Origin of the sequence: Kitasatospora sp. NPDC005748 (assembly GCF_040630735.1) — a bacterium.
GTDB lineage: Bacteria > Actinomycetota > Actinomycetes > Streptomycetales > Streptomycetaceae > Kitasatospora.
Genome location: NZ_JBEXYD010000005.1, coordinates 1 through 57671, shown reverse-complemented (window position 1 = coordinate 57671; position 57671 = coordinate 1). Strand labels below are relative to the sequence as shown.

Here is a 57671-nt window from a genome sequence, read left to right as displayed (position 1 = left end):
TCACCCATGTCGAGTTCCACTGCGCGGACGCCGACAAGACCGCGGCCGGCCTCCGTGCCGACTTCGGCTTCGTGCCCGATGAACGCACGCCCGACGCCCACACGCCCGACGCCCGCACGCCCGATGCCCGGACGTCGGCGGAGCAGGCGCCCGGGGAGCCGGCTGCCGGGCCGGACGGCGTACGCACCGTCCGGCTGCGCCAGGGCGACATCCGGCTGCACCTCGTCTCCGCCGCCGACCCCGCCCACCCGGTCGCCCGGTTCGTCGCCGTGCACGGCGACGGCGTCGGGGTGATCGCGCTCGGCTGCACCGACCCTCAGGCCTCGCTGGAGCGAGCCGAGCGGCACGGCGCCCGCGTCCTGGACCGGGCCGGCGGCCTGGTGGCGGGCTTCGGCGACGTCGCCCTGCGGTTCGTCCCCGACACCGCCGCCGGGGCGGCCTCCGGCCCGGCCGCGGAGGCCGCCCCCGGCGCCCTGCTGGACGCCCTCGACCACGCCGCGATCTGCGTCCCGGCCGGCGAACTCGCCCCCGCCGTGCGGTTCTGCGAGGCCGCGCTCGGCCTCCACCGGATCTTCGGCGAGTACATCGAGGTCGGCGAGCAGGCGATGGACTCCAGCGTGGTGCAGAGCGCCTCCGGCGAGGTCACCTTCACCCTGATCGAGCCCGACACCTCCCGCCGGCCCGGCCAGATCGACACCTTCCTGGCCGACAACGAGGGCGCGGGCGTCCAGCACCTGGCCTTCCGCACCGGCGACATCGCCACCGCCGTGCGCACCATCCGCGACCGCGGGGTGGAGTTCCTCACCACTCCGGGCGCCTACTACGACGCGCTGGCCGAGCGGCTCGGCGGAACGGCCATCCCGGTCGACACGCTGCGCGAACTCGACGTGCTGGTCGACCAGGACCACGGCGGGCAGCTCTTCCAGATCTTCCTGCGCTCGACCCACCCGCGCCGGACCTACTTCCTGGAACTGATCGAGCGCCAGGGTGCGGGCACCTTCGGCACCGCGAACATCAAGGCCCTGTACGAGGCCGTCGAGCGGACGAACGCCACCGCCTCCGTCTGAGCAACCCCCGCCCCGCAGAAGGAGGCCCCCGCATGACCACCGCACCCGAGTTCCGGCTCACCGAGGCCGAGCGCGCACTGCTGCCCACCCCCGAGGAGGTGGCGGGCTACCTCGAACACGGCTGGTACCTCTCCCGCCGGCTGTTCAGCGACGAGGAGCTGGACACCCTGCAGGCCGCCACGGAGAAGTACTACGAGGGCCACCGCGACCGCGAACTCGCCGTCCGCCCGCCGAACCTCGCCGCCTGGACGCCGGAGCACGGCCCGGTCCAGCGGCACAACGACTACGTGCACTACGAGAGCGACGCCATCGGCGCGATCCTGCGCAAGCCGCTGCTGGGCGCCGTCGCCGCGCTGCTGGCCGAGGCCGAGGAGATCCGGGTCTTCCAGGCGACGCTGATCTACAAGCCGCCGGTGCCCGAGGAGCCGACCAACCAGGTGCCCTGGCACTTCGACAAGCACTACTGGCAGACGTCCAGCTCCGACCGGATGCTCACGGCCTTCCTGCCGTTCCACGACTGCGGGGTGGAGAACGGCACGATCACCATGATCGACGGCAGCCACCGCTGGCGCGAGCTGGACTCCGGCGAGGACTCCACCCGGCACTTCGCCCACCGCGACCGCTCCGAACTGGAGTCGATCCTGGCCGCCAACGCGCACCACAACGGGCAGCAGGTGCGCAAGGTCCCGATCGAGATCCCGCGCGGGCACGTCAGCTTCCACCACTGCCGGACCTACCACGGCAGCGGTGCCAACCTGTCCGACGCACCGCGCCGCGCCGTCTCGCTGCACCTCCAGGACGGCGGGAACGAGTACCGCCACCACCTCAGGCCGGACGGCGGCACGGTGGTCTACAACCACGACGTGGTGGTCCGCCGCACCGCCGACGGCCGGCCGGACTACGCCGACCCGGACATCTGCCCGACCCTCTGGCGGGGCACCCCGTGACGGCGGTCGGCGGCACCGCCACCACGGCGGCCCCGGCGGGCCCGGTCCCCCGGCCGGGCGCCGCCGGGCCCGCGCCGCTGGGCACCCCCGAGCAGCGGTACCGGATGCTGCGGCTGATCCGCGGCTTCGAGGAGCAGGCGCTCACCCTGGTGAAGTCCGGGGTGATCACCGGCGGCATCCACCCCTACATCGGCCAGGAGGCCGTGGCGGTCGGCGTCTGCGCCGCGCTGGGCCCGGGCGACCGGCTCACCTCCACCCACCGCGGGCACGGCCACGTGCTCGCCCGGGGTGTCGACCCCCGTCGGCTGCTCGCCGAACTGGCCGGCCGGGTCGACGGGTTGAACCGGGGCCGGGGCGGCTCCATGCACGCCGCCGACCTCTCGCTGGGCATCCTGGGCGCCAACGGCATCGTCGGCGCCGGTGCGCCGATCGCGGTCGGCGCCGCCTGGGCGGCCCGGCAGGCCGGCGACGACCGGGTGGCGGTCTCCTTCTTCGGTGACGGCGCGCTCAACCAGGGCGTCCTGCTGGAGTCGTTCAACCTGGCCGCGATGTGGCGGCTGCCGGTGGTCTTCGTCTGCGAGAACAACGGCTACGCCACCACCCTGCCGGCCGCCACCGCGGTCGCGGGCAGCGCGGTCGGCCGGGCGGCCGCCTTCGGCATACCCGCCGTCACCGTCGACGGGATGGACACCGAGGCCGTCCGGGCCGCGGCCGAGGAGGCCGTCGCCCGGGCCCGGTCCGGCGGCGGCCCGGGCTTCCTGGAGTGCCGCACCTACCGCTTCGAGGGCCACCACACCATGGAACGCCGGATGAAGCTGCGCTACCGCACGCCGGAGGAGGTGGCCGACTGGCGGGCCCGCGACCCGCTGCCGCGCGCCGCGGCCGCGATCGGCGAGGTACGCGCCGCCGAGCTCGACGCCTCGGTGGCGGCCGAGCTGGCGGCCGCCGAGCAGTTCGCGCTCGCCTCCGAACTGCCCGACCTGGAGGGCGCGTTGGACTATCTGTACGCCGACGGACGGCGGCCGCGGGCGGGAGCGACGGGATGACCAGACTCTCCTACACCAAGGCGCTGAACCGGGCACTGGCCGACGAGTTGGCCGAGGACCCCGCGGTCTGCGTGTTCGGCGAGGACATCGGCGCCGGCCTGGCCGGTCCGACCCTCGGACTGCTCGACCGCTTCGGGCCCGGGCGGATCGTCGACACCCCGCTCTCCGAACAGGCCTTCACGGCGATGGCGATCGGCGCGGCGCTGAGCGGCCGACGGCCGGTGATCGAGTTCCAGATCCCCTCGCTGCTGTTCCTCGTCTTCGAGCAACTCGTCAACCAGGCGCACAAGTTCTCCCTGATGACCGGCGGCCAGGCCAGTGTCCCGCTGACCTGCGTGGTCCCCGGATCCGGCTCCCGGGACGGCTGGGCGGGCCAGCACTCCGACCATCCCTACAGCCTGTTCGCGCACGCCGGGGTGAAGACGGTGGTGCCCGCCACGCCGACCGACGCGTACGGCCTGCTCCGCTCGGCCGTGCGCGACCCGGACCCGGTGGTGGTGTTCGCGCCGGCCGCCGCGCTGGCCGTGCGCGAGACCGTCACCTGGGCGCTGGAGCCGATCCCGCTCGGCTCGGCGCGCGTCCACCGCACCGGCACCGACGTCACCCTGGTCGCCGTCGGCCACCTGGTGCACGACGCGCTGGCGGTCGCGGAGGAGCTCGCCGACGAGATCTCGGTCGAGGTGCTCGACCCCCGTACGCTGCACCCCTTCGACTGGACGGCGCTGGCCGCCTCGTTGGAGCGCACCGGCCGGCTGGTGGTCGTCGACGACTCCAACCGCAGCTGCGGCATCGGCGCCGAGGTGCTGGCCACCGCCGCCGAGGAGATGCGGCTGATCGCCCCGCCCCGCCGCGTCACCCGCCCCGACGGCGCCGTCCTGCCGTTCGCCCCCGCCCTCGACCGCGCCCTCCAGCCCGGCCGGGAGCAGCTGCGGCACGCGCTGCGCGCCGTCATGAAGTAACCCGAGGGTGCGCGCCCCCTGTCCGGCGCGCACCCCTCGTGGCAGAATCCCGTTCCCCCGTGAAGGAGCTCCACATGTCCACCAGCCGTTACCACTGGGACCGTTCGCACCCCGGCCTGACCGGTCTCCAGGAGGCCATCGACCCGCTGCGCCGCGAGGTCGTCGGCCACACCGTCTACGGCGGACTGACCAGCATCGGACACGTGCGCACCTTCCTGGACCGGCACGTCTTCGCCGTGTGGGACTTCATGTCGCTGCTGAAGAGCCTGCAGCGCGAGCTGACCTGCGTCGACGTGCCGTGGGTCCCGAACGGCCCGACCGCCAGCCGCCGGCTGATCAACGACATCGTGCTGGTGGAGGAGAGCGACGAGCTCGGCGAGGGCTTCACCAGCCACTTCGAGCTGTACGTCGAGGGCATGCGGCAGGCCGGCGCCGACCCGGCACCGGTCGAGGCCTTCCTGGAGCTGCTGCGCGCGGGCACCCCGGTGCCCGAGGCGCTGAAGACCGCCGGGGTGCCGCAGGCCGCCGTGGACTTCACCGCGACCACCTGGGAGATCATCGAGAACGCGCCGGTGCACTGCCGCGCGGCCGCGTTCGCCTTCGGCCGCGAGGACCTCATCCCCGACATGTTCGCCCAGGTCATCAGCATCGACGACCCGGACGGCGCGCTCACCGTGTTCAAGGACTACCTGGCCCGGCACATCGAGGTGGACGGCGAGCAGCACACCCCGATGGCGATGCAGATGCTGATCGACCTCTGCGGCGACGACGACGCCAAGTGGGCGGCCTGCGCGGAGACCGTCCGGCTCGCGCTCAGCGCCCGGGTGCGGCTCTGGACGGCGATCGAGGAGGCCTTCCCGGCCTGACCGGCACCGGGACGGTACCGGAGGGCACGGGAGGGCACGGGAGGGCACGCACCGCCTTGGTGCCCTCCGGGCCTCCGGAGCCCCGGACCGACGCGAGGGGGTGGGCCCGACGGCCCACCCCCTCGTCGGCGTCGCCGTTACGCGGCGGCCCGACCCGCTCAGAGCACCTTCGCGAGGGTGGTGGCCAGCTCGGGCAGCACGTCGGCCGGGTCGCGGTGGCGGTGCAGTGCTGCCCGCCCCTCGGCGCTGCGCAGCCGGGCGGCCAACCGGGCCGGGAGCACCGCCGTGGTGAGCGCTCCGGCCCCGTGGAACCCCTCCACCGTCCAGGAGACCCACGGCAGCGGATAGTTGGCGGCCGGACTGAAGAACACCGGCCGGTAACCCTGGAAGGCGATCCGGTAGGCGCCGAACCGGCTCCAGTTGGAGAAGCTGAACCGGCGGTGCTCCGGGTCGAAGCCGAGCGGCACACAGTCGCGCAGCCGGGACCGCCCGATCGCCTCCAGGAAGGCCAGATTGGAGCGGAGGTTGAGGTGCCCGTCGGCGAACCCCTCCAGCGCCTCGCGCAGGGCGGCCGCGAGGGCCGCCGGGCCGTCCTGCGCCGCGTGGGGCAGGTGGACGTCCCCCAGCAGGTTGCCGACCAGGGTCGGCGGCAGACCGAGCGGGCGGCGTGCGTTGACCGGGACGGTGAGCCAGCGGGTCTCGCCGTCCTCGTCCAACTCCCGCACCGTACTGACGACATGGGCGCAGAGCACGTCGCCGGAGGAGAGTCTTCGCCCTGCTGTCGCGCTGAACTCCTCGCGCATCCGGGCGAGTTCGGCCTCGCCGAAGTACAGCTGGACGGTCCGGTTGGCGCGCGGCCCGGCCGCCACCGCAGCGGCCAGCACGGCGGCCTCGGCCGGGCCGGGCAGTCGGAACCCGGGCCGCCCGCAGTCCTCGGCGGGCAGCACCTTGCCGAGCAACGCGTCCTGGTCCTCGACCAGTTCGGCCTCGGGCAGCTCCTCGCCCTCCACTGCGGCGGACCAGGCCCGCATCAGCAGCATGAAGCTCTGCAGGTCACCGATCGCGTGGTGCCAGGAGCAGCCCAGCACCGTGCCGCCGGCCGAGGGCCGGGTGATCCGGACGGTGAGCAGCGGGACGCCGCCGGCCCGGGCGGCTGGGGCGTCCACCGGGTCGACCAGCGCGGCGCCGGCCGAGGTGACCCGGCCCATCGCCTCCGCCAGCGTGCCGTCGACGTCGTAACTGTCCATCGGTACACCGGAGTCGTCGCAGACGGCGGTCAGTTCGTCGCCGTCGGTGCGCAGCCGCCCGGCGAACGCCGGGACCTGCGCCAGTGCCCGGGCGAGGCCGGCGGCGAGCCGGTCCTCGTCCAGGGTCTGTTCGAAGAAGAGGACCACCGAGACCGAGAGGTCGGCCAGCATGGTGTCCATCAGCCCGCAGCGCAGGCGGGTCCCCGGGGCCCGGCCGGCCCGGACCAGCCGGGAATCGCGCAACTGCGGCCAGAGACTCATCGGTCCATCCAGGGGCTCGCGGGGGGCCGCCCGGAGCGCTCCGGGCGGCGGGCAGACGCTCCGGACGGCGTGGCAGACGCTCCGGACGATGGGGCAAACGATAGGGCAGCGGTCCGCTTCCGATCCAGTGGTCCAGTCCAATTGACTCGGGCTGGTCAAGGGCGGGAGCGCCCCCGGAGCCCCGCCGGGAACGCCGGGCCGCCCCGGCCGGACTAGAATCCGAACCATGGGAGAGCGCGCAGGCGCGCCCGTCGCGCCGCCTCTGGTCCTCGTCACCGACCGGGACTCGCAGCTGATCGATCCCGGCCGGTCGTACCACGTCGGCCGCGACCCGACCAGCGAGATCGTCATCGACGACCCGCGGGTCTCCTGGCACCACGCCGTCCTGCACACCAGTGACGGCCACTGGCTGCTGGACGACGTCGGCAGCACCAACGGCACCTTCACCGACGGCCGCCGGATCGACCACCAGGACGTCGGCCCCGGCACCCGGCTACGGTTCGGCAACCCCGCCGACGGCCCCTCCGCGACCTTCGCCGGGCTGCCCGCGCCGGCCGGCCGCGAGCGGCCGTCGCTGATCGCCCCGCAGGCCTCCGGCGTCTTCCGGCAGCCCAGCGCGATCATCCGGCTCCCGGGCCGGACGGTGCGGATCGGCCGGGCCGACGACAACGACCTCGTCCTGGACGACCTGGTGGTCTCGCGCCACCACGCCGAGCTGCGCACCCTCCCCGACGGCGGGCACGAGATCGTCGACCTCGCCAGCCACAACGGCACCTACCTCAACGGCCGCCCGGTGGTCCGGGCCCCGGTCGGGCCGGCCGACATCGTCGGCATCGGCCACTTCGCGCTCTGCCTGTCCGGCGACGAGCTGGTCGAGTACACCGACACCGGCGAGATCTCGCTGGACGTCCAGGGCCTGGTGGTCCGGGTCGGCCCCGACCGCCGGGTGCTGCTGGACGGCGTCGGCTTCCCGCTCGCCGAGAAGGCCCTGCTCGCGGTGGCCGGGCCCAGCGGCGCCGGCAAGTCCACCCTGCTCAACGCCCTCACCGGGCTGCGCCCGGCCGACGAGGGCACCGTCCTCTACGACGGCCGCGACCTGTACCGCGACTACGCCGAACTGCGCCGCCGGATCGGCCTGGTGCCGCAGGACGACATCCTGCACACCCAGCTCACCGTCCGCCGCGCGCTCTCCTACGCGGCCGAACTGCGCTTCCCCGGGGACACCACCAAGGCGGAGCGCGAGGCCCGGGTCGACGAGGTGATCCACGAACTCGGCCTGGACAGCCGGGCCGACCTGGTGATCTCCAGCCTCTCCGGCGGCCAGCGCAAGCGCGTCAGCGTCGCCCTGGAGCTGCTGACCAAGCCCTCCCTGCTCTTCCTCGACGAGCCGACCTCCGGGCTGGACCCGGGCATGGAACGCTCGGTGATGACGATGCTGCGCGGCCTCGCCGACGACGGCCGCACCGTCGTGGTGGTCACCCACAGCGTCCTGAGCCTGTCCGTCTGCGACCGGCTGCTGGTGCTGGCCCCGGGCGGGCGGACCGCCTACTACGGGCCGCCCGGCGAGGCCCTGGAGTTCTTCGGCTACTCCGAGTGGCCCGAGGCCTTCGAGGCCTTCGAGAGCGAGGACCACGCCGCCTGGCAGCGCAGGTTCCTGGCGTCCCCGCAGTACCAGCGGTACGTCGCCGCCGGCGCGGTGCCGGGCGTCCCCGCCGGGCGCCCGGCCGCGGTCGGCGGCAACCCGATCGGACGGGAGAAGCCGCAGGGCTGGTTCTCCCAGCTGGGCACCCTGGTCCGCCGCTACACCGCGGTGCTGGCCGCCGACCGGCTCTTCCTCACCGTGATGATCGCCCTGCCGTTCATCATCGGCGTGATGTGCCGGGCGATGGCCGGCTCCCGGATCTCCCCCGACAACGCCATCAACGTGGTGCTCACCCTGTGCATCGGCGGGCTGCTCACCGGCTCCGCCAACGCGGTGCGCGAGATCGTCAAGGAACGGCCGATCTACCAGCGGGAACGGGTGGTCGGGCTCTCCAGATCGGCGTACCTGGTCTCCAAGGTGGTGGTGCTCGGCACCGTCACGGTGGCCCAGGCGGCCGTGCTGACCACGGTCGGCCTGGCCGGGGTGGACCTCAGCCCGACGCTGCCCAACGGGGTGACGGTGCACAGCGGCGTCGTGCTGCCGGCGCTCCCCGAGCTGATCCTGGCCGTCGCGATGCTCTCCTTCTCGGCCATGATGCTCGGCCTGCTGGTCTCCGCGCTGGTCCGCAAGGAGGAGGCCACCATGCCGATGCTGGTGCTCCTCTCGGTGGTGCAGATCGTCTTCAGCGGCGCCATGCTGAAGCTGCACGGGGTGCCCGGCCTGGAGCAGTTCGCCTGGCTGGTGCCGTCGCGCTGGGGTCTGGCCGCCATGGCCCAGACCGTCGACCTGCACACGGTCTTCCCGACCGCGATCACCGCGGACCCGCTGTTCCGCCCCGACCGCACCCGCTGGCTGCGGTGCCTGGGCATCCTGGTGGGCCTCTCGGTGGTGCTGGGCGGCGCCGTGCTGGCACTGCTGCGCCGGCAGGAGCCCTCGATCATGCGGAAGTGATCGGATGCGCGCGACCGGGACGCGGATGTGCAGGACGCAGGTGATCAGCTGGAAGTGATCACGCAGAAGTGAACGCCTCCGATGGACGGAGCCCATGGACGAATTCGCGTTCCGCCCGACCCATGTCGCCCCGCCGGACGGGATGGCCACCTGGACGGCCCCCGACCCGGCGCAGCCGGCCGCCCGGCTGGACCCGCTGCTGCCGGTCCAGCTGATCGCCCGGCAGGGTGACTGGGGGCACGTGCTGTGCTCCAACGGCTGGGCCACCTGGGTGGACGGCCGACTGCTGATCAACCTCCCGACGGCGCCGCCGGACGCCACTGGCCCGCCGGCCCGGACGGCCGACCCCCGCCCGGCGCTGGCCGAGGCCGAGGGCGCACTGGCCCGCTACCGGGCGCTGCTGGAGGACCTCGCGGCCGGCAGCGCCGATCTGGAGACCTTCCGGGACCGGGCCCGCGGCCTGCGGATCGGGCTGGTCGTCGACGGCGAGGCGCTCTGGCTGTTCGACCCGGTGCACGACCGCTGGTGCTACTGCGACGGCCTCCAACTGCAGACCTACGCGGCGCCCGGGCGGCCGAACGCCTCCCCGGCCGCGACCCCGCGCCCGGCCGCCTCGCCCCCGCCCGCGCCCGGCCCGGCGCCCTCGCCCTCGCCCGCGCCCGGCCGAGCCCCCACCGGGTACGAGCCGACCCGGACGGGTGAGCCGTGATCCCCCCGGAGGAGTCGGGCAGCGGTGAGCCCACCGGACCGCCGCCGCCGTCCGGCTCGCACACCGAGGAGGTCCCCGGTCTGCCGTCCGGCATGGTCGGGCGGCGGGTGGCCGGCTACCGGCTGGAGGCCGAGATCGGCCGGGGCGGCATGGCCGTCGTGTACCGGGCCAAGGACCTGCGGCTGGGCCGGACGGTCGCGGTGAAGCTGCTGGCGCCGGAGCTGGCCCGCAACGAGGTGTTCCGCCAGCGGTTCATCCACGAGTCGGAGGCCGCCGCCGCGATCGACCACCCGCACATCATCCCGGTGTTCGAGGCCGGCGAGACGGACGGGATCCTGTTCATCGCGATGCGCTTCGTGCACGGCGGCGACCTGCGCGGGCTGATGAACCGGGGCGGCGCGTTCACGGTCGGCCGGGCGGCCCGGCTGGCCCTGCAGATCGGCTCCGCGCTGGACGCCGCGCACGACCAGGACCTGGTCCACCGGGACGTCAAGCCGGGCAACGTGCTGGTCGCCGCGGGCACGGACAGCGAACACCCGGAGCACCTGTACCTGGCCGACTTCGGCCTCACCAAGAAGTCGCTCTCGCTCAGCGGCCTGACCACCGTCGGGCAGATCGTCGGCACCCTGGACTACGCGGCGCCCGAGCAGATCTCCGGACGGCCGCTGGACGGCCGCTGCGACCAGTACAGCCTGGCCTGTGTGGTCTTCGAGATGCTGGCCGGGACGCCGCCGTTCCGCCGGGAGAGCGACCTCGCGCTGCTCTGGGCCCACCTCAACGACCCGCCGCCGACGCTGCGGGACCACCGCCCGGACCTGTCCGCCGAGGTGGACACCGTGGTGGCCCGGGCACTCGCCAAATCACCCGAGCAGCGGTACGCCAGCTGCCTGCAGTTCGTCGCCGAGCTGCGCGCCGCCACCGAGGCGCCCGGCCCCGCCACGCCCTGGCTGGCGGACGGACCGGCCACCCAGGTGCTCCCGGCGTACGGCGGCGGCGCGGGCGGGCCGTACGTCTCGCCCCCGGTGCCCGAGCCGCCGGACTGGGCGACGCCGGTCGTCCACCCCCGGGGACGCTGAGGCGCGGCGGTCCCGGCCGTCAGCCGCCGTCCGCCGCGATCTCGCCGCGCCTGCTCCGGTGGGCCGCCAGCAGACCGCCGAGCAGGCCGGCGACCAGGCCCCAGGCCGCCGCCAGCGGCACCAGCAGCCAGAGCTTCGGGTCGAGCACGAGCGAGCCGCCGCCGAGGCCCGCGACCGGGTTGGTGTCGCCGAGCACGGAGCCGAGGAGGTCGCCCAGCCCGCCGTCCCCGGCGCCGACCCCGAGCACCGAGAGGCCGTAGTCGGCGGAGACCCGGGACCAGACACCCACCAGCAGCATCGTCACGGCCGCGGCCGCGCCCAGCCGGACGGCGTGCTGCCAGAGCCGGACCCCGCGCGGGGAGCGGTAGGCGGTGAGGAAGCCGGCCGCCAGCAGCAGCACGGCCGTCAGCGGCAGCAGCCACCAGACCCGGCCGTCCTGCTCCGCGAGGGTGCTGAGGCTGATGGTGGCCGACTTGCCCTCGGGTGCGCGCAGCACCTCGGACAGCGACTCCGGCACGGGCAGCCCGATCGCCCCGACCAGGTGGCCGTGCCACTCGGCGCCCATCCCCAGCCCGAGGGCGAGCCAGACCAGGTTGGGCAGCGCCAGCAGGAGCAGGGCCAGCGTCGCCCGGGCGTCGCCGTGCACGACGGCGGTGACGAGCCCCGCCACCAGGCCGAGCACCACACAGGTGAGCAGCACCAGCAGCATCGCGAACGCGGCCGGCCGGACGGCCTGCTGGAACGGCACCAGGCCGCGCGGCAGCGGCGCCCGGCGGGAGACCGCGAAGGTGGCCGCCAGGACCACCAGCAGCCAGAGCAGCCCGAGGCCGATGGTGCTCAGCGGCTCCGCGTGGAAGCCGATCTCGGGGGTCAGGCCGAGGGCGCCGCCGAGGTCCTGGACGAGGTCGTCGCCGAGCGGGACGACGAAGGTGTGCCGGGCGGCGAGGGTGATCAGCACCAGGGCCACCACCCAGACGGCCGCCGTCCGGGCCACCCGGCCGAGCAGTTCGGCGCCGCCGGCGACCGCCCGGAAGCGCAGCTGGCGCAGGAAGACCTCCGCCATCACCAGGGCGCCGACCAGTCCGACGGTCAGCGGCATCGCGGTGATCCCGGCGTCCACCTGGGCGAAGAAGCCCGCCCCGCCGTCGAGCTGCACGGAGCCCCCGACGGCGAGCGCCAGCGCACCGGCCAGGACGTACGGGAAGCCGCCGCCCGGCAGGGAGCCGGCGCCGGCGGCCCAGAGGCCGAGGGCGGCCACCGCCGCCATCGCGGCGATCCCGGCGAGGACGACCGCCGACGCGTCCAGCCAGCCGCGCATAACGCCGGGCGGGCCGGGCGCCGTGGTGGGGGGCTCCTGGGGCATGCGGGCTCCTGGTGGACTCGGGTGCCCCCCTCGCGTCTGAGTCCAGCGTCACCCAGGACCGGGCCGCGCGCGCTGTGTGCGCACGGCGAGCCGGCGGTGGCGTGCTGTTGCGGCGGTTGCCGGGCGGGGGCAGAAATGGAAGCCAGTGGCAGGAGCCTTCTGTGCCGGTCGTTTCGCCGGCCGCCCGCGAAACGGAGCCTCGATGAGTTCCCAACCGCCCCTCTCCGGGCCCCCGTCCGGCCCGCCGTCCGGCCCGCTCTCCGGGCCGCCGTCCAGCGGCCCGCCGGGACCGCCGTCCGTTCCCCCGTCCGGGCCGTCCGGGCCGGGCGGCTCCTCGGCCGGTGGGCCGGGCGGGCGTCCGACGCCGTGGTGGCGGTCCCGCACGAAGCTGGCGCTGGCCGGGGGCACCGCGGCGCTGGCCGTGCTGGCGACGGTGCTGATCGTCAACAGCGGCGGCGGGAGCGGTACCCCCAGCGATGCCATCCCGGCCGCGAACGAGGTGGCGCTGCAGACTCCGGGCGATCCGGGACCGGCGCCGTTCACCCAGTCGGTCGAGACCACCGCGGTCTCCTCTCCCGCGTCGGCCCCGGGCAGTCCGGGCGGCGCCACGAAGAGCACCGCCGCGGCCTCGCCGAGCGGCATCCGCACCGTGCAGGGCTCCTCGGCCGGGCTCTACGCCGGTGAGAAGTCCAAGCCGGCCTGCGACGTCGAACGGCTGATCTCCATGACGTCGACCGGGGACACCGGCCGGGCCTGGGCGGCCGCCCAGGGGATCGAGCAGTCCGCCATCCCGGGCTATCTGCGCTCGCTGACCTCCGCCTACCTGCGGGTGGACACCCGGGTCACCAACCACAGCTACAAGGGCGGGGCGTCGGTCGCCTACCAGTCGGTGCTGCAGGCCGGCACCGCCGTCCTGGTCGACGCGCAGGGCGTACCGCGGGTGCGCTGCAGCTGCGGGAACCCGCTGAAACCGCCGGAGCTGGTGAGCGACGCCAAGTACACCGGCAAGTCGTGGACCGGCTTCCAGCCGTCCTCGCTGGTCATCGTGGTGGCGGCGCCGAAGCCGGTGACGGAGCTCGTCCTGGTGGACATCACCACCGGTGGCTGGTTCGCCCGGGTGACCGGGCAGATCAAGGTGGTGGACAAGACGGTCCAGCCGCCGGAGGTCCTGGTGCCGGGCATCCCGCCGGCCGCTCCGATGAAGCCGGTCTCCCCGTCGGCGTCGATGTCGGGCTCCACCTCGGGTTCGGGCTCGCCCTCGACCTCCGGCTCGACCTCGGGCTCGACCGGTCCGTCGACCGGGTCGGCCTCGGCCTCCAGCTCCTCGGGCACGCCGTCCGGGCCGTCCTCCGGCCCGTCGTCCTCGGCGAGCACCGGTTCGGCGTCGGCCTCGTCGTCGACCAAGTCCGCCGGCCCCACCTCGTCCTCGCCGCCCGGCCCGTCCACCGCCAGCGTGACGCCCTCCACGGCGACGGCGACGGCGTCCGCGAACTCGGCGACGGCGTCCGGGCCGACGGTGGCCACGGCGACCTGTGCGACCGTCGCGCCCTCGACCCTCCCGCCGTGCCCCGGCGCCTCGGGCAGCACGCCCAGCTGACCGACCACTCCTCCGCAGCGGCGGGGCGCCTCGGATCCACCGGGCGCCCCGCCGCTGCGTCACGCCGTCCACCTGCATAGTTGGATTATCAAACGCACAGCGCTACAGTGAGTCGCGATGTCAAACCCACGCCCTTGGGAGCTCTCGTGACCGCCCCCCGCACCGCCGCGCCCCGCACCCCGGAGGTGCCCGATGCCGCGCACTGACCGCACCGGGACCGTGCTGCTGGCCGCCTGCCTCGGCCTCTTCACCGTCTTCATCCAGACCACCCAGACCATCGGCACGCTGGGCGCGGTCCGCGCCGACCTCGGCCTCGACGCCGCGGACCTGGTCTGGATCCCGAGCATGTACACCCTGGTGGTGGCCTCCGTCGTACTCGGCGGCGGCGCGTTCGCCGACCGCTGGGGCCGCCGGCGGATCTTCCTGCTGGGCGCGCTCGCGATGGGCGCCGGCGGGGTGGTCCTGGTGTTCGCCGGGAGCCTGTCCACCGTCCTGCTCGGGCAGGCGGTGGCCGGACTCGGCGGCGCGCTGATCACCCCCAGCTCGCTCGCCCTGGTGACCGACGCCTTCCCCGACCCGCGCCGGCGGGCCGGCGCGATCGCCGCCTGGGCCGCCGCCTCCGGCCTCGGCCTCGCCCTCGGGCCGATCACGGCCGGGCTGGCGCTGCGCTGGTCGACCTGGCACACCGCGTTCTGGCTCGGCCCCGTGATCGCCGCGCTCGCCGGCGCCGCCGCCCTGTTCGGCGTGACCGAGTCCCGGGCCGAGGGCGTCCGCCTGGACTGGCCCGGGCAGATCCTCGCCACCGGCGGGCTCGCCCTGCTCATCTACTGGCTGATCGACGGCGGCCACCACAGCTACCTCGGCGGCGCCCCACTGGCCGCCGCCCTCGGCGCGGCCGTCCTGCTCGCCGCCTTCGCCGTGGTCGAACTCCGCCGCACCCACCCGCTGCTCGACCTGCGGCTGATGCGCGACCCCTCGTACAGCGCGGCGCTGCTGCTGGCCGGCACCGTCCTGTTCGGCTTCGTCGGCCTCGCCATGCTCCAGGTGCTCTGGCTGCAGCAGGTGCGCGGACTGACCGCGCTCCAGGTGGGCGTCCAACTCCTCACGGAATTCGGCATGTTCATCCTGGCCTCGGCGGTCGCCGGGATCCTCGGGCCACGGTTCGGCGCGGCCCGGCTCATCATCACCGGGCTGCTGCTGGCGGCGGCGGGCGCCGGCCTGTTCGCCACCGTCGAACCGGCCGACGGGTTCGGCGGCTACGCCCCGGCGCTGGTGCTGTTCGGCTTCGGCTGCGGCCTGGCCGGCGCGCCCTCGACCGCGCTGGCGGTCGGCCATGTGCCGCGCGGCAAGGAGGGCGCGGCCGCCGGCACGGTCAACGCCGCCCGCCAGGTCGGCGCGGTGCTCGGCACCAGCGTCCTCGGCACCCTGATGACCAGCCGCTTCGGCGAGCGGCTCGGCGCCCTCCGGAACCCGCGGCCGCAGGACGTGGCCCAGGCCTTCACCGACGCCGTAGGCCGCGCGGCCTCGGTCGCCGCGATCGTCCTCCTCGCCGGCGCGGCCGCGGGCGCCCTCCTCCTCGCCCTCGCCCGGCGCCGCCGTCCCGCGCCGATCCCGGCGGAGCCGGAGCCGGCCACCCTCACCGCGGTGCGCGCCTCGAACACCTGACGCTTCATCGCCCCCGCGGCCGGGGTCCGGGCGGCCCCCTCGGCAGGGGGCCGCCCGGCACCCGCCGTCGCCGGGCCGTCAGCGGCCACCCGTACGATGCCGCGTGTGATCAAGGAAATCCCCCGGCGCCCGACCCTGTCCCCACGGCGGTCCGACGGACCCTCCGCGCTCGGCCGGTGGTGGCGGTGAAGCCCGCCGTCACCCCGCCCAGGCCGTGGGACGCCACCTCGCTCTTCCCCGAACTCACCGCCCACGCCAGGACGGCCGTCCGACTGCACCCGGTACCGGCGAGCCCCTCCCCGCTCGACAGCTCGGCGGGCGGACCGCTCGCCTGGCCGGCGGACGAGCCGTGGCCGACCTGCCCGGGCGGCAGGCACCTCCGGTACGGCCCGCCCCACCGCACCGCCGACGTCCGTGGCGAGCGGTCGACGAGCTTCGCCTACCACAGTGAGATCGGCTGGGACGAGATACCTGAGGACACCGCCTGGCCGCTGCTGCCCGTCCTGCAGGTGTACGCGGCGGACGTCCCCTGGTACGACGGCTTCCCCGCGGACCGGGACGTCCTGCAGATCCTCTGGTGCCCCTTCCAGCACACCTACGACGAACCGGTGACGGCGCCCTACAACGGCATCGCCGGTCCGTGGGTCAGCCTGCGCTACCGCCGGAGCGCCGACCTGGGGGACGCCTTCCTGACACCACCGGACCCGGTGGCCGTCGGCGAGCCCGGCTACCTCCCCACCCCCTGCCGGCTGCGCCCGGAGCCGGTGACCGAGTACCCGCACCCGGGAGCGCTCGGCGAGGACTTCGAAGCCTGGGTCACCGCCTGGGAGCAGGCGACCTTCCCCCACCCCGACGACCCCGACGACTACGAGCCCCGCTACGCCTGGGACCTGTCGACGGCCCCGGGCTGGAAGCTCGGCGGCCACGAGCCCTGGAACTACCAGGGCTACGACGGCCCGGTGCGGTGCGGCAGCTGCGACGGCGAGCTGCGGTTCGTGGCGGCGATCGCCGGCCGGGAGTGGGACGGCGGCACGGAGAGCTGGGCACCCCTCGGCTCCTTGGTGAGCAGCCCGAGCACTCGGCGCCGCCACCAGGAGCCCACCGAGGTCCGTCTCGGCCACGGGGAGGCCATGCGGGTCTTCGACTGCCCGCGGTCCGCGGACCATCCGGTGGTCAGCGACCTGGGGTAGCGGGGAGGGCGAGCCGTCAGGATCCGGCTGTCGGATTTCGCAAGACCTCTGCTCCCGAGAAGAACTGACGAAAAGTCAGGACTCTTCGGGGCGGATCTTCGCCAGACCCCGGTAGCGCTCCGGGTCGACCACGGCGGACAGTCCGTTGAGCATCAGCCGGGTGCCGCCCTGGAGGTGGGCGGTGTCCTGGGTGCCGTCCCCGCTCAGCACCAGGTACGCGTACTGCTCGGTCCAGTCGAGCCGGGATCCGGCGCCCTGGGCGGCGAGTTCGAGCGTCACCAGGGAGACCCAGCGGCGCAGGCCGTCCACGTGGGCCTCGTACACGTAGACGATGCGCTCGCCGGGCACGATGTCGTGGAACCGGGAGCGGTATTCGAGCCGCTCCTCGATGTCCCCGGAGACGAACAGGTTGGTCGCCACCTCGCTGCCGCCGACCCGGAAGTCCAGCGCGTGGGTGGCGTGCTTCGAGGAGCCGGGGAGGCGGAACCAGCGGGTGCGCAGCACGGGCTCGGCGAAGGCCGCGAAGACCTGCTCCGGCGGCGCCGAGAAGCCGACCTGCAGAGTGAAGGAACCGTGGACGACCTGCGGTTTCCCGTCGGTCGGAGAAGTGCCCTCATGTGCGTGATCAAGGCGGCCAGAGCTCACGCGGCGACACTACCACGCAGGCCGATCACCGTTCGGCCGCTCGGCCGGCGACCGTGTCGCGTCGCCGGCCGAACAAGCTGATTGGACGTCAACTTCCGTTGCCCATAGGGTCAGATCCAGCCTTCGAGGGAGGCCAGGAAGCCGTCCAGGTCGTCCCGGTGGATGCAGTGGCCGGTGTCCGGCACGTACCGCACCTCGAACCCGCTCGCGCGCAGGGTCCCGGCCAGCTCGTCCGGGACGAGGTGGTGGTCGCCGGCGCCCTGGACCAGCGAGGGCACGACCGGGCGGTCCGGTACGTAGCTGTGCGAGCTCTCCAGCCAGTCGACGGCCCGGACGTCCCAGCGCGCGTACCCGGCGAGCTCGGCCTCGATGTCCTCGGGCTGCCAGCGCGGGAACATCGGACGGATGGCCTCGGCGGTCGCCACCTTGGTGAACTGGGCGAACTCGCGGATCTCCGCGACCGCCTTCTCGGTGAAACGCCAGGCGGGGTCGCTGTAGACCACCTTGGCCGGGCGCAGCCCCTCCACCGCCAGCGAGAGCACCGAGGCGCCGAAGGAGTGGCCGATCGCGAGGTCGGCGCCGGCCGGCAGCGACTCCACCAGGTCGGCGGCGAGCAGCTCCGGCGAGTAGGAGTCGGCCTGCGGGCTCTCGCCGTGGCCGCGCAGGTCCGGCATGATCACCCGGTAGCCGCGGTCGACCAGCCGGGGCGCCACCCGGCTCCAGGTGTCCGACGACGAGATGATGCTGTGGACGAGCAGGGCGACCTTGTCGCCGTCGCCGACTTCGTGGAGCTTGAGCCTCATGGGCCGGGTCTTCCTCTCAACGCGTGGTCCGGACGGTCCGGAGGTGTCTGACGGCCCGGCGGTGTCCGGCGGCCGTACGCGGCGGGCCGGCCGCGGCGACCCGGCGGGTCGTCAGCGGTCGGCGGCGGTCAGGTGCACCAGGGCGCGGGCCGCCAGGCGGTAGCCGAAGGCGCCGAGCCCGACCACCACACCGCCGGCCAGCGGGGCGATCACCGACTCGTGCCGGAACTGCTCGCGCGCCCAGACGTTGCTCAGGTGCACCTCGACCCAGGGCTGCGGATAGCTCGCCAGCGCGTCGCGCAGGCTCCACCCGGCGATCATCAGCGCGCCTGGGTTGACCACCGCGCCGACGCTGCTGAGCCGGTGCTCGTGGATGGCCCGGACGAGGTCGCCCTCGGAGTCGTGCTGGATCGAGCGGACCTCCCAGCCCACGCCGCTCACCTCCTCGGCGACGGCCTTCTCGATGTCGGCCAGCGTGTCGGTGCCGTAGATCTCCGGCTCGCGCTGGCCGAGGATCCCGAGGTTGGGGCCGTTCAGGAGAAGCATCGTGGTCATGAGTCACCTCGCTGGTCGGAGACGCGGATCGCGCCGGGTGCCCGGTCGGGGGTCTGTACCGGGTCGGTGTGCTGGTCGCCCAGGCCGAGTTCGGCCCCGGCCACCTCCTCGGCGCGGGTCATCGCGTACCGCAGGATGGGCGGTGCCATCAGCGAGGTCACGATCGCGACGAGGATGATGATGGTGTACGTCTCGGTGTTCAGGACGCCGAGCCGCAGGCCGGTCATCGCGACGATCACCTCGACGACGCCGCGGGAGTTCATCCCGGCGCCCAGCGCCAGCGCCTCCCAGCGGTTGAGCCGGCTGAGCCTGGCCCCGATGAAGGCCCCCACGAACTTGCCGAAGATCGCCACGGCGAGTACCGCGACCGCGACGCCCAGGACGATCGGGCGGCCCAGCGCGGTGAGGTCCATCCGCAGGCCGGCGGTGGCGAAGAAGAGCGGGGCCAGGAAGGCCAGCACCGTGGTCCGCAGCGGCTCCAGCTTCGCCGGGTCCAGCTCGCCGCTGGTGCCGATCAGCACACCGCAGACGAAGGCGCCGAAGATGGCCTCCAGGTGCATCGCCTGCGTCGCCGCCGCGCTGAACAGCACCAGCACCACGGCGGTGGCGATCGTCGGCATCGGGCCCTCCGACCGGCCGGCCGCGCGCAGGGCCCGGCCGACCAGCGGGCGGCCGACCACCAGGGCGAAGACCACCACGCCGATCGGGTACAGCACCGCGGTGGTGACCACCCCGGCGGTCAGCCCGGCGGTGGCCATCGCCGAGACGACGGAGAGCAGGAACCAGCCCACCACGTCGTCGACCACGCCCGCGGCCAGGATGAGCTGGCCGATGTCGCGGTGCAGCAGCTTCATGTCCAGCAGGGTCTTGGCGATCACCGGGATCGCCGTGACGCACATCGCCACGCCGAGGAAGAGCGCGAAGACGGCCGGGTCCGCGCCGCTCGGCAGGAAGGACCGCGGCAGCAGGTAGCCGGTGCCGATCCCGAGGCCCAGCGGCAGCAGCAGGCCGGCGATGCTGACCCGGGCCGCGGTCAGCCCGCGCCGGCGGACCAGGGCGAACTTCAGCTCCGCGCCGGTGACCCCGACGAGCAGCAGCACGCCGAGCTGCCCGACGGCGTCCAGCAGGTGCAGCTGGTCCGGCTTCTGCGGCAGCAGCCAGTCGGAGAAGCCCGGCAGCAGCGGTTCGAGGACCGAGGGCCCGAGCAGGACGCCCGCGCACAGCTCACCGGCCACCGCGGGCAGGTTGAAGCGCTGGGCCAGCCGGCCGAGGACGAGTGCCAGGAGGAGCAGCACGGCGACCTGGAGGAGGAACACCAGGAGCGAGTGCTGGCCGATCGTCGGCACGGGTGCGGCGGTTCGCATGTCGACCCATTCCAGGAGGTGGTTCAGCGGTTGGTTGCGGCGTCCTGCCCGGTGAGTCTCCGGGCCAGCAGCTCGATCACCTCGGCGCTCCGGTCGGCGAGGAAGAAGTGTCCGCCGGGGAGGACCTCCAGCTCGGTCGCCCCGGTGGTGTGCTCCTCCCAGGCCCGCGCCTCGTCGATCGACACCCGCGGGTCGCTGTCGCCGGCGAGCACCGTCAGCGGGCAGTCCAGCCGCTGGTCGGGGTCGTGCCGGTAGCGCTCGATGGCGGTGTAGTCGCTGCGGATGGCCGGCAGGATCATCGCCAGGTTCTCCGGATCGGCCAGCATGAGCTGGCTGGTACCGCTCAGCGCCTTGAGCTCGGCCACCACGTCGGCGTCCGAGCCGGTGTGGACGTTCTCGTCGCGGTAGCGGGACGGCGCCCGCCGGCCGGAGGCGAACAGCCGTACCGGCGCCGGGAGTCCGGCCCGCCGCAGGCGCAGGGCCACCTCGTACGCGAGCACCGCGCCCATGCTGTGGCCGAACAGCGCCAGCGGCTTGTCGTCCAGGTGGCGCACCGCCGCGAAGATCTCGTCCGCGAACTCGGGGATGTTGTCGATGCCCGGCTCCTGGTGGCGCATCTGACGGCCCGGGTACTGGATCGCCAGCACCTCGATCCCCTTCGGGGCGAGCACCCGCGACACCGGGAAGAAGAAGCTCGCGGACCCGCCGGCGTAGGGCAGGCAGACGAGCCGCACGGTGCTCGTCGGCACCGGGTGGAAGACACTGACCCACTTCTCGTAGTGGGCGGTCGTCGCTTGGGCCATGCCGGATCTTCCCTTCGGGCAACGGTCCGTGGCGCGGCCGCGGGCCCACGCCGGAAGGCGGTGGCGGGCGGACTGCGCACGGGTCCCCGGATTCTTCGGGACGTCCGCACAGTAGGCCGGTCAAGACCGGTCGTGGTATCCCCCGATCTGATAGCCCGGGGCGGACGTTGACGCTTCACGCGGGTCGCGGTAGTAGTCTTCCGATGTTCCTGCCAGGGCTGTCGCGCCCCGTTGTCGCGCGCAGCCGCCGCGGCGTCCGAGCAGCGCGCCTTCGCACTCCTCCGCCGCGTTCCCGCCGCCGTGCCCACCCGCCGTGCACCGGTCCGCACCGGTCCGCCGCCTCCCTGCGATGAGGGGTCCCTATGCCCAAGGTGTCACCGCACGAGCCCCCGACCGGCCCGACGGACACGGACGTGGTCGTCGTCGGCAACGGGCCGGTCGGGGCCGCGCTCGCCGTCCTGCTCGCCCAGCACGGCTGGCGGACGACCGTGCTGGAACGCCGCCGGCGCCCGTACACACTGCCCCGGGCGACCAGCTTCGACGGGGAGACCGCCCGGCTGCTCGCCGCCTGCGGGATCGGCCCGGACCTCGGCGGGATCACCGAACCGGCCTCCGGCTACCAGTGGCGGACGGCGGCCGGCGAGACCCTGCTGGACATCGAGTTCCGGACCCCGGGCCCGTACGGCTGGCCGGATGCCAACACCATGCACCAGCCCGCCCTGGAGCAACTGCTGGCCGCCCGGACCGCGCGGCTGCCCGGGGTCACCGTGGAGCGCGGCCGGCAGGTCGTCGGGATCGCCGACCACGGCGACCGGGTCCTGGTGACGGCCGAGGACGAGGACGGCGCGGCGCGGACGGTCTCGGCCCGCTGGGTAGTGGGCTGCGACGGCGCCAACAGCTTCGTCCGGGACCACCTCGACGTCCCCGTCACCGACCTCGGCTTCTCCTACGAGTGGCTGCTGTGCGACGTCGAACTGCGCGAGCCGCGGGCGTTCGTACCGACCAACCTGCAGATCTGCGACCCGGCCCGGCCCACCACGCTGGTGGGCAGCGGCCCCGGGCACCGGCGCTGGGAGTTCATGCGGCTGCCGGGCGAGCGGGCCGCCGAGCTGAACCGCGAGGAGACGGCCTGGCGGCTGCTCGCCCCGTTCGGGGTCACGCCGGACACCGCCACCCTGCTGCGCAGCACCACCTACATGTTCCAGGCCCGGTGGGCCGACCGCTGGCGGGCGGGCCGGGTGCTGCTGGCCGGTGACGCGGCCCATCTGATGCCGCCGTTCGCCGGGCAGGGCATGTGCTCGGGCATCCGGGACGTGGTCAACCTGTCGTGGAAGCTGGACCTCGTGCTGCGCGGTCTCGCCGACGAGGCGGTGCTGGACACCTACACCGGGGAACGCCGGGCGCAGGTCAGGGAGTCGATCCTGGCCTCGGTCCAGCTGGGCCGGGTGATCTGCGTGACCGACCCGGCGGCCGCCGCCGAGCGGGACGCCACGGTGCTGGCCAACCGGCACGGCCGGGGCCCGACCCGGCCGGAGCCGGCCAAGCCCCTCACCGAGGGCCTGCTGTACGGCGGCGGGGGCGACGGACCGCTCAGGCCGGCCGGCGAGGTCGTGCCGCAGGGGGTGGTCGACGGGCCCGGCGGCCGCGGCCTGTTCGACGAGGTGGTCGGGCGCGGCTTCGTGCTGCTGCTCGCGCCCGGGGCGGACGCCCGGCTCGGCGCGGAGCGGCTCTCCTTCCTGGCCGGGCTGCGGGCGCACGTGGTGCGGCTGCTGCCGGCCGGCCGGACCCGGGACGGGCAGGGGGACGGCGGCGCCGGGGAGTCCGGCGAGGTCCGGGTGGTGGACACGGACGGCGTCTACGGGGCCTACCTGGCGCGGTACGGGGCGAGCGCGCTGCTGGTCCGCCCGGACTACCACGTGTTCGGCGCGACCGGCGAGCCGGCGGGCGCGGCCGCGCTGGTGGACGGGCTGCGGGCCGGGCTGACGGCCGCCGTACCGGCGGGCGCGGCGGGCCACGGGGGCTGACGCGGCGACGGCCCGCCCGGACCGGCTGGTCCGGGCGGGCCGTCCCGCGCCCTACTGCCCGCGGGCCAGCAGCACGGCGCCGCGCAGCGAGGAGAGCCCGCCCAGCCGGGCCGGGGCGACCGGCAGCGGGGTCAGGCCCGGCCGGGCGAGGGCGGCGAGGTGCTCGGCCGTCCGGTCGACGAGTTCGGGGATCCCGGCCGCGAAGCCGCCGCCGAGCACGGCGAGCCGGGGGTGGAGCAGCTCCGCCACACCCACGGCGGCGGCGGCCAGGGCGCGGCCGGTCCGGTCGAGTGCCGTGACGGCCCAGGACTGCCCGGCCCGCAGCCCCGCCCGCAGCTCGTCGAAGGTGACGGGCGCGCCGCGCAGCCGCTCGGCGCGGGCCAGGGTGGCGGGCCCGGAGGCGGTCGCCTGGAGGCACCCCCGGCGGCCGCAGACGCAGACCGGGCCGTCCAGTTCGACGACCAGGTGGCCGAGTTCGAAGGAGCCGTGCGCCGGGCCCGGGCAGAGCCGGCCGCCGAGCACGAGGCCGCCGCCGATGCCGGTGCCGACGCCCAGGTAGAGGAGGTCGGCGCAGGCCGCCGCCTCGGCCTCGGCGAGGGCCGCGAGGTCCCCGTCGTCCGCCCAGACGACGGCCGCCCCGGGGAACAGCGCCCGCAGCGCCGGGCCCAGGGGCAGACCGGCCCACTCCGGCCGGCTGGGCCAGGCGGTGACCCGCTCGTCCGGGCCGACGGTGGCGGGCATCGCGACACCGACGGCCCGGAAGGGCGCGCCCGACCGGGCCGCCAGCGTGCCGACGTGCTCGGCGAGCCGGGCCAGGTCGTGGTCGGCGTCGCGGCCCGGGCCCCAGGCGAAGGAGGTCTCCTCGGCCCGGCCCGTCGCCGACTCCGCCCGCAGGGCGACCTTGGTGCCGCCGACGTCGATGCCGAGGTAGCGCGGCGCCTCCTCGGCGTCCGCCGCGCCGCCGGGACCCGGTGCCGGTCCGTTCTCGCCGGTCCGCATGGTGTGCCGCCTCCGCGCGGTCGGGTCAGCGCTCGCTGAGGGCCGGGCAGAGGGCGAGCAGCTCGACCGGGCGGCGCAGCACCACGTCGGGGCCGGCCGCGAGCAGCTCGGCCTCGTCCGGACCGGCCCAGAGGGCGGCGGCGGAGGCGACCCCGGCGCCGCGGGCGCTGGCCAGGTCGGTCGGCGCGTCACCGATCATGATGGCCTGGTCGGCGGGTACGTCCAGCAGTTCCAGCGCGCGCAGCACGATGTCGGGGGCGGGCTTGGGCCGGGCCACCTCGTCGGAGCCGATCACGTGGGCGAAGTACGGGAGCAGGCCCAGGCCGTCGAGCAGGGAGCGGGCCCGGTCGCCGGCCTTGCCGGTGGCCACGGCCATCCGCAGGCCCCGGTCACGGAGCTCCTGGAGCAGTTCGGGGATGCCGTCGAAGACCTGCACCTGGTGCGCGAGCCGGTAGCTCTCGCGGACGAAGGGCGCCTCCATCTCCAGCGGCAGGCCCATGATCCGCATGATGTCGGGGAAGTAGCGGCCCTGGTGGCGCTGGTACTCCTCGAAGGGTGCCGGGCCGCCGCCGACGATCTCGGCGTAGGCGATGGAGAACGCCTGGCCCATCACGGCGAAACTGTCGACGATGACCCCGTCCAGGTCGAAGACGACCGCCTGCCGGGGGTTCGCTGGTCTGTCCGTGGTCGTGGCGGACCCGGGTGCCGATGTGGCGGTCATGAGGTCCTCACCTCCTCGTGGGCGGCTGCGGGACGGGCGGATCGCGCCCGGCCGGCAACGCGGGCCGACTCGTAGAAACTCTCGATGAGCTGGACCGTGCCACGCGCCTGCGCGATGGCCCGGCCGCGATGGGCGGGGTCGGCCAGCAGTGCCCCGAGGCCGTCCAGTTGGCGCCGGTACTCGGCCCCGATCGGCTCCGCCGGCACGGCGATCCGACGGGTGGTGCCCTCCCGGGTCAGGGTCAGGACCGGCTCGGGCTGCCGGTTGGGGCTGAAGCCGAAGGTGCAGCGCAGTTCCGCGCTGCCGGCGCTGCCCTCGACCACGATCCGGGAGACGTCCAGGGCCTCGTGGGAGGCCCAACTGGCCCGCAGCGAGACGGAGATGCCGTCCTCGCGGACCAGGAAGCCGCGGGCGGTGTCCTCCACGTCGCCGGTGAGCGCGTCGGCGGGCCGGTCCTGGCGCCAGGCGGCGGACCAGGCGCCGACGTTGACGAAGTCGTCGGAGGTCGCGCCGACGACCTGGGCGAACTCGGCCGGCCCGACCAGGGCGGCCAGCGCGTCCAGCAGGTGCCAGCCGAGGTCGACCAGCACCCCGCCGCCGGCCGTGCTGCGCCGGGTGAACCAGCCGCCGGCCTTCGGGACGCCGCGGGCCCGCACCCACGACAGGTCGACGTGCCGCACCCGCCCCAGGTCGGGGACGAGCGCGGCCAGTTCGCGGACGTCGGCGCGGTGCCGGGCGGCGCTGCCGGCCAGCAGCATGCCGCCGTCGAGCTCGGCCCGCGCCAGGTCGTCCGCCTCGGCGGAGGTCAGGCAGACCGGCTTCTCCAGGAAGACGGCGAGGCCGCGCCGCAGCAGCGCCGCGGCCACCTCGGCGTGCAGGTGGTTGGGCACGGCGACGACGGCGACGTCGACGTCCTCGGGGTGGAGCGCGTCCACCGCCGCGTGGGCGGGGATGCCCGTCGCCTCGCCGACCGCCGCCCGCAGCGCCGGGTCGGGGTCGACGACGGCGACCACGTCGAAGTCCTCGTGCGTCCTGAGCCGCGAGAGCCAGAGCTCCCGGCCGGCCCAGCCGAGCCCGACGACGGCGGCGCGATGCCTCACAGGGCTGCCACTGCGTCGGCGACGATCGCGGCGGTGGCGTGCAGGGCCTCCTCGGAGGCGAGCAGGACGCGGTGGTGCAGCCAGACGCAGTCCCGGCTGATGGCCTCGGTGTTGGGGCAGCGCTCGGCGACCGCCTCCGGGGTCTCGTCGGGGGCGGCGGTCTCCCAGAACGCGTCGGTGCGGTAGATCGCGCGGAACGCGGCGAAGGCCGGCAGGCCGGCGTCGACCAGGCGGTCGACGAGCTCGTTGCGGCCCTCCTCGGAGATGCCGGGGATCCGGAACATCGCCATGTAGTGCGAGTTGCGGTCGGCCCGCGGGTCGCTGCCCTGGGGGACGACGCCGTCGATCGCGCCGAGCAGGCCGGACAGCAGGTTCCAGCGCTCCTCGCGCAGGTCGGTCTGGGCGTCGAGGCGGCGCAGCTGGGCGCGGAGCACGGACGCCGAGAACTCGTTGAGCCGCATGTTGGTGCCGGCGATCTGGTGGAAGTACCGGCGGTCGGTGCGCGGCCGGCCGCAGCTGTGCCGCAGGAACGCGGCCTCGTACAGCTCCGACTCGGGGAACAGCAGGGCGCCGCCCTCGCCGGCGGTCATCAGCTTGCCGTTCTGGAAGCTGAAGGCGGCCACCGAGCCGAGCTCGCCGACCCGCTTGCCCTGCCAGCGCGCGCCGTGCGCGTGCGCGGCGTCCTGGAGCAGCGGGACGCCGGTGGACTCGGAGAGCTTGCCGAGGGCGTCCATGTCCGCGATGAGCCCGGCCATGTGCACGGGCATGATCACCCGGGTGCGCGGGGTGATCGCGGCGGCCACGGCCGCCACGTCGATGTTGTAGGTCACCGGGTCGACGTCGACGGGGACGGCGACCGCGCCGAGCCGCTGGGCGGCCTGGGAGGAGGAGATGAAGGTGAAGCCCGGCACGATGACCTCGGTGCCGGGGCCGGCGCCCAGACACTGCAGCGCCAGCTCCAGCGCGTGCGTGCCGTTGGTGACCGCCAGGGCGTGCGGTGCGCCGTGGTGGTCGGCGAACTCGCGCTCGAAGGAGTTCACCTCGTCCCCGCCCATGCGCCACCACTGGCCCTGCTCCAGAGCGCGTATCAGGCCGCTCCGCTCGTCGTCGTCGTACTGCGGCCAGGAGGGGAATTCCGGTGCCGGTCGCGCGTTCATGTCTCTCCAAATCTCCGCTACGAACTGGTCTCCGCTTTTGGACGGCCTGGCGGGATTGAGCGGGCGGGGCGCGTGGCCGACGGAAGAGCGGAACAATGGCCCCTGGGATTTCACGCAAGGTATTGCGGCCTCACAGTAGGCGCCGCCCTCGGCGGCCCGCATCCCTCGTTCTGGTAGTCGTCGGCCCCGACCTGCCGATCACCCGTCAGCGCAGCCCGAAGAATGCGCGGTACTCGTCCACCTGACCGTTCAGCATGTGGATTCCGTGGTGGACGTCGAGCCCCAGGGCGGCCGCCAGCCGCAGCAGCGGCGTCTCCCTCGGTTGCATGATGATGTCCGCCACCACGGCGCCGGGCGCGAGGGCGTCCGGCCGGAACGGCAGCGGGTCGCCCGGGCGCAGGCCCAGCGGGCTGGCGTTCACCGCGATGTCGCTGTCGTGCAGGGGCGGTTCGGCCGAGGCCCGGACCCGGCCGGGCCAGTGCTCGGCCAGCCGTGCGACGAGCGCGGCCAGCCGGGGCCCGTCCGGGTCGGTGACAGCGAGCCGCTCCGCGCCCGCGGCGAGCACGGCGGCCGCGATGGCGCTGCCCGCCCCGCCAGCGCCGGCCAGCGCGACCCGGCGGCCGCGGACGTCGTGGCCGGCCCGCGCCAGGCCCGCGACGAAGCCGGAGCCGTCGAAGTTCTCGGCGAGCCAGCCGCCGTCGGGTTCGCGGCGCAGCACGTTGGCGGTGCCGGTGATCTCCACGGTGCGGCTGCGCCGGTCGGCGAGGCCGGCGGCGGCCGCCTTGTGCGGCACGGTGACGAACAGGCCGTCCAGGTTGCCGATGTGCTGCAGGCCGCGGACCACCGTGGCCAGGTCCCCCGGCCGGGCGTGCACCGGGACGAGCACCGCGTCGATGCCGAGCCGGGCGAACAGCGGGTTCAGCAGCCCGGGTGACTGCACCTGGGCGACCGGGTCGCCGAGGACGGCGTACAGCCGGGTGGCCCCGCCGATCGGCGGGCCGGGCGGGACGGCGTGCTGCGGGGCGTCGGTCATCGTGGCCTCCCGGGGCCGGGTACGGTGCCCTGTGCGACCGTCTCCGCGAACATCTCCGCGACGGTGAAGGCGAGTTCCATCGACTGCTCGGCGTTCAGGCGCGGATCGCAGGCGGTCCGGTAGTTGCCGGGCAGCTCGTGCTCGGCGATCCCCCGGGCGCCGCCGAGGCACTCGGTGACGTCCTCCCCGGTCGCCTCCAGGTGGAGGCCGCCGGGGTGGGTGCCGAGCGCGCGGTGGACGTCGAGGAAGCCGGCGATCTCCTCGACGACGTGGTCGTAGTGGCGGGTCTTGTACCCGTTGTCCGCGGTGCGGGAGTTGCCGTGCATCGGGTCGCACTGCCAGACCACCTGGTGGCCGGAGGCGGTGACCTTCTCGACGATCTGCGGGAGGACCTCGCGGACCCGCGCGTGCCCCATCCGGCTGATCAGCGTCAGCCGCCCGGGGGTGGCGTGCGGGTCGAGCCGGCGCACGTACTCGACCGCCTGCTCGGGGGTCGTGCCCGGGCCGATCTTCACGCCGATCGGGTTGGCCAGCAGCTCCGCGAAGGCGATGTGCGCGTCCTCGGGCCCGCGGGTGCGCTCGCCGATCCAGAGGAAGTGCGCCAGTCCGCTGGAGTACAGCGGCTCCGGCCCGTCCTCCGTCACCCGGAGCAGGGCACTCTCGTAGTCCAGCAGCAGGGCCTCGTGGCTGACGTAGACCTCGCTCCCGGGCGCCGTCCCACCGCCGGCTCCCGGGCCGGCCGGGAGGCCCAGGCCGCGGCCGATCTCCTCGGCCGCCGGCGCGTACCGGTGGCCCCCGGGCGCGTCGCGGACGAAGCGGAGGTTCTCGGCGTGCAGCGCGTGCGGGTCGCCCAGGCCGTCCCGGCGGAGCCGGCGGGCGATGGCCACCGTCCGCGAGGCCTCGGCGTGGGCGAGCAGCATCCGCTCCGGGTCCGGGGTGCGGGCGGCGGGCGTGGGTTCGACGCCGTTGACGATGTCGCCCCGGTAGACCGGCAGGCCGTGGGCGTCGACCTGGTGGGAGCGCGGCTTGGCGTACTGGCCGGCGGCCCGGGCGACCGGCACCACCGGCAGTCCGGTGGTGTGGGCGAGCACCAGGGCCATCCGCTGCAGCAGGCCGAGGTTGGCGCGCAGGTGCGGCTCGGTGTTGTCGGCGAAGGTCTCCGCGCAGTCGCCGCCCTGGAGCAGGAAGGCCTCGCCCCGGGCGACGGCCGCCAGCCGCTCGGCGAGCCGGGCGGTCTCGGCGGGCGTGACGATCGGGGCGGCGGCGCGCAGCCGGGCGACGACCTCCTGCGTGCGGGCCCGGTCCGGCCAGCCGGGCTGCTGCGCGGCGGGCCTGGCCAGCGCGGCGGCGAGGCGGTCGGCGAGCAGCCGTTCCGCCGCGCCGGTCCGCGCGGCGGGCGGGCCGCCGGGCGGCCGGCGTGGTGAGTACCTCATGACACCGCCGCCCCCGTCCCGGCGGGCCCGTCGGCACCGTGCCCGACGAGCCGGGCGAGCGGCCGGCGCGGCATCCGCGCCAGGGCCTCCAGGACGGCCCGCTCGGGCACGTCGTGGACCAGTTCCGCGCCCGCCGGGCCGTCCAGGACGAAGGCCAGCCCGCTGAGGGCCTTCTTGTCCCGCCGCATCAGCTCGACCAGTTCGCCCGGCCGCACGCCCTCGGGCAGCGCGCCGGGCAGGCCGTAGGAGGCGACGACCGCCCGGTGCTCGTCCACCCGGGCGGGGTCGATCCGGTCCAGGACGCCCGCGAGCAGGCCCGCGAAGACGGTGCCGACGGCGACCGCCTCGCCGTGGCGCAGCGCGAAGTCGGTGGCCACCTCCAGGGCGTGGCCCAGGGTGTGGCCGTAGTTGAGCAGGTGCCGAAGTCCGGTGTCGCGTTCGTCGGCCGAGACGATGCCGGCCTTGAGCGTCACGCTGGCGGCGATCCGGTCCGCCAGGGCCAGCGGGCGCAGGTCGCCGGCGCCGATGAAGTGGCACCGGGCGATCTCGCCGAGGCCGTTGAGCATCTCGCGGTGCGGCAGCGTCGCCAGGTAGTCGGTGTCGCAGAGCACCGCGGCGGGCTGCCAGTAGGCGCCCACCAGGTTCTTGCCGGACGGCAGGTTGACCGCCGTCTTGCCACCGACGCTGGCGTCCACCTGGGCCAGCAGCGTGGTCGGCAGGTGCACGACGGGCACCCCGCGGTGGTAGAGGGCCGCCGCCAGGCCGACCACGTCGGTGGTGGTGCCGCCGCCGCAGGAGACCACGGCGTCGGAGCGGGTCAGCCCGAACCGCACGAACTCCGCGCAGAGCGCCTCGACGGTGGCGAGGTTCTTGTCCGGCTCGCCGTCCCGGGCGGGCAGCAGCAGGGTCTCGACACCGGTGTCGGGCACCCACTGGGCGGGGCGCGCCGACACCACCGCCACCCGCCGGGCACCGAGCCCCCGGATCACCTCGGCCAGCGAGGAGCGCACTCCCGGGCCGATGAGCACGTCGTACGAACGGTCGCCGATGCGCACCGGAACTTGTTCTCTCACGCCGCTTCAACCTGTCCTGTAGAACGTCGAACGCCGACTCTTCGGTGGTGCGCCCGCGGTGGGGCCCCTGCTCCGGTGCCGCCCGGGCCCGGACCCGCGCCCGGGGCCCCGGCGGCGGTCGGCCGCCGGGATCCCGGGCGTGCGCAGGACGTGCCCGGCCGTTACTGGCCGGTGGTCACCCGCAGGATGCGGGCCTCGGCCCGCTCCTTGCGGTCGTGCTCGTCGAGCTGCGGGTAGGACGGGCAGCCGAAGACCCGCTGGAACGGCGCGAAGGTGTCCCACTCCGGGCGCCGGCGCATCTCCTGGGCGACGGCGTTGTGCTCGCTCCAGAAGTCGCCGCCGATCAGCCGGATCAGGTAGCGCTCCAGCGCGTCGCGGGAGGTGGTCCGGCCGGCGTCGGCGGCCACCGAGACCAGCTCGCCGTCGTAGAAGGCGTGGATCAGCCGGATGTAGGTGTCGTACCCGGTCTTGAAGTAGTTCGAGTACTCGTCGATCAGCGCGTCGGCGTCCGCCGGGGACTTCAGCGCCGCGTCGAGGGTCTCGGCGGCGCGGGTGGCGGTGGCGGTCGCGACCAGCACGCCGCCGGAGAACATCGGGTCACCGAAGCAGCCCGCGTCGCCGACCATCACCCAGCCGGGGCCGGTGACGGTGTCCGCGTGGTAGCAGTAGTCGGTCTCGATCTTGAGGTCCATGCTCGGCCGGGTGCCGGTGAGCCGCGCGGTGATCCGCGGCACCCGGTTCAGGTGCTCGTCGAACGCCGCCTCCGGCGAGCCCGCCGCCCGGAAGGTGTCACGCGGCATCACGGTGCCGACGCTGATGACCTCCTTGGAGATCGGGATCGCCCACACCCAGCCGTCGTTGTGCGCGCCGACCTGGATGTCGCCCTCGGCCCCGAGGTTGTGCTTCTCGTCGAGGCCCTCGTAGTGCCGGAACACCCCGACCATCCGGAGCTTCTCCAGCGTCTTGCGGAGCCCGAACTTGTTGGCGATCCGCCCGGACCGGCCGCTGGCGTCGATCACGTAGGTCGCCCGGACCTCGTGCTCCTCGCCGTCCTTCTCGTAGCTGACGCCGACCATCCGGTCGCCCTCCATCAGCAGTTCCTTGACGCCGGCGCCCAGGTGGACCTCGGCGCCCGCCTTGGCCGCCTCCTCCACGAGCATCGCGTCGAACCGGGCCCGCTCGACCTGGAAGGCGCGGTCGAAGCGCCCCTCGCCCTGCTTGCTGAAGTCCGCGCGGAAGACGCCCGAGAAGAACTTCTTCTCCGTCGGGTCGATGAATTCGCCACCGAACTTCGGGACGTATCCGCGGGATTCCAGCGCCTCGCGCAGGCCGATCCGGTCGAAAAGCCCCATCATGTAGGGCAGCAGGGACTCACCGATGTGGAAGCGCGGAAACTCGTCGCGCTCCAGGAGCACCACGGAATGACCCTGCTTGGCCAGGACAAAGGCGCTGACCGCGCCGGCCGGGCCGCCGCCGATGACAACCACATCGGCCGAGTTCTTCGCCATTGGATTCCCTTCCAGAATTGTCGTACATCGTCTGCGAATGGTGCTGCCGGGAGTGCTCCCGCCGGTGTTCCCGCGGGTGCTCCCGGCGGTGTTCCCGCCGGTCAGGGGAGGTCCCCGGACACGATCGTGCCGACGAGCACGCGGTGCTCGTCGTCGTCGACGACGGTGCGCACCCGCTCCCGTCCGTCCCGGACCGTCAGGTGCCGGCGGCCCTTCAGGACGGCCTGGCCGTCCTCGAACGCCCGGCCGTAGAGGACGCCCTGCATGTCCCCCTCGGGGGGCGGCGCCGGGTTCTCCCGGGCGCGGTCCTCCAGTTCCTTCCAGTCGCTCCACCGCCGGGGCAGCAGCTTGAAGGTGTAGACCACGCTCCAGCGGGTCACCCGCCCCCGGCGCTGCAGCGCCGTCTCGCCGTCGCCCCGGTCCACCAGCCGGTACTGGCAGCCGTACTGGGTCTGCACCGCGTCGGTGACGAGCAGCGGTTCGAGGTAGGACGGCCCCGGGTAGCCCACGTCGACCAGCCACTCGGCGCCGTCCAGCGCCACCCGGACGAACATGTGCTCGATCTCGGTGCCGAAGTTCTCCCTGCCCTCGGCGGTACTGGCCGCCATCAGGGAGACCTCGTAGCCGAGGGTGCCGAGCAGCCGGAAGAACAGCCGGTTCAGCTGGAAGCAGGTACCGCCCCGTCCCTCGACGACGGCCGTCTCGAACACGGCGTCCTCGTCGAGGTCGACCAGGTTGATGTTGTCGGTGAAGTCCTGGGCGGCGATGTTGTACGGGATCGCCATGAGATGCCGCTTGTGCAGGGTGCGCAGCGTCTCGATGTCCACGCGCGTCTGCCCGGCGCAACCGATGCGCCGGAGGTAGGCGTCCGCGTCGAACACGTCGTCATCTCCTCTCTTGTCCGCGAGCCGGATCAGGGCCGCTCGTTCGGGGCCGTTCAGTGGGCGTTCGTCGGGGCGTTCATCGGGGTCGTTCATCGGCTTGTCGGCCGGGCCGCTCGCCGGGCCGCTCCGGGGCTGCGGCAGGGGCCCGGCCGTGGCGGCTCAGACCGAGATGGCCGCGACACCCCCCGTGCCCTCGCCGAACATGCGCTCTTGCATGTGCGCGACAATCATCCCCGGCGTCGGGTGATCGAAAACAAGACCGGCCGAGAGCTTCGCCCCCATCAGTTCGCCCAGCCGGTTGCGCAGTTCGAGCGCGGTCAGCGAGTCGAAGCCGATCTCGAAGAGGCCCTGGTCCACGTCGATGTGGTGGGACGCGCTGTAGCCGAGGACGACGGCGACCTGGGCCCGGACCACGTCCAGCAGGAGCGCCGCGCGCTCCGCGCCGGGCAGCCCGGCCAGCCGCTCGGCCAGCTTGCGCCGCTCGTCCCCCGAGACCGCGGCCCGGGCCAGCTGCCGGCTCGCGCGCACCAGGCCGCGCAGCAGCGGCGGTGCCTCGCGCCCGGCCGCGGCGTCGGCGCGCAGCGCACGCAGGTCCAGCTTGGCCGGCACCAGCAGCGCCCGGTCACCGCGCAGCGCGGTGTCGAACAGCTCCATGCCCTCGGCCGGGGTCATGCCCAGCAGACCGCCGCGCCGGTTCAGCCGGCTGCGGGTGAGGTCGTCGGTGCCGGCCGCCATGCCGGTCTCCTGCTCCCACAGGCCCCAGGCCAGCGACAGCGCCGGCAGACCGGCCGCCCGGCGCCGGGCCATCAGCCCGTCCATGTAGGCGTTCGCCGCCGCGTAGGCGCCGGTGCCCGCGCCGAGGAAGACCGCCGACACCGACGAGTAGACCACGAACGCGTCCAACTCCGGGGCCAGTTCGCGCGTCAGCTCGTCCAGGTGCCGGGTCGCCGTCACCTTCGCCGCGAACACCCGCTCCAGCCGCTCCCGGTCGACCTCGCCGATCACGCCCGCGTCGAACAGGCCCGCGGCGTGCAGCACCGCGGTCAGCCGGCGGCCGTCGCGCCGGACGGCGGCCAGCAGCTCCGCCACCGCGTCCCGGTCGGTCACGTCGCAGGCCGGCACGGCCACCGACTCGGCGCCGAGCGCGTGCAGCTCGGCCACCAACTCCCGGGCGCCGTCGGCCTCCAGGCCCCGCCGGCTGGTCAGCACCAGGTGCCGGATCCCGTGCTCGGTCACCAGGTGCCGGGCCAGCACCGCACCCAGCGACCCGGTACCACCGGTGACCAGCACCGTCCCCGCCCGGTCCAGCACCGGCTCCGCCCGGTCGACGGCGCCGGCCCGGGCGAGCCGGGGCACGTGGAGCGTCGCGCCGCGCACCGCGACCTGCGGCTCGCCGACGGCCAGCACCGGCCCCAGCAGCGGCTCGACCTCCGACAGGTCGGACGCGTCGGTGTCCAGCAGCACGATCCGGTCCGGGTTCTCCGCCTGCGCCGCGCGGACCAGACCCCAGACGGCGGCGCCGGCCGGGTCCGTCACCGTGGCGTCGCCACCGGCGGGCACCGCGCCCCTGGTCACCACCACCAGCCGGGTCTCCTCCAGCCCGGCGCCGGCCAACCAGGTCTGGACGACCTCCAGCACCCGGTCCGTCACGTCCAGCGGGGTGTCCGCGTCGGCGCCGGTGACCGCCTCCAGGATCGCGGTCTCCGGGACGGCCGCCCCGGACAGCGCGTCCTCCGCGAGGGTGGCCACCTCCTCGGCGGTGGACAACCGCACCCAGGACGGCGAGCCGGCGGCCCCGTCCGGGAGCACCTCCGTCCAGTCCACCCGGAACAGCGAGTCGCCGCCCGCACGGCCCGCCGCCGCGCCCAACTGCTCGGCGGACACCGGGCGGAACACCAGCGAGTCGGCCGTCAGGACGGCGCCGCCGGCCTCGTCGACCGCCTCCAGCGAGAGCGCGTCGGGCGCCGGCTGGGCGACCCGCACCCGCAGCGACGAGGCGCCCGCGGCGTGCAGGACCAGGCCGTTCCAGGCGAACGGCAGCATCGTCCGGTGCTCGCCCGTGCTCAGGAAGGCCTTGGCGTGCAGGGCCGCGTCCAGCAGCGCCGGGTGGATGCCGAACCCGGCGGCGCTGCCCCGGTGGTCCTCCGGCAGGGCGATCTCGGCGAAGACCTCGTCACCGCGCCGCCAGGCCGCCCGCAGGCCCCGGAACACCGGCCCGTAGACGTAGTTGTGCTCCAGCAGACCGGCGTAGAACTCCTCGGGGCCGATCTCCACCCGCTCCGCGCCGGGCGGCGGCCAGGCGCTGAAGTCGAACCGCGACCCGGCCGCCCGGGCCGTGGCCGTCAGGACACCGGTGGCGTGCCGGGTCCACGGGTCGCCGACGGCCTCCTCGCGGGTCGAGTACACGGCGACCGTGCGGGCACCGCCCTCGTCCGGACCGCCGACGGTGACCTGCACCCGGACGCCGCCCTGCTCGGGCAGGATCAGCGGGGCCTCGATCACCAGCTCGTCCAGCGTGCCGCAGCCGACCTCGTCACCGGCCCGCACGGCCAGCTCCACCAGGCCCGTCCCGGGCACCAGCACGACGTCGCCGACCGCGTGGTCGGCCAGCCAGGGGTGGGTGCGCAGGGAGAGCCGGGAGGTGCACAGCACCCCGCCGGTCTCCGGCACCTCCACCACCGCGCCGAGCAGCGGGTGGTCCACCCCCGCCAGGCCCAGCGAGGTCGCGTCGGTGGCCGCCGCGGTCATCGGGAGCCAGTAGTGCTGGTGGTCGAAGGCGTAGGTCGGCAGGTCCACTTCGGCGCCACCGGCCGCGTCGGGCAGCACGCCCGTCCAGTCCACCGCCACACCGCGGACGAAGAGTTCGGCCATCGAGGCCAGCAGGCGGCGCGGGCCGCCCTCGTCCCGCCGCAGCGAACCGGTCACCAGGACCTCGACCCCGGCCCCGTCGGCGACCTCGGTGATCGGCTGGGCCAGCACCGGGTGGGTACTGGCCTCCACGAACACCGTGTGGTCCTCGGCGAGCAGCGCGGCGACCGCCGGGCCGAAGCGGACCTGGCCCCGCAGGTTGCGGTACACGTAGCCGCCGTCGATCACGCCGGCCTCGCGGACCCACTCACCGGTCACCGTCGAGAAGAGCGGGACCAGCGGCGCCCGGCCGCGGATGTCCGCGAACGCCTCCGCCAGGACCTCCTCCAGGGCCTCGGCGTGCCGGGTGTGGGAGGCGAAGTCCACCGCGACCCGGCGCACCCGTACCCCGTCGGCGGCCAGCACCTCGACGGCCTCGTCCAGCACGTCGAGGTCACCGGCGACCACCACCGACGCGGGGCCGTTGACCACCGCGACCTCCAGCCGGCCCGCCCAGCGCTCCAACCGGGCCAGCGCCTCGGCCTCGGAGAGCGCCACCGAGGCCATCCCGCCGAGCCCGGCCAACTGACCGGCGATCACCCGGCTGCGCACCGCGACGATCCGGGCCGCGTCCTCCAGGGAGAGCGCACCGGCCACGCAGGCCGCCGCGATCTCGCCCTGCGAGTGCCCCAGCACCGCGTCCGGGATCACCCCCACCGACGCCCAGACGGCGGCCAGCCCGACCATCACCGCGAAGCTCGCGGGCTGCACCACATCGGCCCGGTCCAGGACCTCGGCCGGCGCCTCGCCGCGCAGCACCTCCTCCAGCGACCAGTCCACCCAGGGGCCGAGCGCCCGGGCGCACTCGGCGATGCGCTCGGCGAACACCGGTGAGGTGTCCAGCAGTTCACGGCCCATCCCGGCCCACTGCGCCCCCTGACCGGGGAAGACCAGGACGAGCTTGCCCACCGTGCCCGCGGTGCCCGTCACCAGCCCGGCGGCGGACTCGCCCCGGGCCAGCGCGGCCAGCCCGGCCGACGCCTCCGCCCGGGACCCGGCCACCACCACCGCGCGCTCGGAGAGCAGCGCCCGCCGGGAGAGCAGCGCACCGGCCAGCGCCGCCGGGGCGGTCGCCCCGGCGAGCTCCGTCAGCCGCCCGCCCTGGGCCGCCAGCGAGGCGGCGTTCTTCGCCGAGACCACCAGCGGCACCACGGCGTCGGGGGCGGACCCGGCCTCGGCCGGCTGCTCCTCGGGGGCCTGCTCCAGGATCACGTGCGCGTTGGTCCCGCTCAGGCCGAAGGAGGAGACCCCGGCCCGGCGCGGCCGGTCCACCTCGGGCCACTCCCGCGCCTCGGTCAGCAGCTCGACGGCGCCCGCCGTCCAGTCCACCTGCGAGGAGGGCGCGTCCACGTGCAGGGTCGCGGGCATCACGCCGTGCCGCAGCGCCTGCACCATCTTGATCACACCCGAGACACCCGCCGCCGCCTGGGCGTGGCCGATGTTGGACTTCAGCGAGCCCAGCCAGAGCGGGCGCTCCGGGTCACGGCCGCGACCGTAGGTGGCCAGCAGCGCCTGCGCCTCGATCGGGTCCCCCAGGACGGTGCCCGTGCCGTGGCCCTCGACCAGGTCCACATCGGCTGTCGACAGCCCGGCCGCCGCCAGCGCCTTGCGGATCACCCGCTGCTGCGAGGGGCCGTTCGGCGCGGTCAGTCCGTTGGACGCGCCGTCCTGGTTCACCGCGGACCCGCGCAGCACCGCGAGCACCGGGTGGCCGTTGCGCCGCGCCTCGGAGAGCCGCTCCAGCACCACCACACCGGCGCCCTCGGCCCAGCCGGTGCCGTCGGCGGCGTCCGCGTAGGACTTGCAGCGGCCGTCCGTCGCCAGCGCCTTCTGCCGCGAGAACTCCATGAACATGCTCGGGCTGGACATCACCGTCGAACCGCCGGCCAGGGCCAGCGAGCACTCGCCCTGGCGCAGCGCCTGGGCGGCCAGGTGGATCGCCACCAGCGAGGAGGAGCAGGCCGTGTCCACGGTGACCGCCGGGCCCTCGAAGCCGAACACGTAGGACACCCGGCCCGACGCCACACTGGCGCCGGCGCCGGTCAGCGCGAAGCCGCCCAGCTCCGGCGGCACGCTGCCACCGGCGTAGTAGTCGACGCCCATGATGCCGTTGAACACCCCGACCTCGGTGCCCTTCAGCGAGCCCGGGTCGATGCCGGCCCGTTCCATCGCCTCCCAGGAGGTCTCCAGCAGCAGCCGCTGCTGCGGGTCCATCGCCAGCGCCTCACGCGGCGAGATCCCGAAGAAGGCCGGGTCGAACAGCGGTGCCTCGTGCAGGAAGCCGCCCTGGCTGACGTAGGAGGTGCCCTCGCTCTCCGGGTCGGCGTCGAACAGCTCGTCCAGGCCCCAGCCGCGGTCGGAGGGGAACAGCGACACGCCGTCCCGCCCCTCGGTGACCAGCTGCCACAGGTCCTCCGGGGTGGCCACCCCGCCGGGCAGCCGGCAGGCCATGCCGACGATCACCACCGGATCGGCCGGATCGTGCACGGCCGCCGCCGGTACCACCGGGCCCGCCGCGACCGCCGTGCCGTCGAACTCGCCGTCCAGGTAGCGGGCCAGGGCGAGCGGGGTGGGGTAGTCGAAGACGGCCGTGGCGGGCAGGCTGAGGCCGGTGGCCTCGCGCAGCCGGTTGCGCAGCTCGACGGAGGTCAGCGAGTCGAAGCCGGCGTCCTTGAAGGCCCGCTCCGCCGCGACCTTCGCCGCGCCCGCGTGGCCGAGCACCGACGCGACGTGCGTCCGGACCAGCTCCAGCAGCAGCGCCTCGCGCTCGGCCGCGGCCAGCCCGGCCAGTCGGCCGGCGAGTCCGCCGCCGGCGCCGGTCGCGGCGGCCCGCGCCGACTGCCGGCCGGGGCGGACCAGGCCCAGCAGCAGGGGTGGCACCCCGGCGCCGGCCGTGGCGGCCGTGCGCAGGGCCCGCAGGTCCAGCTTGACCGGGACGAGCAGCGCCCGGTCACTGTGCAGCGCGGTGTCGAAGAGCTCCATGCCCTCCGCCGGCGTCAGCGGCTGGGCGCCGCCACGCCGGTTCATCCGGCTCCGGGACAGCTCGTCCAGGTCGGCGCCCATGCCGTCGCTCTGCGCCCACGGGCCCCAGGCCAGCGACAGCGCGGGCAGGCCGTCCGCCCGGCGCCGGGCCATCAGCCCGTCCAGGTAGGCGTTCGCCGCCGCGTAGGCGCCGGTGCCCGCGCCCAGGAACACCGCCGAGACGGAGGAGTACGTGATGAACACGTCCAGGTCCGGGGCGAGTTCACGGGTCAGCTCGTCCAGGTGCCGGGTCGCCGTCACCTTCGGTGCGAAGACGCGCTCCAGCCGCTCCGGGTCGATCTCGCCGACCACACCGCCGTCGAAGACACCCGCCGCGTGGACCACGGCGGTCAGCCGGTGCCCGTCGCGCCGGGCGGCGGTCAGCAGCTCCGCCACCGCGTCGCGGTCGGTCACGTCACAGGCCGGTACGGCCACCGACTCGGCGCCGAGCGCGTGCAGCTCGGCCACCAACTCCCGGGCACCGTCGGCCTCCAGGCCCCGCCGGCTGGTCAGCACCAGGTGCCGGATCCCGTGCTCGGTCACCAGGTGCCGGGCCAGCACCGCACCCAGCGACCCGGTACCGCCGGTGACCAGCACCGTCCCCGCCCGGTCCAGCACCGGCTCGGTGCCCCGGGCGATACCGGCCCGGGCGAGGCGCGGCACGGACAGGGCCGCACCGCGCACGGCGACCTGCGGTTCACCGGTGGCCAGGACGGCGGTCAGGACCGCGTCGAGGTCGGTGCCGGCCTCGGCGTCGAGCAGCACGATCCGGTCCGGGTTCTCCGCCTGCGCCGCCCGGAGCAGACCCCAGACGGCGGCGCCGGCCGGGTCGGTCACCGCGGCGTCGCCGCCGGCGGGCACCGCGCCCCTGGTCGCCACCACCAGCCGGGTCTCCTCCAGCCCGGCGCCGGCCAGCCAGGCCCGGACGACCTCCAGCACCCGCCGGGTCAGCGCGAGCGGGGTGTCCCCGGGGCCATCGATGACGGCCTCCAGCAGCACCGCCGCCGGCGCGGCGGCGCCGATGCCCTCGCCGGTGCCCTCGCCCTCGCCCTCGCCCTCGAACAGTGCCGCCACGTCCGCCGGGGCGGTGACCCGGGCCGGGACCGGGCCGGGGGTGGGGGCGGCGGGCAGGGTGGCCGACTCGGTCCACTCCACCCGGTACAGCGCGTCGCTGCCCGGCGTCCCCGCCGCCGCCTCCAACTGCTCGGCGGAGACGGCGCGCGAGACCAGCGAGTCCAGCGTCAGGACGAGCCCGCCGGCGTCGTCGACGGCCTCCAGCGACAGGGCGTCCGGCCCCGGCCGGGCGACCCGCACCCGGACCGAGGCGGCCCCGGCCGCGTGCAGCACCAGCCCGTTCCAGGCGAACGGCAGCCGGACCACCGGCTCCTCGTCCGGTGCGTCGTCCGGCCGGGCGCCGCTCAGCGCGGCCGCCGCGTCCAGCATGCTGGAGTGCAGGGCGGCGTCGAGCAGGCCGGGGTGGATGCCGAACCCGGCGGCCCGCTCGCGCAGTTCGTCCGGCAGGGCCACCTCGGCGAAGATCTCCTCACCGCGCCGCCAGACCGCACGCACGCACTGGAACGACCGGCCGTAGGCGTACCCCGCGCGGTCGAGCAGGTCGTAGCCGCCGGTGATGTCCACCGGCTGCGCGCCGGGCGGCGGCCAGGCGGTGAAGTCGAACTCCGGCTCGACGGCGCCGGCCGTCGTCGGCAGCAGTGTGCCGGTGGCGTGGCGGACCCAGGCGTCCATGGCTCCCGCGGTGTCGGTGCCCTCCACCGCGTCCTCGCGGGCGGAGTACACCTCCACCGTGCGGGCGCCCCGCTCGTCCGGGCCTCCGACGGCGACCTGGACCCGCAGGCCGCCGTGCTCGGGCACCACCAGCGGTGCCTCGATGACGAGTTCGTCCAGCACCCCGCAACCGACCTCGTCGCCGGCCCGCACGGCCAGCTCCACCAGACCGGTCCCGGGGACGAGGACCACTCCCCCGACGGCGTGGTCGGCGAGCCAGGCGTGCGTGCGCAGCGACAGCCGGGAGGTGAACACCAGGCCGTCGGACTGCGGCAGTTGGACGACCGCTCCGAGCAGCGGATGGTCGGCCTTGCCCTGGCCGAGCGAGGTGGCGTCGGTCAGCGGGGTGGCCGGGAGCCAGTAGTGCTCGTGCTCGAAGGCGTAGGTGGGCAGCTCCAGATGGGTGGGCGTGAAGCCGGCGGGCAGCGTCTTCGCCCAGTCCACCGCGACGCCCCGGACGAAGAGTTCGGCGACCGAGGCCAGCACGGTGTGCGCCTCGGGGCGGCCGTCGCGCAGAGCGGCGACCGTGACCGCGCGCTCACCGGCGGACTCCGCGACCACGCCGCTCAGCGCGGCGCCGGGGCCGAGCTCGACGAAGAGCGCCCCACCCGCTCCGGCCGCCGTGGCGATGCCGTCGGCGAACCGGACCGGGCGGCGGACATGGCCCACCCAGTAGGCGGGGTCGGCCAGTTGACCGGGCTCGGCCACCTGTCCGGTCACGTTGGAGACGATCGGGACCTGTGCCTCGCCCCAGGCGACGTCGGCGAGCACGGCGGCGAACTCCGCCAGCATCGGCTCCATCAGCGCCGAGTGGAAGGCGTGCGAGACGGTGAGCTGCTTGACCTTGCGGCCTTGTGCCTTCAGGCTATCGGCGGCCTTCAGCACGGCCGCCTCCTCCCCGGAGAGGACCACCGACGAAGGACCGTTCACCGCCGCCAGGTCCACGCCGTCGTCGAGGAGTTCGGCGACCTCGGCCTCGGTGGCTGCCACCGCCACCATCGCGCCGCCCGAGGGCAGCGCCTGCATCAGCCGGCCCCGCGCGGCGACCACCGCCGCCGCGTCGCCGAGCGAGAGCACCCCGGCCACATGCGCGGCCGTGATCTCCCCGATCGAGTGGCCCAGCACCGCGTCCGGCCGGACGCCCCAGGACTCGACCAGCCGGAACAACGCCGTCTCCACCGCGAACAGACCCGCCTGGGTATACACGGTCTGGTCCAGCGACCCGGCCGTACCGAACACCACGTCCTTGACCGGGTGCTCGGTCCACCCCGCCAACCGCGCGTCCAACGCCGCACACGCAGCCTCGAAGACCTCGGCGAACACCGGGTACCGCTCCGCCAGCTCCCTGCCCATCCCGACCCGCTGCGAACCCTGCCCCGGGAAGACGAGGACCACCTTCCCCGGACCGCCGGACGGGGACGCGCTGCCGCTCGCCCCGGCGGGCGCGGACTCGCCGCGTGCCAGCGCGGCCAGGCCCGCCAGCGTCTCCTCGCGCGAGCCGGCCACCAGCACCGCCCGCTCGCCCAGCACCGCACGCTGGGCGAGCAGCGCACCCGCCACCGCGACCGGCGCCCCGGCCCCGGGCGTGTCGACGGAGGACGCCTCGACGAAGGCGGCCAGCCGCCCGGCCTGGCCGGCCAGGGCGGCGGCCGAGGCGGCCGACAGCACCAGCGGGACGACGCCCTCGGGCACGGCCGCCGGCCGCGCCTCCTCCTCGGGGGCCTGCTCCAGGATCAGGTGGGCGTTGGTGCCACTGACGCCGAAGCCGGACACCGCCGCCCGGCGGGGGCGGCCGGTCTCCGGCCAGTCCCGCGCCTCGGTGAGCAGCTCCACCGCACCGGCGGACCAGTCGACCTGGGTGGACGGTGCGTCCACGTGCAGGGTGGGCGGCATGACGCCGTGCCGCAGCGCCTGCACCATCTTGATCACGCCCGACACCCCGGCGGCGGCCTGGGTGTGGCCGATGTTGGACTTCAGCGATCCCAGCCGCAACGGCCGCTCGACGGGCCGGTCCTGACCGTAGGTGGCCAGCAGGGCCTGCGCCTCGATCGGGTCACCCAGCACCGTGCCCGTGCCGTGGCCCTCCACCACGTCCACATCCGCGGTGGACAGACCCGCGTTGGCCAGCGCCTTGCGGATCACCCGCTGCTGCGAAGGACCGTTCGGCGCGGTCAGACCGTTCGACGCGCCGTCCTGGTTCACCGCGCTGCCGCGGACCACCGCGAGCACCCGGTGCCCCTTGCGCCGCGCCTCCGACAGCCGCTCCAGCACCACCACACCCGCGCCCTCGGCCCAGCCCGTGCCGTCCGCCGCGTCCGCGTACGCCTTGCACCGGCCGTCGGCCGCCAGCCCGCGCTGGCGCGAGAAGTCGATGAAGAGGCCGGGGGTGGCCATCACGGTCGCGCCGCCGGCCAGCGCCATCGAGCACTCGCCGCGGCGCAGCGCCTGGGCCGCCAGGTGGATCGCCACCAGCGAGGAGGAGCAGGCGGTGTCGAGCGTCACCGCCGGGCCCTCGAAGCCGAACACGTAGGAGATCCGGCCGGACGCCACGCTGGCGGCCGCGCCCGTCCCGGTGAAGCCCTCCAGCTCCGGCGGCACGCTGCCGCCGGCGAAGTAGTCGACGCCCATGATCCCGTTGAAGACCCCGACATCGCTGCCCTTGAGCGTGGCCGGGTCGATGCCGGCCCGCTCCAGCGCCTCCCAGGAGGTCTCCAGCAGCAGCCGCTGCTGCGGGTCCATGGCGAGCGCCTCGCGCGGCGAGATCCCGAAGAAGCCCCCGTCGAAGAGACCGGCCTCGTGCAGGAAGCCGCCCTGGTCCACGTAGGAGGTGCCGCGGTTCTCGGGGTCCTCGTCGAACAGCCCGTCGAGGTCCCAGCCCCGGTCGGAGGGGAAGCCCGAGACGCCGTCCCGGCCCTCGCTGACCAGGTCCCACAGCCCCTCCGGGCTGTCGACACCACCGGGCAGCCGGCACGCCATACCCACGATCGCCACAGGCTCGCTGGAGGCGCTGACGAGTTGGCGGTTCCGCTTCTTCAGCGAGCCGACCTCTTCGAGCGACTTCCGCAGCGCCTCGACAAGCTTCTCGTATGAAGTACTCACTTCACTGCCCCATTCACGTTGTACCGCATCAGCTTTCGAGGCCCTCGTCGTCGTCGCCGCCGAGCGCCAGTTGGACGAGGTCGTCGACGTCCAGGTCGGCGAGCGTGCCCGGCCGGTCGTCCTCGTCCGCCGCGTCGGCCGCCGGTCCGCCGGTGTCCAGTGCGGCCAGCCTGACCAGGGCCTCCATCAGCCCGGCCTCCCGGAATCGGGCCATCGGGAGGGAGACCAGGGCGTGCCGCAGCCGGTCCTCGTCCACTTCCGGGCCGCTCGCCGCGCCGTCCGGGAGCAGCTCGCCGTGCACGTGGCGGGCCAGGGCGAGCGGGGTCGGGTAGTCGAAGACCACGGTGGCGGACAGATTGAGGCCGGTGGCCTCGCGGAGCCGGTTGCGCAGCTCGACCGAGGTGAGCGAGTCGAATCCGGCGTCCTTGAAGGACGTCCCGGCCACCACCCCGTCCGGTCCGGTGTGGCCCAGGACCAGCGCGACCTGGGCCCGCAGGAGGTCCACCAGCAGGGCCTCCTGGTCGGCCCGGGCGAGCCCGGTGAGCCGGCGCACCAGGCCGTCGCCGCCGTCGCCGGACGCGGCCCGGGCCACCTGGCGGCCGGCCCTCACCTGGCCGCGCAGCAGGGGCGGTACTCCCCCGCCGGTCGCGGCCTCGGCCCGGATCGCCCGCAGGTCCAGCTTGATCGGCACCAGCAGCGCCTCGTCCGCGCCGAGCGCGGCGTCGAACAGCGCGGTGCCCTCCGCCGGCCCGAGCGCGAGAATGCCGCCGCGGCGGTTCGTCCGGGTGCGCCCGGCCGCCTCGGCGCCGGTGGTCATCCCGGTGGCGCTCTGCTCCCACGGGCCCCAGGCGAGCGAGAGCGCCGGCAGGCCGGCCGACCGGCGCCTGGCCATCAGGCCGTCGAGGTAGGCGTTGGCCGCCGCGTAGTTGCCCTGGCCGGCGGAGCCGAACAGGCCGGAGGCGGAGGAGTAGACGACGAACGCCGCCAGGTCGGGGGCGAGTTCGCGGGTGAGCTCGTCCAGGTGGCCGACGGCGGTCACCTTCGGGGCGAAGACCCGGGCCAGCCGCTCGGGCGTCAGCGCGCCGATCACCCCGTCGTCCAGGACGCCCGCGGTGTGCACGACGGCCGTCAGCGGGCGCTCGTCGACCACGGAGGCGAGCAGTGCGGCCACCGCGTCCCGGTCGGTCACGTCGCAGGCCGGCACGGCCACCGACTCGGCGCCCAGCGCGTGCAGCTCGGCCACCAACTCCCGGGCACCGTCGGCCTCCAGGCCCCGCCGGCTGGTCAGCACCAGATGCCGGATCCCGTGCTCGGCCACCAGGTGCCGGGCCAGCACCGCACCCAGCGACCCGGTACCACCGGTGACCAGCACCGTCCCCGCCCGGTCCAGCACCGGCTCCGCCCGGTCGACGGCGCCGGCCCGGACCAGGCGCGGCGCGGAGAGCACCGGGCCGCGCACCGCGACCTGCGGTTCACCGGTGGCCAGCACGGCGGCGAGGACCGCGTCGGCGTCGGTGCCGGCAGCGGTGTCGAGCAGGACGATCCGGTCGGGGTTCTCCACCTGGGCGGCCCGGACCAGGCCCCAGACGGCGCTGCCGGCCGGGTCCGTCACCGCGGCGTCGCCACCGGCGGGCACCGCGCCCCTGGTCGCCACGACCAGCCGGGAGGCCTCCGGGACCGGAGCGACCAGCCACGCCTGGAGCACGTCGAGCACCCGGGTGCCGAGCTCCAGCGCGTCCGCACCGGCCGCCGTCAGCACCACGGCGTCCGGCACCCCGCCCTCCGCGGCCAGCGCGGTCACCTCGTCGGCGGTGGCGACGGACACCCGGCTCGGCGCGGCCGCGAGGGGCGGCGGCGACGGCAGGGCCGTCCACTCCACCCGGAACAGCGAGTCGCCGCCCGGCGCACCCGCCGCCGCCTCCAACTGCTCGGCGGAGACGGCGCGGAACACCAGGGAGTCCAGCGTCAGGACCGGACCACCGGTCTCGTCGGCGGCCTGGAGCGACACCGCGTCCTGGCCCGACGGTGCCACCCGGACCCGCAGCGCCGAGGCGCCGACGGCGTGCAGGGTGAGCCCGTTCCAGGCGAACGGCAGGACCGTCCGGGGCTCGTCCGCCGCCTCGGGGGCATCGGCCGGGCGGACGAAGCCGTTGGCGTGCAGGGCGGCGTCGAGCAGCGCGGGATGGATGCCGAAGCGGCCCGCCCCCTCGCGGTGGTCCTCCGGCAGGGCGATCTCGGCGAAGACCTCCTCGCCGCGCCGCCAGACCGCCCGCAGGCCCTGGAACGACGGGCCGTAGGTGTAGCCGAGCCGGATCAGGTCGGCGTAGAAACCCTCGACGTCGACCTCGACCGGCTGGGCGCCGGGCGGCGGCCAGGCGGTGAGGTCGAACTCCGGTGCGGCGCCGGTCCCGGCCGGCCGCAGGGTGCCGGTGGCGTGGCGGGTCCAGCCGTCCGTACCGGCCGCCACCGCGTCCTCCCGGGCGGAGTACACCTCCACCGTCCGGGTGCCCCGCTCGTCCGGGCCGCCGAGCGCGACCTGGACCCGGACGCCGCCGTGGTCCGGCACCACCAGCGGTGCCTCGATGACCAGTTCGTCCAGGGCGCCGCAGCCGGCCTCGTCGCCGGCCCGGACGGCCAGCTCGACCAGGCCGGTGCCGGGCAGCAGGACGACCCCGCCGACGGCGTGGTCGGCGAGCCACGGGTGCGTGCGCAGCGAGAGCCGGGAGGTGAACACCAGGCCGTCGTTCTGCGGCAGGTGCATCACCGCGCCGAGCAGCGGGTGGTCGGTCCCGGTCAGTCCCAGGAAGGCGGCGTCGGCGGCCGGGGCGGGCTGCAGCCAGTACTGCCGGTGGTCGAAGGCGTAGGTCGGCAGCTCCAGGTGGCCCGGGTCGGCGGGCAGGAGGCCGGACCAGTCCACCGCGACGCCCCGGACGAGGAGTTCGGCCACCGCGGCCAGCACGGTGTGCGCCTCGGGGCGGCCGTCGCGCAGGGCCGCCACGCAGAGCGCGCCGTCGCCGGCGGACTCCGCCACCGCGCTGCTGAGCGCGGCGCCGGGGCCCAGTTCGACGAACAGTGCGGTGCCGTCCCCGGCTGCGACGGCGATGCCGTCGGCGAACCGGACCGGGCGGCGGACATGGTCCACCCAGTAGGCGGGGTCGGCCAGTTGGCCGGGCTCGGCCGGTCGGCCGGTGACGTTGGAGATCACCGAAAGCCTCGGTTCGCGCCAGACCACCTCGGCGAGGACGGCGGCGAACTCCGCCAGCATCGGCTCCATCAGCGCCGAGTGGAAGGCATGCGAGACGGTCAGTTGCTTGACCTTGCGGCCCTGCGCCTTGAGGGCTTCAACGGCCTTCAGCACGGCCGCCTCCTCACCGGAGAGGACCACCGACGAAGGGCCGTTCACCGCCGCCAGATCAACGCCGTCACCGAGGAGTTCGGCGACCTCGGCCTCGGTGGCGGCGACCGCCACCATCGCGCCGCCGGACGGCAGCGCCTGCATCAGCCGGCCCCGCGCGGCGACGACCGCCGCCGCGTCCGCCAGCGAGAGCACCCCGGCCACATGGGCGGCCGTGATCTCCCCGATCGAGTGGCCCAGCACCGCGTCCGGCCGGACGCCCCAGGACTCGATCAGCCGGAACAACGCCGTCTCCACCGCGAACAGACCCGCCTGGGTGTAGACGGTCTGGTCCAGCGACCCGGCCGTACCGAACACCACGTCCTTGACCGGGTGCTCGGTCCACCCCGCCAAGCGCTCGTCCAACGCCGCACAGGCCGCGTCGAAGGCCTCGGCGAACACCGGGTACCGCTCGGCCAGCTCACGGCCCATCCCGACCCGCTGCGACCCCTGCCCCGGGAACACCAGCACCGTGCGCGCCGCCTCACCGGCGGTCCCGGTCACCAGCACCGGGCTGTGCTCGCCCCGCGCCAGGGCGCTCAGCCCGGCCAGTGCCTCCTCCGGCGAACCCGCCAGCACCACCGCGCGCTCCGACAGCAGCGCCCGCTGCGCCAGCAGCGCGGCGGCGATCTCCGCCGTCCCGGCCCCGGAGGTCTCGACGAAGGGCGCGAGCCGGTCGGCCTGCCCGGCCAGCGACCGCGCGCTCTTCGCCGACAGCACCAGCGGGACCACACCCGTCGGAGCGGCCTCGACCGCGACGGCCCGCGCCTCGGCCTCGACCGGGGCCTGCTCCAGGATCAGGTGCGCGTTCGTCCCGCTGACCCCGAAGCCGGAGACTCCCACCCGGCGGGGGCGGCCGGTCTCCGGCCACTCCCGCGCCTCGGTCAGCAGTTCGACGGCGCCCGCCGTCCAGTCCACCTGCGAGGACGGCGCGTCCACGTGCAGCGTGGGCGGCAGCACACCGTGCCGCAGCGCCTCCACCATCTTGATCACACCGGCCACCCCGGCGGCCATCTGGGTGTGGCCGATGTTGGACTTCAGCGAGCCCAGCCAGAGCGGCCGCCCCGGCTCCCGGTCCTGGCCGTAGGTGGCCAGCAGCGCCTGCGCCTCGATCGGGTCCCCCAGGACCGTCCCGGTGCCGTGGCCCTCGACCACGTCCACCTCGGTACCGGTCAGGCCCGCGTTGGCCAGCGCCTTGCGGATCACCCGCTGCTGCGAGACCCCGCTGGGCGCGGTCAGACCGTTGGACGCGCCGTCCTGGTTGACCGCCGACCCGCGCACCAGCGCGAGCACCCGGTGCCCCTTGCGCCGCGCCTCCGACAGCCGCTCCAGCACCACCACACCCGCGCCCTCGGCCCAGCCGGTGCCGTCCGCCGCGTCCGCGTAGGACTTGCACCGGCCGTCCGTCGCCAGGCCGCGCTGGCGGGAGAACTCCACGAAGGTGCCGGGGGTGGCCATCACGGTCGCACCGCCGGCCAGCGCCATCGAGCACTCGCCCTGGCGCAGCGCCTGCGCGGCCAGGTGCATCGCGACCAGCGACGACGAGCAGGCCGTGTCCACCGTGACCGCCGGGCCCTCGAACCCGAAGACGTAGGCCACTCGGCCGGAGGCCACACTGCCCATGCCGCCGGTGCCGGTGAAGCCCTCCAGCTCCGCTGGCACCGCGCCGCCGGCGCCGTAGCCCTGGCCCATGACACCGGAGAACACCCCGGCATCCGTGCCCTTCAGCGAGAGCGGGTCGATGCCGGCCCGCTCCAGCGCCTCCCACGAGGTCTCCAGCAGCAGCCGCTGCTGCGGGTCCATCGCCAGCGCCTCCCGCGGGCTGATGCCGAAGAACCCGGCGTCGAACCGCCCCGCCTCGTAGAGGAATCCGCCCTGGCTCACATAGGAGGTGCCGGCCTTTCCGGGGTCGGCGTCGAAGAGGTCCGCCACATCCCAGCCGCGGTCCTCGGGGAAGCCGGACATCGCGTCCCGGCCCTCGCTGACCAGCCGCCAGAGGTCCGCCGGGCTGCCGACGCCGCCGGGCAGGCGGCAGGCCATGCCGACGATCGCGATCGGCTCGTCCGGGTCGGCGGGCGCGACCGCCGGCGCCGCCGCGGCGGTCCCGTCGGCGACGAGACCGAACTCGGCGTGCAGGTAACGGGCGAACGCGAGCGGGGTCGGGTGGTCGAAGACCACCGTCGCGGCCAGCTTCAGACCGGTCGCCTCGCGCAGCCGGTTGCGCAGCTCGACGGAGGTCAGCGAGTCGAAGCCGGAGTCCCGGAAGGCCGTCCCGCTCCTGATCGCGTCGGGCCCCGCGTGCCCGAGCACGGTCGCCGCGTGGCCGCGGACCAGCTCCAGCAGCAGCGCCTCCTGCTCGGCCGCCGCCAGCCCGGCCAGCCGGCCGGCCAGCCCGCCGCCGCCGTCCCCCGAGGCCGCCCGCACCAGCTGCCGCCCGGTCCGCACCAGGCCGCGCAGCAGGGTCGGGACGTCCCGACCGGCCGCGGCGCCGGCGCGCAGCGCCCGCAGGTCCAGCTTGGCCGGGATGAGCAGCGCCTCGCCGGTGCGCAGGGCCGCGTCGAAGAGGTCCATGCCCTCCTCGGCCGTCATCGCCAGCACGCCGCCGCGTCGGTTCATCCGGCTGCGGGTGAGGTCGTCCATGCCGGCTGCCATACCGCCGGCGGTCTGGTTCCACAGGCCCCAGGCCAGCGAGGTCGCGGCCAGACCGGCCGCCCGGCGCTGGTGGGCGAGGGCGTCCAGGAAGGCGTTGGCGGCCGCGTAGCTGCCGGTGCCCGCGCCTAGGAACACCGAGGAGACCGAGGAGAAGACCACGAACGCCTCCAGGTCGGGGGCGAGTTCGCGGGTCAGGGCGTCCAGGTGCTGGGCCGCGGTGACCTTCGGGGCGAAGACCTGGGCGACCCGCTCGGGGTCCAGCGAGCCGATGACACCGGCGTCGGCGATGCCCGCGGTGTGCACGACGGCGGTCAGCCGGCGCCCGGCGCGTCGCACGTCGGCCAGCAGGTCCGCCACGGCAGCCCGGTCGGTCACGTCGCAGGACTCCACCGCGACCGTCGTCGCGCCGAGCCCCTTCAGTTCGGCGACCAGCTCGGCCGCGCCCTCGGCCGCCGGGCCGCGCCGGCTGACCAGCGCCAGGTGCCGGATGCCGTGGTCGGCGACCAGGTGCCGGGCGAGGATCCCGCCCAGCGAGCCGGTGCCACCGGTGATCAGGACGATGCCCTCGGGGTCGAGGCCGGTCCCCGTCCCGCCGTCGGCCCCGGCGGCCGGTGCGGCGCGGACGAGCCGCGGGACGGACAGCGCCGTGCCGCGCAGAGCCAGTTCGGGCTCCCCGGTGGCGAGCGCCGTGCCCAGCACCGGGGCGAGGTCGAGGTCGAGGTCCGCGGCGGGGTCGAGGTCGAGCAGGACGATCCGGTCCGGGTTCTCGGTCTGGGCGGCGCGGATCAGGCCCCACACCGCGCCACCGGCCGGGTCGGTGACCGCGCCGTCCGCGCCGGCGCCGACCGCGCCCCGGGTGGCGACGACCAGCCGGGCCTCCTCCAGTCCGGGCGCGGCCAGCCAGGCCTGGACGGCCGCCAGCACCCGGTTGGTCAGGACGAGCGCGGCGTCGACGCCGTCGGTGCCGTCCGCCACGGCGTCCAGGACCGCCACGGCGGGGAGCGCCGCCTCCGGGCCCGCGCCGTCGGCCAGCGCGGTGATCCCGGCCGCGTCGGACACCGCGACCCAGACCGGCCGGTCGGCCGCCGCCACCGAGGACGGTGGCAGGTCGCTCCACTCGACGCGGAACAGCGAGTCGGCGCCCGCCGTGCCCGGGCCGGCCGTCAACTGCTCGGCGGTCAGCGGCCGCAGCTCCACCGAGTCCGCCGTCAGGACCACGCCGCCGGCCGGGTCGACCGCCTCCACCGTCAGGGCGTCGCCGCCCTGCGGCGCTATCCGCACCCGCAGCACGGAGGCGCCCACGGCGTGCAGGGCGAGCCCCTGCCAGGCCAGCGGCTGCCAGACCCGGGCGCCGGTCGCGGCGCCGTCGGCCACCGCGGTGTCCCGCAGGGCCGGGTGCAGGGCGGCGTCGAGCAGGGCGGGGTGCAGGCCGAACCGCCCGGCCTCCTCCCGGCTCTCCTCGTCCACCGCGATCTCGGCGAAGGTCTCCGCGCCGCGCTGCCAGAGCCCGCGCAGGCCCCGGAAGGCCGGGCCGTGCTGGTAGCCGTGCCCGCCGAGGTCGGCGTAGAGCGCGTCGACGTCGACCGGCCGGCCCCCGGCGGGCGGCCAGACGGTGAAGTCGGCCTGGGGGGCGGCGGTCTTGGTCGTCGCGGTGAGGGTACCGGTGGCGTGGCGGGTCCAGGTGTCGCCGCCGCTGTCGCCCGCGGCGTCCTCCCGGGTGGAGTAGACGGCGACGCTGCGGGCACCGCTCTCGTCGGGGCCGCCGACGGTCACCTGGACCCGGACGCCGCCCTGTTCGGGCAGGATCAGCGGGGCCTTGACCACCAGGTCGTCGAGGGTGCCGCAGCCCAGCTCGTCACCGGCCCGCACGGCCAGCTCCACCAGGGCGCCGGCCGGGAGCAGCACGGCACCGCCGACGACGTGGTCGGCCAGCCAGGGGTGGGTGCGCAGCGACAGCCGCGAGGTGCCGAGCAGGCCGCCGGTCTCCGGCACCTCCGTCACGGCGCCCATCAGGGGGTGGTCGGCGGCGGCCTGGCCGAGCGAGGCCGCGTCGGCGGCCGGGCCGAGCTGGAGCCAGTAGTGCCGGTGGTCGAAGGCGTAGGTCGGCAGCTCGACGCGGGCGGTGCCGGTCGGCAGGACGCCCGTCCAGTCCACGGGCACGCCGCGGACGAAGAGTTCGGCCACCGAGGCCAGCAGGCGGCGCGGACCGCCCTCGTCCCGCCGCAGCGTCCCGGTGACCAGGGCCTCGACCCCGGCTTCGTCCACGATCTCGCTGACCGGTTGGACCAGCACCGGGTGCGCGCTCGACTCCACGAACACCGTGTGCCCCGCTTCGAGCAGCGCGGCGACGGCGGGGCCGAAGCGGACCTGGCCGCGCAGGTTGCGGTACCAGTACCCGCCGTCCAGCACGCCGGCCTCGGTGACCCAAGCGCCGGTGACGGTGGAGAGGAACGGCACCAGCGGGGCCTGGCTGCGAATGTCCGCGAAGGCCTCGCCGAGGGTGTCCTCGATCGCCTCGACATGACGGGTGTGGGAGGCGTAGTCCACCGCCACCCGGCGCACCCGGACACCGTCGGCCGCGAGCACCTCCAGCGCCTCGTCCAGCGCCTCGGCGTCACCGGCGATGACCACCGAGGCCGGGCCGTTGACGGCCGCGACCTCGACGCGGTCCGCCCAGCGCACCAGCCGCTCGACAGCCTCGCTCTCGGAGAGCGCCACCGACGCCATCCCCCCGCGCCCGGCCAGGCTGCCCGCGATCACCTGGCTGCGCACCGCCACGATCCGGGCCGCGTCCTCCAGGGAGAGCGCACCGGCCACGCAGGCCGCCGCGATCTCGCCCTGGGAGTGGCCCAGCACGGCGTCCGGCAGCACGCCCACCGAGGCCCAGACCGCCGCCAGACCGACCATCACCGCGAAACTCGCCGGCTGGAGCACGTCCACCCGGTCCAGCAGCTCGGCCGGGGCCTCGCCGCGCAGCACCTCCGCCAGCGACCAGTCGACGAACGGGTCCAGCGCCCGGGCGCACTCCGCGACGCGCTCCGCGAACACCGGTGAGGTGTCCAGCAGTTCACGCCCCATCCCGGCCCACTGCGAACCCTGCCCCGGGAAGACCAGGACGAGCTTGCCCGCCCCGGCCGCGCTGCCCGTCACCAGCCCGGGAGCGGACTCGCCCCGGGCCAGGGCGCCCAGCCCGGCCAGCGCCTCCTCCGTCGAACCGGCCACCAGCACCGCGCGCTCGGCGAGCGCCGTCCGCCCGGTGGCCAACGCGGCGGCGACGTCCGCCGGTTCCGGCCCCTCGGCGGTGCCGAGGAAGGCCGCCAGCCGCTCGGCCTGCCCGGCCAGCGAGCCGGCCGAGGACGCCGAGACGACCAGCGGCAGCACACCGCCCGGCGCGGACCGCACCGCGTCCGGCTCGGCGGGTGCCTCGGCGGGCGGTTCCTCCAGGACGACGTGCGCGTTGGTACCGCTGACGCCGAAGGAGGAGACCCCGGCCCGGCGCGGCCGCCCGGTCTCCGGCCAGTCCCGCGCCTCGGTGAGCAGCTCCACCGCGCCGGCCGACCAGTCCACCTCGGTACTGGGCGCGTCGACGTGCAGGGTCGCGGGCAGCACGCCGTGCCGCATGGCCTGCACCATCTTGATCACGCCCGCCACCCCGGCGGCGGCCTGGGTGTGGCCGATGTTGGACTTCAGCGAGCCCAGCCAGAGCGGACGCCCGGGCTCGCGCTCCTGACCGTAGGTGGCCAGCAGCGCCTGCGCCTCGATCGGGTCGCCCAGCACCGTGCCGGTGCCGTGCCCCTCCACTACGTCCACGTCGGCCGGGGTGAGCCCGGCCGCCGCCAGCGCCTTGCGGATCACCCGCTGCTGCGAGGGGCCGTTGGGCGCGGTCAGCCCGTTCGACGCGCCGTCCTGGTTCACCGCCGACCCGCGCAGCACCGCGAGCACCCGGTGCCCGTTGGCCCGCGCCTCGGAGAGCCGCTCCAGCAGCACCATGCCGGCGCCCTCGGCCCAGCCCGTGCCGTCCGCCGCGTCCGCGTAGGACTTGCACCGGCCGTCGGCCGCCAGCGCCCGCTGCCGCGAGAACTCCATGAACATGCCCGGCCCGGCCATCACGGTGGCGCCGCCGGCCAGCGCCAGCGAGCACTCCCCGCGCCGCAGCGCCTGCGCGGCCAGGTGCATCGCCACCAGGGACGACGAGCAGGCGGTGTCCACGGTGACCGCCGGACCCTCGAAGCCGAACACGTAGGAGATCCGGCCCGACGCCACACTGCCGGTGGTCCCCGTCCCGGTGAAGCCCTCCAGCTCCGGGGGGACGGGACCGCCGGTCGCGTAGCCCTCGTTGATCACTCCGACGAAGACGCCGACGTCCGAGCCCTTCAGCCCCGCCGCGTCGACGCCGGCCCGCTCCAGCGCCTCCCACGAGGTCTCCAGCAGCAGACGCTGCTGCGGGTCCATCGCCACCGCCTCGCGCGGCGAGATCCCGAAGAAGCCCGCGTCGAACAGCCCCGCCTCGTGCAGGAAGCCGCCCCGGCTCACATAGGAGGTGCCGCTCTTCTCCGGGTCCTCGTCGAACAGCCCGTCCAGGTCCCAGCCGCGGTCGGTCGGGAAGCCCGACACGCCGTCCCCGCGCTCGGTGACCAGCCGCCACAGGTCGTCGGGGCCCGCCACCCCGCCCGGCAGCCGGCACGCCATGCCCACGATCGCGATCGGCTCCGCCTTCTCGGCCTCCAGCTCCAGCACGCGTTGCTGGGAGCGGCGCGCTTCGGCGAGGACGCGCTTGAGGTAGTCGCGAAGCTTGCTTTCATCCGCCATCGAAGTTCGGCTCCTAGAAGGCTGTGGCGTCGGGTGGTCTGCGGGGGTGCCGGTGGCGGTCAGCTGCCGAACTCCGTGTCGATGAGGTCGAAGAGCTCGTCGTCGGAGGCGGTGTCGTAGTCGATCTGTTCCTCGGCCGCCCCGCCGCCGTTCGCCGTCGACCAGGTGGCCAGCAGGCCCTGGAGCCGGGTGGCGACCTGGGCGCGGGCCGTGTCACCGGCCGGTGTCTCGGCCAGCATCGCCTCCAGCCTGCTCAGTTCGACCAGCAGCGGGTGCGAGGTGGCGGTGGCCTCGCCGGACGGGTCCAGCCGGTCGTGCAGGTAGTGCGCGAGGGCCAGCGGCGTCGGGTAGTCGAAGACCACCGTGGCCGGCAGGCTCAGGCCCGTCGCCTCCCGGAGCCGGTTGCGCAGTTCGACGGAGGTGAGCGAGTCGAAGCCGGCGTCCTTGAACGCCGTCTCCGGCCTGACCTGCTCCGACCCGGCGTGACCGAGGACGGTCGCCACCCGGGCGCGGACCAGGTCCAGCAGCAGGGCCTGCTGCTCGGCGGGCGCCAGCCCGGCCAGCCGGCGGGCCAGCCCGCCGCCGCCGTCACCGGCGGCCGCCCGGACGGCCTGCCGGCCGGTGCGGACCAGACCGCGCAGCAGCGGCGGGACACCGCCGCCGAGCGCGGCGTCGGCGCGCAGCGCCCGCAGGTCGAGCTCGACCGGCACCAGCAGGGCCTCGCCGGTGCGCAGCGCCGCGTCGAACAGCGCCGTGCCCGCCTCGGCCGTCAGGGGCCGGACACCGCCCCGGCGGCCGCTCCGGTCCTGACCGGGCCCGTCGGCGGAGCCGTCGGCCTGCGCCCACACACCCCAGGCGAGGGACGTACCGGGCAGGCCTGCCGCGCGGCGCCGGTGCGCCACCGCGTCCAGATAGGCGTTGGCCGCGGCGTAGCCGCCGGTGCCCGCGCCCAGGAAGACCGAGGAGGCGGAGGACATCAGGACGAACGCGTCCAGCTCGGGGGCGAGTTCGCGGCTCAGCTCGTCCAGGTGGCGGACGGCGGTCACCTTCGGCGCGAAGACCCGCGCCATCCGGTCCGGGTCGACCTCGCCGATCACCCCGGCGTCGAAGACCCGGGCGGCGTGCACGATGCCGGTCAGCGGGTGCCCGGCCGGCACGGCGGCCAGGAGCGCCGCGACCGCCTCCCGGTCGGTGACGTCGCAGGCCACCACCGACACCGTGGCCCCGGCGGCCTCCAGCTCGGCGGCGAGCTCCGCCGCGCCGTCGGCGTCCGGGCCGCGCCGGCCCGCGAGGACCAGGTGGCGGACGCCGTGCCGCGCGACCAGGTGACGGGCGGTCAGGGCGCCGAGCGAGCCGGTGCCGCCGGTGATCAGGACCGTGCCGTCCGGGCGGAAGGCCGGTTCGCCGCCGGGCACCTCGCCGGCGGTCCGGGCCAGGCGCGGTACGTGCAGCGCCGTCCCGCGCACCGCGACCTGCGGCTCGCCGAGCGGCAGCGCCGCGGCGAGCGCGGTGTCCAGGTCGTCGGGCGCGGCCGGGTCGAGGTCGAGCAGGACGATCCGGTCCGGGCTCTCGGCCTGGGCCGCCCGGACCAGGCCCCAGACGGCGGCGCCGGCCGGGTCGGCGAGCGCGGCGTCGCCGCCGGCGGGCACCGCGCCCCGGGTCCGCACCACCAGTCGGGAGTCCTCCAGGGCTTCGTCGGCCAACCAGGACTGCACCACCGCCAGCACCCGGGTGGTGAGCGGGAGGACGGCGTCCGCCCCCTCGCCGTCGGTGACGGCCGTCAGGACCACGACCGGGGGAACGTCCCCACCGGCCGTCAGGGCCGCGAGGTCCGCCTCGGTCGAGACGGCCGCGCGCCGCGGCGCCGTGCCGGTGCCCTGCAGCGGCGCCGGGGGCAGCGCCGTCCAGTCGACCCGGTACAGGCCGTCGTCGTCGGCCGTGCCCGCCGCGGCCGCCAACTGCTCGGCGGAGAGCGGCCGCAGCGTCACCGCGGCTGCCGTCAGGACCGGGCCGCCGGCCTCGTCGACCGCCGCCAGTGCCAGCCTGTCGGGCCCGGCCGCGGTGATCCGCACCCGCAGCGCGGAGGCGCCGACGGCGTGCAGGGCCAGCCCGTGCCACTCCAGCGGCTGCCACGTCCGGTCCCGGTCCGCCGCGGCCGCGTCCCGCAGGGCGGGGTGCAGGGCGGCGTCCAGCAGCGCGGGGTGCAGGCCGAACCGGGCGGCGGTGTCCCGCTGCCCGTCGGGCAGGGCGAGCTCGGCGAACACCTCGTCGCCGCGCCGCCACACCGCCCGGAGGGCGCGGAACAGCGGTCCGTACTCGTGGCCGTGAGCGATGAGTTCGGTGTAGAGGCCGTCGACGTCGACCGGCTCCGCACCGGCCGGGGGCCACGCCCCGGTGTCGAACGGCTCGGCCCCCGCCGTGGGCGCCACCGCGAGGGTGCCGGTGACGTGGCGGGTCCAGGTCTCCGTCGCGTCCTCGTGGGCGGAGTACACCTCGACCTTGCGGGCGCCCTGCTCGTCCGGGCCGCCGACGGCGACCTGGACCCGGACCCCGCCGTGCTCGGGCAGGAGGAGCGGTACCTCGATGACCAGGTCGTCGAGGGTGCCGCAGCCGACCTCGTCCCCGGCCCGGACGGCCAGCTCCACCAGGGCGGCACCGGGGACGAGGACCACTCCCCCGACGGTGTGGTCGGCGAGCCAGCCGTGGGTGCGCAGCGACAGCCGGGAGGTGAACACCAGGCCGTCCGACTGCGGCAGTTGGACGACGGCGCCGAGCAGCGGGTGGTCGGCCCGGCCCTGGCCGAGCGAGGCCGCGTCGGTGGCGGCAGCGCTCCGGAGCCAGTAGTGCTCGTGGTCGAAGGCGTAGGTGGGCAGCTCCAGATGGGTGACCGGAAGGCCGACGGGCAGGGTCTTCGCCCAGTCCACCGCGACGCCCCGGACGAAGAGTTCGGCGACCGAGGCCAGCACGGTGTGCGCCTCGGGGCGGCCGTCGCGCAGCGCGGCCACCGTGACCGCGCGCTCACCGGCGGACTCCGCGACCACGCCGCTCAGCGCGGCGCCGGGGCCGAGCTCGACGAAGACCGCGTTACCGGGACCGGCCGCCGTGGCGATGCCGTCGGCGAACCGGACCGGGCGGCGGACATGGTCCACCCAGTAGGCGGGGTCGGCCAGCTGACCGGGCTCGGCCGGACGGCCGGTGACGTTGGAGATCACCGCGAGCTTGGGCTCGCCCCACGACACGTTGGCCAGGGCGGTGGCGAACTCCGCCAGCATCGGCTCCATCAGCGCCGAGTGGAAGGCGTGCGAGACGGTCAGCT

Annotated in this window: 31 protein-coding genes (1 of these 31 running past the window's edge); 12 read left to right on the top strand and 19 right to left on the bottom strand. The window is 75.3% G+C overall.

Annotated elements, in window-relative coordinates:
* From hppD to ABZ495_RS06060, 5 genes are all read left to right on the top strand, one after another.
* A protein-coding gene (gene hppD, locus ABZ495_RS06080; RefSeq protein ID WP_359834637.1) for a 4-hydroxyphenylpyruvate dioxygenase crosses the window boundary here: on the top strand, window positions 1–1067 show its 3' portion. It extends 16 nt beyond the left edge of the window; only the last 1067 of its 1083 coding nucleotides appear in the window; the start codon falls outside the window, past its left edge; it ends in the stop codon at window positions 1065–1067.
* 32 nt (window positions 1068–1099) lie between these two features.
* Entirely contained in the window at window positions 1100–2014 is a 915-nt protein-coding gene (locus ABZ495_RS06075; RefSeq protein ID WP_329491292.1) for a phytanoyl-CoA dioxygenase family protein, read from the top strand.
* The gene (locus ABZ495_RS06070) at window positions 2011–3060 is read left to right on the top strand and encodes a thiamine pyrophosphate-dependent dehydrogenase E1 component subunit alpha (protein WP_359834635.1); all 1050 of its coding nucleotides are present in this window, start codon (window positions 2011–2013) and stop codon (window positions 3058–3060) included. The genes ABZ495_RS06075 and ABZ495_RS06070 overlap by 4 nt, the downstream gene beginning before the upstream one ends.
* Entirely contained in the window at window positions 3057–4019 is a 963-nt protein-coding gene (locus tag ABZ495_RS06065) for a transketolase C-terminal domain-containing protein (protein ID WP_359807060.1), read from the top strand. The genes ABZ495_RS06070 and ABZ495_RS06065 overlap by 4 nt, the downstream gene beginning before the upstream one ends.
* Before the next feature lie 74 nt (window positions 4020–4093).
* A complete protein-coding gene (locus tag ABZ495_RS06060) occupies window positions 4094–4885 on the top strand; it encodes a DUF3050 domain-containing protein (RefSeq protein ID WP_329491289.1) in 792 nt (263 codons plus the stop codon).
* A 158-nt stretch (window positions 4886–5043) separates the two neighbouring features.
* Here the strand turns inward: ABZ495_RS06060 and ABZ495_RS06055 are convergent, their stop codons facing one another.
* The gene (locus ABZ495_RS06055) at window positions 5044–6393 is read right to left on the bottom strand and encodes an acyltransferase (RefSeq protein ID WP_359807057.1); all 1350 of its coding nucleotides are present in this window, start codon (window positions 6391–6393) and stop codon (window positions 5044–5046) included.
* A 226-nt stretch (window positions 6394–6619) separates the two neighbouring features.
* On the opposite strand from ABZ495_RS06055, the gene ABZ495_RS06050 reads away from it, so the two are divergent.
* From ABZ495_RS06050 to ABZ495_RS06040, 3 genes are all read left to right on the top strand, one after another.
* Window positions 6620–8986 (top strand): FHA domain-containing protein, encoded by a 2367-nt coding sequence (locus ABZ495_RS06050; RefSeq protein WP_359807055.1) that lies wholly within the window; start codon window positions 6620–6622, stop codon window positions 8984–8986.
* A 94-nt stretch (window positions 8987–9080) separates the two neighbouring features.
* Window positions 9081–9695 (top strand): hypothetical protein, encoded by a 615-nt coding sequence (locus ABZ495_RS06045; protein ID WP_359807053.1) that lies wholly within the window; start codon window positions 9081–9083, stop codon window positions 9693–9695.
* Between the two features lie 92 nt (window positions 9696–9787).
* Window positions 9788–10771, top strand: a complete 984-nt coding sequence (locus tag ABZ495_RS06040; RefSeq protein WP_359807179.1) for a serine/threonine-protein kinase — start codon at window positions 9788–9790, stop codon at window positions 10769–10771.
* Window positions 10772–10790: 19 nt separating this feature from the next.
* On the opposite strand, the gene ABZ495_RS06035 is transcribed toward ABZ495_RS06040, so the two are convergent.
* The gene (locus ABZ495_RS06035; RefSeq protein ID WP_359807051.1) at window positions 10791–12134 is read right to left on the bottom strand and encodes a streptophobe family protein; all 1344 of its coding nucleotides are present in this window, start codon (window positions 12132–12134) and stop codon (window positions 10791–10793) included.
* A gap of 202 nt (window positions 12135–12336) precedes the next feature.
* On the opposite strand from ABZ495_RS06035, the gene ABZ495_RS06030 reads away from it, so the two are divergent.
* From ABZ495_RS06030 to ABZ495_RS06020, 3 genes are all read left to right on the top strand, one after another.
* Window positions 12337–13731, top strand: coding sequence for a DUF6777 domain-containing protein (locus ABZ495_RS06030; RefSeq protein WP_359807048.1), 1395 nt, complete (start codon window positions 12337–12339; stop codon window positions 13729–13731).
* Window positions 13732–13923: 192 nt separating this feature from the next.
* The gene (locus ABZ495_RS06025) at window positions 13924–15396 is read left to right on the top strand and encodes an MFS transporter (RefSeq protein WP_359834633.1); all 1473 of its coding nucleotides are present in this window, start codon (window positions 13924–13926) and stop codon (window positions 15394–15396) included.
* 185 nt (window positions 15397–15581) lie between these two features.
* Window positions 15582–16586, top strand: a complete 1005-nt coding sequence (locus ABZ495_RS06020; protein WP_359834630.1) for a hypothetical protein — start codon at window positions 15582–15584, stop codon at window positions 16584–16586.
* Between the two features lie 75 nt (window positions 16587–16661).
* On the opposite strand, the gene ABZ495_RS06015 is transcribed toward ABZ495_RS06020, so the two are convergent.
* The 5 genes from ABZ495_RS06015 to ABZ495_RS05995 all read right to left on the bottom strand — a co-directional run bounded on the left by ABZ495_RS06015 (window position 16662) and on the right by ABZ495_RS05995 (window position 20756).
* Entirely contained in the window at window positions 16662–17231 is a 570-nt protein-coding gene (locus tag ABZ495_RS06015; protein ID WP_359807043.1) for an SRPBCC domain-containing protein, read from the bottom strand.
* A 110-nt stretch (window positions 17232–17341) separates the two neighbouring features.
* Complete coding sequence (locus ABZ495_RS06010) at window positions 17342–18034, bottom strand: alpha/beta hydrolase (protein ID WP_359834628.1); 693 nt, start codon at window positions 18032–18034, stop codon at window positions 17342–17344.
* Between the two features lie 111 nt (window positions 18035–18145).
* Window positions 18146–18589, bottom strand: coding sequence for a type II 3-dehydroquinate dehydratase (locus tag ABZ495_RS06005; RefSeq protein ID WP_329491280.1), 444 nt, complete (start codon window positions 18587–18589; stop codon window positions 18146–18148).
* Window positions 18586–19953 carry a cation:proton antiporter gene (locus tag ABZ495_RS06000; protein ID WP_359807038.1) on the bottom strand — a complete coding sequence of 456 codons (1368 nt, stop codon included), beginning with the start codon at window positions 19951–19953 and terminating at the stop codon, window positions 18586–18588. The genes ABZ495_RS06005 and ABZ495_RS06000 overlap by 4 nt, the downstream gene beginning before the upstream one ends.
* A 23-nt stretch (window positions 19954–19976) precedes the next feature.
* Complete coding sequence (locus tag ABZ495_RS05995) at window positions 19977–20756, bottom strand: alpha/beta fold hydrolase (protein ID WP_329491278.1); 780 nt, start codon at window positions 20754–20756, stop codon at window positions 19977–19979.
* 362 nt (window positions 20757–21118) lie between these two features.
* Here ABZ495_RS05995 and ABZ495_RS05990 point away from each other — a divergent pair, with 362 nt between their 5' ends.
* Window positions 21119–22780 (top strand): bifunctional 3-(3-hydroxy-phenyl)propionate/3-hydroxycinnamic acid hydroxylase, encoded by a 1662-nt coding sequence (locus tag ABZ495_RS05990; RefSeq protein WP_359834626.1) that lies wholly within the window; start codon window positions 21119–21121, stop codon window positions 22778–22780.
* 51 nt (window positions 22781–22831) lie between these two features.
* Here the strand turns inward: ABZ495_RS05990 and ABZ495_RS05985 are convergent, their stop codons facing one another.
* The 12 genes from ABZ495_RS05985 to ABZ495_RS05930 form a co-directional block, all read right to left on the bottom strand.
* On the bottom strand, window positions 22832–23779 hold the full coding sequence (locus ABZ495_RS05985) for an ROK family protein (protein WP_359834624.1): 948 nt from the start codon (window positions 23777–23779) through the stop codon (window positions 22832–22834).
* A 25-nt stretch (window positions 23780–23804) separates the two neighbouring features.
* Window positions 23805–24500 (bottom strand): HAD-IA family hydrolase, encoded by a 696-nt coding sequence (locus ABZ495_RS05980; RefSeq protein ID WP_359807031.1) that lies wholly within the window; start codon window positions 24498–24500, stop codon window positions 23805–23807.
* Window positions 24497–25600 (bottom strand): Gfo/Idh/MocA family oxidoreductase, encoded by a 1104-nt coding sequence (locus ABZ495_RS05975; protein ID WP_329491274.1) that lies wholly within the window; start codon window positions 25598–25600, stop codon window positions 24497–24499. Before ABZ495_RS05975 ends, ABZ495_RS05980 begins: the two co-directional genes overlap by 4 nt.
* Window positions 25597–26757, bottom strand: coding sequence for a 3-amino-5-hydroxybenzoate synthase (gene rifK / locus ABZ495_RS05970; RefSeq protein ID WP_352294548.1), 1161 nt, complete (start codon window positions 26755–26757; stop codon window positions 25597–25599). The genes ABZ495_RS05975 and rifK overlap by 4 nt, the downstream gene beginning before the upstream one ends.
* 205 nt (window positions 26758–26962) lie before the next feature.
* Window positions 26963–27790: a shikimate dehydrogenase gene (locus tag ABZ495_RS05965; RefSeq protein ID WP_359807028.1), complete on the bottom strand. Its 828-nt coding sequence runs from the start codon at window positions 27788–27790 to the stop codon at window positions 26963–26965.
* Window positions 27787–29223, bottom strand: coding sequence for a 3-deoxy-7-phosphoheptulonate synthase class II (locus tag ABZ495_RS05960; RefSeq protein WP_359834622.1), 1437 nt, complete (start codon window positions 29221–29223; stop codon window positions 27787–27789). Before ABZ495_RS05960 ends, ABZ495_RS05965 begins: the two co-directional genes overlap by 4 nt.
* Window positions 29220–30296, bottom strand: a complete 1077-nt coding sequence (locus ABZ495_RS05955) for a 3-dehydroquinate synthase family protein (RefSeq protein ID WP_359807022.1) — start codon at window positions 30294–30296, stop codon at window positions 29220–29222. Before ABZ495_RS05955 ends, ABZ495_RS05960 begins: the two co-directional genes overlap by 4 nt.
* Window positions 30297–30457: 161 nt before the next feature.
* Complete coding sequence (locus tag ABZ495_RS05950; protein WP_359807019.1) at window positions 30458–31804, bottom strand: NAD(P)/FAD-dependent oxidoreductase; 1347 nt, start codon at window positions 31802–31804, stop codon at window positions 30458–30460.
* A gap of 101 nt (window positions 31805–31905) precedes the next feature.
* Entirely contained in the window at window positions 31906–32685 is a 780-nt protein-coding gene (locus tag ABZ495_RS05945; RefSeq protein WP_359834620.1) for an arylamine N-acetyltransferase, read from the bottom strand.
* Between the two features lie 162 nt (window positions 32686–32847).
* Window positions 32848–43500: a type I polyketide synthase gene (locus ABZ495_RS05940; protein WP_359834619.1), complete on the bottom strand. Its 10653-nt coding sequence runs from the start codon at window positions 43498–43500 to the stop codon at window positions 32848–32850.
* Window positions 43501–43528: 28 nt separating this feature from the next.
* The gene (locus ABZ495_RS05935) at window positions 43529–54355 is read right to left on the bottom strand and encodes a type I polyketide synthase (RefSeq protein WP_359834617.1); all 10827 of its coding nucleotides are present in this window, start codon (window positions 54353–54355) and stop codon (window positions 43529–43531) included.
* A gap of 59 nt (window positions 54356–54414) precedes the next feature.
* A partial coding sequence (locus ABZ495_RS05930) for an SDR family NAD(P)-dependent oxidoreductase (protein WP_359834615.1) occupies window positions 54415–57671 on the bottom strand: 3257 nt, incomplete at its 5' end.

Coding starts and splice junctions, on each gene's coding strand:
- ABZ495_RS06075 (WP_329491292.1), top strand. CDS start 1,100: ATGACCACCGCACCCGAGTTCCGGCTCACCGAGGCCGAGCGCGCACTG.
- ABZ495_RS06065 (WP_359807060.1), top strand. CDS start 3,057: ATGACCAGACTCTCCTACACCAAGGCGCTGAACCGGGCACTGGCCGAC.
- ABZ495_RS06060 (WP_329491289.1), top strand. CDS start 4,094: ATGTCCACCAGCCGTTACCACTGGGACCGTTCGCACCCCGGCCTGACC.
- ABZ495_RS06055 (WP_359807057.1), bottom strand. CDS start 6,393: ATGAGTCTCTGGCCGCAGTTGCGCGATTCCCGGCTGGTCCGGGCCGGC.
- ABZ495_RS06050 (WP_359807055.1), top strand. CDS start 6,620: ATGGGAGAGCGCGCAGGCGCGCCCGTCGCGCCGCCTCTGGTCCTCGTC.
- ABZ495_RS06045 (WP_359807053.1), top strand. CDS start 9,081: ATGGACGAATTCGCGTTCCGCCCGACCCATGTCGCCCCGCCGGACGGG.
- ABZ495_RS06040 (WP_359807179.1), top strand. CDS start 9,788: ATGGTCGGGCGGCGGGTGGCCGGCTACCGGCTGGAGGCCGAGATCGGC.
- ABZ495_RS06035 (WP_359807051.1), bottom strand. CDS start 12,134: ATGCCCCAGGAGCCCCCCACCACGGCGCCCGGCCCGCCCGGCGTTATG.
- ABZ495_RS06030 (WP_359807048.1), top strand. CDS start 12,337: ATGAGTTCCCAACCGCCCCTCTCCGGGCCCCCGTCCGGCCCGCCGTCC.
- ABZ495_RS06025 (WP_359834633.1), top strand. CDS start 13,924: ATGCCGCGCACTGACCGCACCGGGACCGTGCTGCTGGCCGCCTGCCTC.
- ABZ495_RS06010 (WP_359834628.1), bottom strand. CDS start 18,034: ATGAGGCTCAAGCTCCACGAAGTCGGCGACGGCGACAAGGTCGCCCTG.
- ABZ495_RS06005 (WP_329491280.1), bottom strand. CDS start 18,589: ATGACCACGATGCTTCTCCTGAACGGCCCCAACCTCGGGATCCTCGGC.
- ABZ495_RS06000 (WP_359807038.1), bottom strand. CDS start 19,953: ATGCGAACCGCCGCACCCGTGCCGACGATCGGCCAGCACTCGCTCCTG.
- ABZ495_RS05995 (WP_329491278.1), bottom strand. CDS start 20,756: ATGGCCCAAGCGACGACCGCCCACTACGAGAAGTGGGTCAGTGTCTTC.
- ABZ495_RS05990 (WP_359834626.1), top strand. CDS start 21,119: ATGCCCAAGGTGTCACCGCACGAGCCCCCGACCGGCCCGACGGACACG.
- ABZ495_RS05985 (WP_359834624.1), bottom strand. CDS start 23,779: ATGCGGACCGGCGAGAACGGACCGGCACCGGGTCCCGGCGGCGCGGCG.
- ABZ495_RS05980 (WP_359807031.1), bottom strand. CDS start 24,500: ATGACCGCCACATCGGCACCCGGGTCCGCCACGACCACGGACAGACCA.
- rifK (WP_352294548.1), bottom strand. CDS start 26,757: ATGAACGCGCGACCGGCACCGGAATTCCCCTCCTGGCCGCAGTACGAC.
- ABZ495_RS05965 (WP_359807028.1), bottom strand. CDS start 27,790: ATGACCGACGCCCCGCAGCACGCCGTCCCGCCCGGCCCGCCGATCGGC.
- ABZ495_RS05960 (WP_359834622.1), bottom strand. CDS start 29,223: ATGAGGTACTCACCACGCCGGCCGCCCGGCGGCCCGCCCGCCGCGCGG.
- ABZ495_RS05950 (WP_359807019.1), bottom strand. CDS start 31,804: ATGGCGAAGAACTCGGCCGATGTGGTTGTCATCGGCGGCGGCCCGGCC.
- ABZ495_RS05935 (WP_359834617.1), bottom strand. CDS start 54,355: ATGGCGGATGAAAGCAAGCTTCGCGACTACCTCAAGCGCGTCCTCGCC.